The following is a 57,671-nucleotide window of genomic DNA, read 5'->3' as shown; positions in this document are numbered from 1 at the left end:
ACAAAAAATCTTACAGCAACATTGGCATGATTTACTTCCCGAAACAGCCATTAAAACGGTAGTTTTTCATTATTTAGACGGTAAAATCACTATTGACTTGAAATTACCTCTCGTTTTGAGTAGCCAAGTTGATTTAGAAGCTCGGTTAAAAAAAATAGTAGAGAGAGAAAAATTTATCACAGAGATTAAAATTTTTTATTATAAATGAACAAATTATTTAAAATTGCAACTTGGAATGTTAATTCATTACGCGTACGCTTAGAGCATGTTTTAACTTGGCTGAACTCACATCAACCTCACTTACTTGCCGTACAAGAAACAAAAGTTGAAAACCACCATTTCCCTGAAGAACCATTCAAAAAAGCAGGTTACCATGTCTTATATAATGGTCAAAAAACTTATAATGGTGTTGCTTTCATTAGTCGTATTCCCATGCAAAATGAAGTCACTTTCTTACCGGATTTTGATGACACTCAACGACGTATATTAGTAGTCAACATAGGAGCTTTGCGTATTGTCAATATTTATGTGCCTAATGGTTCAAATTTAGATTCTGAAAAATTTATTTATAAATTACAATGGCTAAAACAATTAAAAATCTACTTACAACAAGAATTAATCCACCATCCCTATTTAATCGTACTAGGTGATTTTAATATCGCCCCGGAAGATAAAGATATCCATGACCCACAAATGTGGCAAGGTAACGTATTAGTTAGCCCCGAGGAACGTCAAGCTTTAAAAGCAATATTGGCTTTAGGATTTAAAGACAGTTTTCGATTATTTAATAATGAGCCAGGTCATTACACATGGTGGGATTACCGAGCCGGAGCTTTTCGGCGAAATCATGGTTTACGTATTGATCACATATTAAGTAGCAATGCCTTAACTTCCCAATGTATTGCTTGTGAAATTGATAAAGAAATAAGACGGTGGGAAAAACCGTCGGATCATGTCCCTGTCATAGCAACTTATCAAAATATCAGCTAGGATTTAAGTTATGATGGAGCCTATAAAAGCACGTTTCGGAATCGGAGAAATTGTCCAGCATAGTTTATTTGGCTATCGTGGTGTCATTGTTGACGCTGATGCTGGCTTTCAAGGAGATGACGCTTGGTATAGCAAAAATGCTCCTGGAAATCCTCCTAAAAACCAACCTTGGTACCACATTTTAGTTCATGGTTCTGTTCACCATGCTTATGCAGCCGAAATGAATCTAACTAAGGATGATACACTGGATCCCGTTGAGCATCCTGAATTAGATTATTTTTTTGATAACTTTAAAGATGGTGTCTACCATCGCCGTCGTTATAGCAATTGAATGGATAACGCTACCATTGGGGATGTGTCATTATTCAGCGAGAGTCAGAAAGCGTGGTTTTTCGAGTATCGTAAGGGAACATACTGATCACGCAGAAAATACCACGATTTATGGCCATCATCGTGCGAAATAACGACATCTCCTAGTAAAAACTAAATCTATGAAAAACTTAATACTCATTCGACATGCCGCAACCCATCCACAACACGTTTTTAAAAGTGATAAAGATCGTTTGCTTACTCAAATAGGTTTTCATCAAGTTGAAAGTATCGTAAAACAATTAAAAGAAAAAAAAAGTTTGCAAGATTATTTATACTCACCGCAATTGGATTTTTCGCAAGGCGGCACAAAAACGAAGCAACCAGAGTGTATTAACCTACATGAAGATTGCGAGTTGAGCAGCAACACAGACAAAAACTTACGTACGAAGCGTATACTGTGTAGTCCAGCTAAACGTGCGGTACAAACAGCTCAGCTTCTTTGCAAAAAGCTAGAAATAAATCCAAAACTCATTAATCTTAGTCCCATACTTTACTCTGGCGATACGGAAGCTATTTTAAAATCAATTTCATCACAGAATTTATCTAACCACGTTTTCATAATAGGCCATAATCCTACATTGAGTTGCTTAGCCCATAAGCTATGTCCGAGTACACACTCTATTATTCTACCTACCGCAGGTGTCATTTCATTAAGTTTTGATATCATCAATTGGGATGATTTATTAACTCAACAAGGAAAGCTACTCTTTTTTATTGAGCCCAAACATGAATGAAAACAACGCGCGCGGCGATCAAAATTCTCTATTAAACTCAAACCAGATCTTGATATCTGGCAATGAAATGAAACAACCCCCTCAGCCTGAAGAAGAACTCTCCGCTGAGGTATTGTTTCAACAAGCTTTAGAGGCTCATGCATTGGGCGATATAAAATATGCTAAAGATAGCTATGAATATATATTAAGTAAACAACCCGACCATGTAGAAACTATTCATGCTTTAGGGTTGCTTGCTAGTGAGCTCCAACAATGGGAGGTCGCGATCGCTTGGATACAAAAAGCTTTATCTCTCCAACCTAATTCTGCACGTTTTCATCTTCATCTAGCAAATGCTTTTAAAAAAACTAATCAATTTGAATTTGCTTTAACACATTATCAAGCTGCTTTGCATTTAAACCCAGAATATGCTGAAGCTCATAATAATTTAGCTGGCTTATTTTATAAACAAAATCAATTAAATACCGCATGTCAACATTATAAACAAGCTGTTGTTCTAAAACCGGATTACCTGGAAGCACATTTTAATCTAGGCTTAGTATTTTTAGCTCAACAAGAAAAAAAGACGGCATTAACACAATTCAAAAATGTATTGAGCTTACATCCAAATTCTATTCCGGCACATTGGCAACTCGCGAATATTTACTGGCAGGATCAAGATTTAGAAAAGGTCCACTATCATTATGAAAAAATCCTCGTTCTGGATCCAAACTCAGTAGACCTATTAAATAATTTTGCTGCCTTAATGTTAAAAAAAGAGCGGCCAGACGTAGCGATTGATTATTTCAAACGTGCATTGGTTATCGATCCTAAACACAAAACAGCCAGAAATAATCTTGCAGCCACTTTACTCCAAGCTAATCAATTCAAAGAAGCTATATGGCATTATTCTTTATATCTAAATTTAGAGCCATTAGATGTTGAAGCACTTTTTAACCGCGCCCATAGCTTAATGTTAACTGGTCATTTAAATGAAGCCATAATCGATTTAAAAAAAATTTTGACTATAGATGATCAACAAATAGATGCCTATTGTAATCTTGCGGCCATTTATCTAAAGCTAAATGATCGTATTGCTGCTTTAACTCATTATCAAACTATTTTAAATTTGACCCATAAACACGCCATTGCCAATTATATGGTCAGTGCCCTCACCCAACAATCTATACCGGACAGTGCCCCCTTAGAATATATTAAAAATTTATTTGATAACTATGCCTTTCAATTTGATGCACATTTACAAAATATTTTACTCTATAAAACACCTAAATTATTGCGAGAGCAGTTAAATCCTTTCTTGAAGAATAAACAATATAACTTACTCGATCTAGGTTGTGGCACGGGCCTTAGTGGACAGTCCTTTATTGATATTGCAAAAAAAATAACCGGTATAGATATTTCACGTAATATGCTCAATAAAGCTAAAGAAAAAGCCTGTTATGATATTTTGATAGAAAACGATATCTTAAATGGCGTAGCTGAATTAAAAGACTATTTTGATCTTATCTTGTGTATAGATACCTTAGTATATTTTGGCAATCTTAATGAGTTTTTCGCTAAAATAATGCCTCGTTTAGCGACTAATGGCCTCTTCGCCTTTTCTATTGAGCTTGCCGATGGAATTATTTCTTCATACACTTTGCAAACAAACGGCCGTTATCAACACGCTGAAATTTATGTCAGAGAATTAGCTAAAAAAAATGAGTTAACACTATTAAAATATACTAATGTAGTAGGGCGCCAACAAGACAACCAAGCAATTAACACAGGCTTATTCATTTTTCATAAAAAATAATAATATCGATCGCAAAAAGTCCTATTACTCGAGATTTTCGGTGCTCCTGTGCAACTCATTATGGAATGTGTCTGTTGATAACTACGGAGCATGAAAATATTACCCCATAACTGTTAAGAATATAAACCTGAAATATAATTTGATACGGCGATAATTTCTGTGTCATTCATTTTTTTGGTAATTATTGACATCATCTGATGCTTATCATTATTGCGCTTACCGTCACGAAATGCTTTTAATTGCGTAACAATATATCGAGCATGTTGTCCACTTAAACGAGGAAATCCGGCCGGAGGATTTCCTAAGCCCGCAGGTCCATGACAAGCTAAGCAAGCAGGTATTTCTTTATTTGAATCTCCGCCACGATAAATTCTCTGCCCTAAAGAAAGTAAATGGACCTGTGCAGTATCAATAGTTCCTAACAAACGTGCATAATAGTTCGCTATTTTGATTTTTTCTTTTTCCGACAATGCAACAATTAATGAATTCATTATTGGATTATCACGCCCAAGTTTCACATTGGGTTGAAAATCTCGCATTTGCTTCATTAAATAATTAACATTCTGACCCGCCAATTTTGGCCAATTTTCATTGACCGTGGAATTTCCTTGGATACCGTGACATAGCTCACATCCAGCAATAATGTCATTAAACGGTTTTTCAACGATTTTGGCACTACTCGGCGAAACCCCTAATAAAAAAAAGAATATAAAGATAAAATTTTTGTAATCAAGCATAACTTTTTATGGAGTTTTGGGAAAAAATAATTGATATTGCTAAAGACAATTAGATAGTTTATAGTTTTGGCAGGCTTTAACAAACTATAAAAATAACATAAAGGCCAGGGAATTTTTCTTTTTTAATTAAGCGGAAGATAACCTTGAGATCCCATGTCTTTCCACTTACTGTCTTTTTAAAAAGCGTAGCCCAATTAGACCAACTACCTACAGACCAAGGCGTAGAAGTTGCATTTATTGGCCGTTCCAATTCTGGAAAATCTACAGCAATTAACTCAATTACTGGGAAAAAAGGCTTAGCCAAAACCAGCAAAATCCCAGGACGCACTCAATTATTAAATTTTTTTCAAATCAATGAACAACTACGTTTAGTCGATCTTCCTGGCTATGGATTTGCCAACGTCCCTAATGATAAAAAAACAGATTGGGAGAAAACTATTGCCACCTATCTAAAAACCAGAAAATCTTTAAAAGGACTTGTTATCACTATGGATATCCGTCACCCACTCAAGGACCGGGATCAAGCCATGCTAACCTGGGCCTCTCATTATCAAATACCGGTATATATCCTTTTGACTAAAGCAGATAAACTGACACGGAATCAAGCGGAAAATGTCTTGAAGTTAACAACCCAGCAACTAGCTACTCTTAATCAGCCGTATGAAATACAAATCTTTTCAGCTACTAAATCGATAGGTTTAACAAGCGTCCGCCATAGGATATTAAATTGGTTACATTCCTAATAGACCCACATTTCTTCCAATTCTTATTCCCAAGCTTCCCTTTTTCTTACAAAAATTTTTTGACCTCTACCACACAATGTGATAAATAAAATGATTACTAAAAAAAACCTCGGATTTCATGTCGTCACAACCCTCTGAAATAAGCTTTCGTGCCATCCTATTGGCCATTCTACTTGCTGTCATTTTAGCTGCAGCAAACGCTTATTTAGGCCTAAAGGTCGGCTTAACTATTTCCGCATCTATACCCGCCGCTATCCTTTCTATGGGTATCCTACGTTTTTTTAAAAACTCTTCGATACTTGAAAGTAATATTGTTCAAACTGGTGCATCTGCGGGTGAAGCACTGGTCGCAGGAACCGCATTTATTCTCCCTGCCTTAATAATTCTTCACTATTGGCAACATTTCGATTATTGGCAAACCGTAATAATTTCCCTAACTGGTGGAATTTTAGGAGTCTTATTTTCTATCCCTTTACGGAGGGTTTTATTAGCGGATCCTACTTTGCGCTTTCCAGAAGGTACCGCCATAGGCCAAGTTTTGAAAGTCAGTCAAAAAGGTAAAGGAAATCTTAAAGAGCTCATCCAAGGCGGATTTTTAGGTGCTTTTGTGGCACTCTTTCAATCAGGTTTTCAAATTATAGCAAGTAATTTTCCATTATGGTTTAAGGCAGATAATAAATTTATTTATGGATTTTCTTTTGGTTTTGAACCTGCATTACTAGCGGCAGGTTATATTGTTGGCATTGGCGTTGGGCTGAGCACATTACTCGGAGTCACCATCGGATGGGTCATTGGAATTCCTATTTTTAGCTATTTACATCCTCTCGCAATAGCTACTAGTCAATCTGCAGGCAGCTTAGCCACTAGCATTTGGCAATCCAGTATACGTCCAATTGGTGTAGGTACTATGTTAGTAGGTGGTTTATGGACGATGGTTCTGCTCATTAAACCTATTATTAAGGGAGTACATTCCTCTTTTGTCTCATTAAGAACCATTAAAGAAAGTGGTTATACCTCCTTACCTAAACACGAACGTGATATACCCATACACTATACTTTAACTTTATTAGGTATTTTAATATTACCATTAGGGTATATTTTATTTGGCTTTATAAATCATCCTGCTCTTGGATTAACTAGCACTATACAAATAATAACCTTAATTATCGGCGTTGTTTTTATCTTAATCACTGGCTTCTTTTTTTCCTCGCTGTGTGGTTACTTTGCAGGGCTTATCGGAAGTAGTCAAAGTCCCATTTCCGGTGTTTCTCTTTCGGTACTATTGTTCGCTTCCCTTACGTTACTGGCTATTTTTAGATGGGCTCCTGGCTTCACTCACGACAGTAAGCATTTTCTTGAAGGGGAAGGCTTGGCAATCATCATAGGAACACTGGTCAGTAGTAGCTGTGCTATTACCAATGACACGATTCAAGACCTAAAAGCCGGTCAAATTGTTGGTGCAACTCCATGGAAGCAACAAGTGATATTAATTTTAGGTGTCGTCGTTTCCGCTTTAATTTTAGCACCCACATTAGAACTATTATTTAATGCTTACGGAATTGGTGGTATTTCTCCTCCTGGACGACATATGGATCCCTCTCAAATGTTATCTGCGCCCCAAGCTACACTGATGGCAAGTTTAGTTTCCGGCGCATTTAAGCATAACTTACCCTGGAACTTAATAAGCATTGGTTTTGTTGTAGCTATTTTTTGCATCATCATTGACCACATACTACAAAGACGCGGTATGCGCTTGCCTGTATTAGCCGTTGGTATCGGTATCTATCTTCCCTTAAGCACCTCATCTGGATTAATTTTGGGTGGGCTCGCTTCCTATTTCGTAGAAAGGACATTAATTAAACATCACCCTATTCAAACAGAAAAATCGGCCGACAATGTTGCGAGGCAACGAGGGCTTACTTTGGCTTGTGGGTTAGTCGCTGGAGCTTGTTTAATGGGTGTGATATTAGCGATTCCTTTTACTTTAGCAAAATCTACCGATATATTGCGTCTTATGCCTGAGCATCTTACCTTACTCGCTAGTCTATTTGGCGTGCTATCAACACTGGGTATTTTGGGATGGATCTATCGTTCAGTCTGCAAAAATTAAATCTAATAAATTACATATTGACAAAATAAAAAAATCGAACTAGGCTCCCGCTAAATTTCAGGGGGTAAATATATGCCTCCCCTAGCTTGGCTTATTCACAGTGTGAATTTTTGATCAGACGAAGATTCAAGTGCGAAGAGTATAATAAACTAGTGGGGGCAAATATCTACCTCCCCAAACTAAATGGGGTAGGTGCATGTCAACATTCTACAATCGATTTTCCTTTAGAAATTCCTTTAAGATCCTTCCGAATGGCTGGGATTTGGTTGCCTTTATTATTGTGCTAGGGATGCTTGCTGCCTTTGTTTGGGCAGGCAAACAAATGACTGCTCCCTATCAAATCGGGCAACCCTTAGCTTTATCTTTAGATCCTCATCAGTTACCTAAATATGCTTTGTTTACCGTATTACGCCTATTTACAGCCATGGCGTTTTCCTTATTATTTACGTTTACTGTAGGAACTTTAGCCGCTAAAAATAAACGTGCCGCTAGTATTATTATCCCTTGTATTGATATCCTGCAGTCTGTACCAGTTATTGGTCTGTTATCCATTACCATAGTTGGATTTATTGCTTTATTTCATGGCAGTCGACTAGGTCCTGAAGTTGCCGCTATTTTTGCAGTTTTCACTGCTCAAGTATGGAATATCACACTCAGCTTCTATCAAAGTCTACGCTCGGTACCTACTGAATTGAAAGAAGCCGCCGATATGTTCCATTTATCTTCCTGGCAACGTTTTTGGCGCATTGATGTTCCTTTTAGTATGCCTGGCCTTCTATGGAATATGATGATATCTATGTCAGGCAGTTGGATTTTCTTAATTGCATCGGAAAGTATTTCTGTCAATAATCAAACGATAGTATTGCCTGGCGTCGGTTCTTATCTCGGGCTTGCGATTAGTCAAGCTAGTATTTCAGGCGTGATTTACACCATCCTTACTATGTTCATTGTAATTTTACTTTATGATCAACTCCTTTTCAGACCTTTATTAAATTGGTCAAAAAAATTTACCTTTGAACAAGTTAGTCCAGAGTATATTTCTCGTTCCTGGATTACTGTGCTATTACAACAAACCACTATTTTAAAGTATTTAGGCCGTTTTTTTGTAAAATTAGGTGATGCTTTCGTCAACATTTCTTTTTCAAAAGATATAAAAAAGGAAGTTATAAATAAAAAATCTAACCCTAATACACTGATCGAAATTATTTGGTATAGCAGCATTACACTAATGGTGGCTACATCACTTTGGCTACTATTACATTTCATTTTAAAACATATTTCATCACACGAATTAATTCACGTATTATTTTTAGGATTCGTAACCGCATTACGAATCATCACTATTATTCTGATAGCCAGTATCATTTGGATTCCTATTGGAGTTTTTATAGGATTAAATCGTCGTATTGCGGAGTGGGTACAACCCATTGCACAATTTTTAGCAGCATTTCCAGCCAATGTATTATTTCCTGTCGCAGTTATTTTAATTTTAAGATACCACTTAAATATCGACATATGGTCAACGCCATTATTATTACTCGGCACACAATGGTATATTTTATTTAATGTTATTGCAGGTACTGCTGCCTTACCAGAAGATCTTAAAGAAGCAACCAGCAATTTTGGTGTTAAAGGTTGGCAATGGTGGCGTCGTTTAATTTTACCTGGAATTTTTCCGCATTGGATCACAGGTACCATTACTGCAATTGGTGGGGGTTGGAATATGACTATCTTAACGGAAGTAATCAGTTGGGGCTCTACTACACTCACTGCCACTGGACTAGGTGCTTATATTGCAAAATCGACTGATGCCGGAGATTTTCCTCGCGTAGCGCTTGGAATGGCGATGATGAGTGTGTTTGTATTAGTCATGAACCATTTAGTTTGGCGTCCACTATACAATTTAGCTCAATCACGTTACCGATTAGATTAGGGGATATCATGAACAAAAAACCTATATTTACAGTAAAAGATATCAGCAAATCCTTTAAAAAAGCTGAACAACAAGAATTATTAGTCCTGGATAAAGTTAATTTCCAACTCTATGAAGATGAAATTGTTGCTCTATTAGGAAAATCCGGCTCAGGAAAATCGACACTATTACGTATCATTTCTGGTCTTTCTAACCCGAGCAGTGGCACAGTAACTTACCGAGAAAAAGTGGTGAGTGGGCCCGTACAAGGCATGGCGATGGTTTTTCAAAACTTTGCTTTGTTACCTTGGTTAACCGTTTTAGAAAATGTTGAATTAGGTCTCGAAGCACTACGAGTTCCTCGCGATGAACGTAGAACCCGATCTTTAAAAGCTATCGATATTATCGGCCTCGATGGATTCGAATCTGCTTATCCAAAAGAATTATCCGGTGGTATGCGTCAACGTGTAGGTTTTGCCCGCGCTCTTGTCATTAATCCCGATGTTCTATTAATGGATGAACCTTTTTCAGCCTTAGATGTACTCACTGCAGATAATCTTAAAAGTGATCTGCTTGATTTATGGGAGGCAAAACAAACAGGGACTCGTGGCATTTTATTCGTAACACACAATATTGAAGAAGCCGTTTTACTCGCTAACCGTGTCATCGTATTTGATAGCGACCCGGGTTGCATCCGATCCGAATTAAGCATTGATCTCCCTTATCCACGAATTGAACAAAATTCTGAATTTAGAAAATATGTTGATCAAATATACTCTTTAATTACCCGTCAAATGGATGAGCGTAAGAAACTGTTGATCAAAGAACAGCTACCACGTATTACCGATATCGGTTACCGTCTTCCTGATGCAGATATTTCTGAACTAACAGGTTTACTTGAAACGCTCGATCAGTCTGAATATCAAGGCCATGTTAGTTTACCTGAACTGACTGAATCACTCCACTTAGATGTCGATGACTTATTTCCATTGACTGAAGTATTAGATATTTTAGGTTTTGCTCATGTCAACAATGGAGAATTAATCTTAACAGAAGCTGGAAGATTATTTGCAAATGCTGATATCTTAGAGCGAAAAAAAATCTTTGCTGCTCATTTACTACGTTATGTCCCTTTAGCGAAACATATACGACAGGTTCTAGAAGAAAGACGCACTACCGGTCAACGTGCTTCCAGAGAACGTTTTTTGAATGAATTAGAAGATTATTTGAGTGAAAAGGAAGCTGAGCGGGTTCTTCGTACTGTAATTGATTGGGGTCGTTACGCAGAACTATTCGCTTATGCTAACAATACGGGGATGCTTAGCTTAGAAAATCCAAATTAAGCAAACAGACTCTTCGCCCTTGAATTTTTAAACTGTGTTGCCACTAGTGTCTTTCTAACTCTAAGTTATATGGCTAAAATTTATGACTATTAAAAAATTTTCCGAATCAGCTCGACAAGTAATTGAGACAGAAGGAAAAACTATTTTAAGTTTATTAAAAAAAATTGATTCGAGTTTTGATCAAGCCTGCGAATTACTTTTAAGTTGCCAAGGTCATATTGTTGTGATTGGAATTGGCAAATCGGGACATATTGGTAATAAAATCGCTGCTACTTTAGCAAGCACAGGAAGTCCTGCCTTTTTTATTCATGCGGCAGAAGCGAATCATGGTGATCTAGGCATGATTAGCTCCAAAGATGTGCTCATTGCCATCTCACATTCTGGAGAAACGAATGAACTCATCAGTATTCTTCCCACACTTAAGTTACTCAATATTCCTTTTATACTGATGACTGGAAATCCCCAATCTACTTTAGCGCAACAAGCAACTGTTATCATCCACATCCCTATAGAACAAGAAGCATGCCCTTTGGGATTAGCCCCTACTTCCAGTAGTACAGCCGCATTAGTCATGGGGGATGCCATCGCTATCTCTTTGCTCAATAGGCGTGGTTTTAGCAGTGATGATTTCGCAAAAGTTCATCCGAAAGGTCAATTAGGTCGACGTTTATTGTTAAAAGTAGCTGATATTATGCACTCTGGAAGCGCTATTCCAAACGTAAGAACTGGCACAGCTTTAATTGAAGCCCTCTATGAAGTTTCACAAAAGAGGCTTGGAATGACCATAATTACTGATAAAAACCAACACCTACTCGGTATTTTTACGGATGGTGATCTCAGACGAGCAATAGACCAGGGCTTAAATCTTCAAACTACTTTAGTTGATCACGTCATGACGTCTAATTGTAAAACCATAAATAAAGATAAACTTGCTGCAGAAGCTTTACGAATAATGGAAGACAACAAGATCACTACTTTAATTATTGTGGACAAAGAAAAAAAGCCTCTCGGAGTGGTACATATTCATGATATCCTGAGTCAGAGAATCACTTAATATACTCTTCGCACTTGAATTTCATTGCTGTGAGTATACAAGCGACTTATTTAAGCTTACATTCAATAGTATGTTTTCTAAAACACTATTCATTAATCTTATTCTTATTTCACTTATTTTATTGGGTACTTGGTATACATGGTTACAGTTGACTAGACCTGCAAACTCAACTATTACAGGAAGCCAACCTGATGCCTACGCAACTAAGGTTATAATCTATCATATTGATAAATCAGGTGATCTTTATGATCAATTAAACACGCCTTTATCAGTCCATTACCCCTCAGATGATAGTATTTCACTTACGACACCTATTTTTACTTTATTTTTAAAAAATAAAGAATCATGGCAACTTTCAGCTCGTTATGGCAAACTTAAAGAGGACAACGAGCTTCTACAACTTTGGAATAATGTCAAACTTGAGCAAAAACAAGGTTCAGATAACAAAACTGTCTCGACTTTAACGACATCAACTTTAGATATTCACCTTAAAGAAAAAACAGCTGAAACATCCGCACCGGTCATAATAACTCAGCTAAATCAAGAGATACATGCTGTAGGATTATATGCTAATTTTAATACAAAAACGATTCGACTTTTATCTCAAGTAAAGGGCCAACTCAAACCTGCAAAAAAGTAAATGAGGTTTAAGATGTGGATTCAACTTCAGTTGAAAAAAAAATCACTTAAAACAATTAAAAATTATTTATTATCTATAGCCTTATTAATAATGAATACTCTATCTATCTCTGCCTATGCGCATCCAAAAAATCTCACAGAACCTATCTATTTTGAATCTGATACCTTGCTCTATAATAATGAAACAAAACAAGGAATCTATCAGGGACATGTTAAATTGACTCAAGGGTCTGGAGTTCTCACCGCAGACTATGCTACCAGTTATTCCGACCAAAAAGGTCAGATCATTAAGGTAGTCGCTACCGGTAATCCAGCGCGTTATCGCGCACTTGTATTTCCTAATCGTCCTGAGTTAATTGCTACTGGAAATACGATCTATTATTATCCACAGAAAGATTGGCTAGAAGCCATAGGTAATGCTGAAATTGTGCAAGGACAGAATCATGTCAAAGGCCCTCAAATTAACTATGATTTTAAAAATAAAACCGTTGGTTCCCCTATCTCAAAAGAAGGTCATACTCAAATTATAATCCCTCCATTGCAACCTGTACTGTCATGAGTAAATTACACGCTATCAATTTGACCAAACGCTATCATTCTCGCGTTGTTGTCAAAAATGTTTCTATCGAACTAGAAACTGGAGAAGTAGTGGGCTTATTAGGCCCTAATGGAGCAGGAAAAACCACGAGCTTTTATTTAATCGTAGGTTTAGTTGCCAGTGCACAAGGAAAGATTTTATTAGATAACCATAATATTACCCATTTACCGATGCACGCCCGTGCTAAAGCAGGTATTGGTTATTTACCCCAAGAACCTTCAATATTTCGTAAATTATCTGTTGCTGATAATATCCTCGCTATTCTCCAATTACGCAAAGATCTTTCAAAAGAACAGCGCAAACAACATCTTGAAAATCTACTTCATGAGTTCCATATTACTCATATCCGCGATACATTAGGAATTAGCTTATCAGGGGGCGAACGTCGTCGTGTAGAAATTGCGCGGGCTTTGGCTATGGAACCAAAGTTCATGCTATTAGATGAGCCTTTTGCTGGAATCGATCCTATTTCTGTCGTTGATATTAAGCGCATGATTATTCACCTTAGTCAACGCGGCATCGGAGTTTTGATTACCGATCATAATGTTAGAGAAACCCTGACGATTTGCACGCGTGCTTATATAGTAAGCGAGGGAGAAACCATCTACGTGGGCACTCCAAAAGAAGTATTAAATAACCAACGTGTCAGGGAGGTCTATTTGGGTCATGAATTTGACCTATAGTCAGAGATTGTCTTAAATTATGCACAAACTGTCCATAAAACAAATTTAAATTACACTTTCGTTTAAAAAATAACCTAATAAAATCGTTTGCACTCTACTTTACTGTTCAACCTAAGGTATAATCACTGTTTTTTTCGAATAATATTAAAGACAATAGAATATAAAGTAGAGGGTCTAATGCAAATTACTATTACAGATGATGGCATTAAAGTTACGGATGCTTTAAAACAATATATACTCGATAAATTTAAACGCCTGGAACGTATAACCCATAAAACCACAACAATACACATCACCTTAAGTCTTGAAAACTTAGATCAAGTCGCTAAAGCTCTCGTGCATACCCATGGTACTGAATTTTACGCGAGTGCTGAAAATGAAAGTCTATATCCTGCTATTGATACTTTAATTGATAGAATAGAGCAACAAATCAATAAACATAAACAAAAAATCAAAGAAAAACGACATGATCGATCAGAAAAATATGGTCCAGAGGAATCCAAAGAACTGTAAAAAACTAATCGAGGCCCTTGTGCTACTTAATCCTTTAACCGCAATTTCTCCCATTGATGGTCGTTATTCAGATAAAACCGACATTTTACGTCCCTTATGCAGTGAATATGGTTTATTTTATTTTAGAGTACTCATTGAGATACGTTGGCTACAAGCCCTTGCTGCTCATTCTGGCATCCAGGAAATTTCTAAATTTTCTCCAACTACCCAACAACAATTAAATGATATTATTAAAAACTTTAGCTTGGAAGATGCTGAAAGAATTAAATTCTTAGAGAAGACTACCCGACACGATATTAAAGCAGTTGAGTATTTTTTAAAGGAGAAACTAGCTAATAATCCACAGTTAAAATCTATTCGTGAATTTATACACTTCGGTTGCACTTCCGATGACATTAATAATTTAGCTTATGCTTTAATGCTTAAAGAAGTACGCGCTCAACACTTATTACCCGCCATTCAACAATTTATCGTTTATTTAAAAAATTATTCACATCAATATTCTACGCATCCGATGCTGGGTCGTACTCATGGACAAGCGGCTGTACCCACCACGATGGGTAAAGAATTTGCTAATTTTACTCATCGTTTAATAGAGCAGGAAAAACTATTTGCTGCAGTAAAAATAGTCGGCAAATTTAATGGCGCTATTGGTAATTACAACGCCCATCGTATTGCTTATCCTGATATTAATTGGCCTGAACTTAATGAAAAATTTGTAAGCAGTCTAGATTTAGATTGGAATGCTTATACTACACAGATTGAACCTCATGACTATATCGCAGCCTATTGTGATTGTTTAAATCGAATTAATAATATATTAATTAATTTAGCGGCTGATTGTTGGGGTTATATTTCTTTAGGTTATTTCAAACAAAAAACTAAGATAGGTGAAGTAGGCTCATCTACCATGCCACATAAAATTAATCCCATCGATTTTGAAAACGCAGAAGGAAATTTTAGCTTAGCTAATAGCTTATACCAACATTTTTCTAAAACATTGCCTATCTCTCGTTGGCAACGAGATTTAAGAGATTCAACCTTGCTACGTAATCTTGGAGTAGCTTTTGCATACAACTTAGTCGCCTTAAAAAGCTTATATTCTGGTTTAGAAAAAATTTCTATCGATGATAGAAAATTACTGGAAGATCTTAATCAACATTGGGAAATATTAGCTGAAGCCATACAAACTATTTTAAGGAGATATGCGACTGAAATGCCCTACGAACAATTAAAAACCTTAACTCAAGGTAAAAAACTTAATCAAGAAACCCTTCATCAATTTATTAACAGTCTAAAAATATCTGATGATATTAAACAAAAACTATTCGAATTATCCCCTACCAATTACTTAGGCTATGCCACTGAACTGGCACAATCAATTTGAAATTTTAATCACGGAAAAAAGTTTTAAAATGCCTAATTAAATAAATAATTATTTCAGAAAAAATCGAATCTAGGGACCACTACACAGATGGATTTAACAAATAAACTATTCAACCCTTTTTTTAAATGGCTTAATAAAGAAGTAGAACCTCTTCAACCAATCCCTTTAAGTGATTTCAATAAACTTCGTTATGAATTACGACCTTGCGACGTTTTGCTAATAGAAGGTCGTAATCGTATCAGTCAAATGATTAAAGTAATTACCCGCAGCTCATGGTCACACGCTGCACTTTACATTGGTAGATTATACGACATTGAAGATAAAGTTATGCAAAAAAGAATTACTGAGTTTTATTCTGGGGATCCCAGCGAGCAATTAGTATTTGAAAGCTTATTAGGGAAAGGGGCTTTAATTTCTCCACTAAAAAAGTATGAAAAAGAACATATTCGCATTTGTCGCCCAAGAAATATTTCTTATCAAGAAGGACAAAAAATCATTAATTACACTATCAAAAACTTAGGTATAGAATATGATTTTAGATTAACCTTTGACTTGGGGCGCTTTTTAATGCCTTGGCCACTTTTACCTCGGAAATGGCACTCTACATTATTTAATTACAAACCAGGAACGAGAACGAAAGAAAGTTGTTCTTCATTATTAGCTGAGGCCTTTCAATCAGTCAATTTTCCGATATTACCTTTATTAAAAACTGATGGAAAAAGTCTTAAGCTTTATAAAACCAATCCCAGGCTATATTCGCCACGTGACTTTGACTACTCTCCTTATTTTGATATTATTAAATATCCTATGTACTTGGCTGCTATGCAGGACAGTCAAAGACTAAGCAAGAACAACTAACTAAAAAAACAATTATTTTTTAGTTTTATTTTTGCTTTTTTTTGCCGTTAATTTTATTTTTCCATCGATATAATCTACAAAAATTTTGTCTCCAGGTAAGAATTTTTCTTCAATCATATCTCTGGCAATCGGGTTTTCCAATTCTTGTTGAATGGTACGTTTTAAGGGTCGAGCCCCATAAACAGGATCATAGCCCATTTTAGCAATGTGATTAATCACCGCTTCACTGACTTCCAATTGTAAATCTCGTTCACTGAGGCGTTGACGTAATTGTTGCAGCTGGATTTCTGTAATAGCATGGATCTGTTTTTCATTTAGCGCGTGAAATACAACCACTTCATCGATACGATTAATAAATTCAGGTCGAAAATGTTGCGCAATAATATCCATCAGCGTACTTTTTAAAGCCGCATAATCTTTTTTTGACGTTAACTCTTGAATAATTTGCGAACCTAAATTTGATGTCATTACTATAACGGTGTTACGAAAATCTACTGTACGTCCATGCCCGTCTGTTAATCGCCCATCCTCTAATACTTGTAATAATAGATTAAATACATCAGCATGCGCTTTTTCAATTTCATCCAGAAGAACAACTGAATAAGGTTTTCGACGAACTGCTTCGGTAAGATAACCGCCTTCTTCATAACCGACGTAGCCTGGAGGTGCACCAATGAGACGCGCAACAGAGTGTTTTTCCATAAATTCAGACATATCTAAACGCACCATTGCATCATCAGAATCAAATAAAAATCCTGCTAAAGCTTTACACACTTCCGTTTTGCCGACGCCGGTAGGTCCTGAAAAAATAAATGATCCTATGGGACGTTTAGGATCTGATAAACCGGCACGAGAACGGCGAATAGCATTTGCGACAACAGAAATCGCTTCATCTTGACCCACCACACGTTGATGTAGCGCATCTTCCATATGTAATAATTTTTCTCGTTCACCTTCTAGCATCTTAGCCACTGGAATACCTGTCCATTGTGAAACAATTTCTGCAATTTCTTTTTCACTCACCTTATTCCGTACTAAATAAGGCTCTTTTTTTTCCATTTTCTGCGCAGCCAGTAATTTTTTCTTTAAAGCAGGAATATGACCGTATTGTAATTCGGACATTCGATTCAAATCTCCCGAACGACGCGCTTTTTCTAACTCAAATTGCACCTTTTCAAGTTCGCTTTTAATTTTTTGTTCGCCTTGTAAAGTCGCTTTTTCAGCTTTCCAAATTTCATTGAGATCCGCATATTTTTTTGAAAGATCAGTAATTTCATTTTCTAAATTTTTCAGTCTAATCTTGGAAGACTCGTCCGTTTCTTTTTTTAAAGCTTCTCGTTCAATTTTTAACTGAATTAATCGCCTATCTAAACGATCCAATTTTTCTGGTTTAGAATCGATTTCAATTCTGATTCGACTAGCGGCCTCATCGATAAGATCGATTGCTTTGTCCGGTAAATTCCTATCAGAAATATAACGATGTGATAAGGTGGCTGCAGCAACAATAGCGGAATCCATTATTTCCACGCCGTGGTGAATCTCATACCGTTGTTTTAAACCACGTAAAATGGCAATAGTATCTTCAACACTAGGCTCCTCTACTAGAATCTTTTGAAAACGACGTTCTAAAGCAGCATCTTTTTCAATATAGTTTCGATATTCATTTAAAGTTGTTGCTCCAATACAGTGTAATTGGCCTCTTGCTAAAGCAGGTTTTAACATATTTCCTGCATCCATAGCCCCTTCGGCTTTCCCTGCACCTACCATGGTATGCAATTCATCAATAAATAAGATAATTTGTCCTTCTTGCTTTGCAAGCTCATTTAAAACAGCTTTTAATCGCTCTTCAAATTCTCCGCGATATTTAGCTCCTGCAATTAATGAACCGATATCTAAAGCAAGTAAACGTTTGTTTCTTAATCCTTCTGGAACTTCGTGATTAATAATGCGCTGTGCAAGTCCTTCCACTACAGCCGTTTTACCCACACCGGGCTCGCCAATAAGCACAGGATTATTTTTTGTTCGTCTTTGTAAGACTTGAATCGTTCGACGTATTACATCATCCCGACCAATAACTGGATCAAGCTTTCCTTGCGATGCCTGCAATGTTAGATCAATTGTGTATTTTTCCAAAGCACCGCGACGACCTTCTGCTTCAGGATCATTAACAGCCTCTCCCCCTCGTATATCTTTTATTGCTTGTTCAATCAACGCTTTGCTAGCACCTGCTTTTCTTAATAAGTCACCCAAAATACCTTTATCTTGTATGGCAGCAAGTACAAATAACTCGCTTGATATATATTCATCATTTCTTTGTTGGGCAAGCTTATCGGTTACATTCAGTAAGCGAGTGAAATCTTTAGAAGGATAAATCTCGCCAGGAGTTGAAGACTGTACTTTGGGTAATCGGGCCATTGTCTGTTCCAAGTCTTTAGTTAATTGATTTAAATTAACATTAGCTTTACTTAACAAAGGTCGGACTGTCCCATTCTCTTGCTGCAACAAAGCAAACATTAAATGAGCAGGTTCAATAAAAGCATTATCTCGCCCTACAGCCAATGATTGAGATTCGGTTAAGGCATTTTGAAACTGGCTGGTTAATTTATTAAGGCTCATATTCCCCTCTAATTATCATTTATCTAGATTTCTATCTTATAAATAGTTTAGTCTAATTAGAAAAAATCAAGTTAATTTTGTTAAGAAAATGCATTTTCATCAAATTTTAAACAATCAAATATAAAGTAAACTCTGTAAAAAAATTGCGCTAGTTCGGATAAGGACATAAAGACTTGCTTTACCGCTAAAATTTTTTATTTTTCGCAAATATGTCCCCGATAATAAAAAAGAGGTAAACTAAACGCACTTATATTCTTATTTCAAAAATTTAACTAGGGGTTTATATGACAGAAGAATTATTAAGTGATCCAGCTTGGCAACGCAAAACCCTAGAGAAATTACTTTTTGATACCTTGAAAGAGCAACGTCGTAAAAGACGCTGGAATATTTTCTTTAAATTCTTCTTTTTTATAATTCTTCTAGGTCTTTTGTTTGCTTTATGGCCAACGACTACGAATCTCCCCACCGCCTCAAAAGCAAAAGCTCATATCGGACTCGTTGATATTCGAGGCGTCATTGATGACAATTCAACAGCAAGTGCTGATAATGTCATTGAAGGATTGCAAAACGCTTTTGAAGATAAGAATACCCTTACAGTGATTTTACGTATTAATAGTCCAGGCGGCAGCCCAGTTCAAGCCGCACAAATCTACAATGAAATAAGATATCTACGTCATCAATACCCTAAGACTAAATTGTATTCCGTTTGTGATGATCTTTGTGCATCTGCAGCTTACTATATAGCCTCTGCTAGTGACGATATCTATGCTAATCCCGCCAGCTTAGTCGGTTCGATTGGCGTTTTAATGGACGGATTTGGTTTTGTTGGTACCATGAAAAAAGTCGGTGTTGAGCGCCGCTTATTAACTGCTGGAGACCACAAAGGCTTTTTAGATCCTTTCTCGCCTGAAAAAATTGAAGAAAAACTCATTGCTGAACGCATGCTTGCAAATGTTCATCAACAATTTATTAATGCGGTTAAACAAGGCCGCGGAAACCGCATTAAAGATAACCCTCAGTTATTTTCTGGTTTAGCCTGGACTGGCGAAGAGGCATTATCGTTAGGCCTTATAGATGGCTTTGGAGATTTAAATAGTTTATCTCAAGACTTAATTAAGAATAAAAATATCGTCGACTACACAGTCAAACCTGGTTTATTGCAGCAACTGTCTGATCGTATAGGCGCTTCATTCGCGCAACAACTCAGTACTAATCTCGGTATTTTACCTCATGGTTTTCGCTAGCAAAAAATAAGAATAAGAATTTTTATAAATTACTTTATAAATTCCTGATTATGTTTTATTTTTATTATAAAAAAGTAAAATAATGGAAGTTTATATATGGAAAACACTGAACAGGGATTTAGTTTATTTGAATTGCTTATCGTCTTGGTTATAATCAGTATTTTAGCCGCGATCTCCTATCCAATTTACACTCATGCTTTGAAAAAAACTCGTCGTACTGAAGCGAAAATTGCTTTAATCAATCTTGCCCAGCATATGGAAATTTATTACCTTGCAAATAATAATAGTTACGAGGGTGCGAATTTTAGCAGGCTACATTTAAAAGACATCACTGAAAGAAATTTTTATCAATTAGCTCTAAAAAGTACTACTAGCACTTATCAACTGTCAGCGAAAGCTAAATTTTCTGACTCAGAATGTGATCTTTTCATGCTTAATCAATTAGGAGAAAAAACTAATGCTGGCAACGGTTCAAATCTATGCTGGTAATTGAGATTAAATTTTAAAGTTTATTAATTTATAAATCCGTTACATTGTTAAAAAATGTTTTCTACTACTATACTTCTTCTGATTTTCAAGGAGATTCAATATGCTAAGGAAGTTATTAGCGGAATTCTTAGGCACTTTTTTGCTAGTATTAGGTGGATGTGGCAGTGCTGTATTAGCTGCTAAATTTCCTGTAATAGGTGTAGGATTTTTGGGCGTAGCTTTTGCTTTTGGTTTAAGTTTGCTAACCATGTGTTGTGTATTTGCTCCTATCTCTGGCTGTCATTTAAATCCTGCTGTTTCTATAGGTCTTTGGGCTGCGGGTAGATTTAGCATTAAAGAGGTTCCTAGTTACATTATTGCTCAAGTAATAGGAGGCATACTGGCGACAACTGTTTTATTCCTGATTGCAAGTGGACAACATGGATTTGATTTACAAAATGGCTTTGCTAGCAATGGGTATGGGCTACACTCGCCAGGTCATTATTCCTTAGCGGCTTGTTTTATATGTGAAGTAACCATGACCTTTTTATTTTTGCTTGTTATTGCAGGCGTCACCAATCCACAATTACCTAGTCCTTTTGCTCCTTTAGCCATTGGTTTAGCCTTAACATTAGTCCATTTAATTAGCATTCCAGTTACAAATACTTCAGTTAATCCCGCCAGAAGCACAGGCCCAGCGTTATTTGTAGGAGGATGGGCTATCCATCAGCTTTGGTTATTTTGGCTTGCTCCTCTAATCGGTGGAATAATTGGCGGAAGCTTATTTAGATACATTTGGGAAAATAAAAAATAGTCCGCTTTATATCAATAAAAAAACAAACTCTTAAATAAATTTATTTAAAATTAGTTTAGTGTTTCAGTTTCGATTGCTAAAGGAATTCTTAATTCCCGTGGTAAGGCGAAAGCAACATTTTCCTTTATACCCATTAATTCTGAAACCAAACAATCTCGCCAATTAGGAAATGTTTTTATATAGGTTACAACATCTTGTACTAAAAATTCCGGTGCAGATGCGCCTGCAGTAATACCAATAGATTCTTTCTCAATTAACCAGCTCGTTGGAATATCTTCAGCAGAATCAATTAAATAGGCAGGTTTCCCTAAACGTTCTGCCAATTCTTTCAATCGATTAGAATTCGAGCTATTAACGGATCCTAAAACTAATACCATATCACATTGCTTTGCTAATTCTTTAACAGCGAATTGGCGGTTTTGTGTTGCGTAACAAATATCTTCCTTCTTAGGGGTAGTAATCTTTGGGAAGCGTTGCTTCAGAGCTTGTATAATTGATTTAGTATCATCAAGAGATAGCGTAGTTTGTGTAACATAACTCAATAAAAGAGGATTTTTAACTTTTAACAAAGCGACATCCCGAATATTTTCTACTAAATAGATTCCTCCGTCAGGATTATCATAGTGCCCTAAGCTTCCTTCTACTTCGGGATGATCAGCATGGCCGATCAAAACACATTCCTGGCCCAAGCGATTATAACGTGCTACCTCTATATGCACCTTAGTCACTAAAGGACAAGTCGCATCAAAAATTCTTAAATTACGTTGCTTTGCGGCTTCGCGCACCACTTGAGAAACTCCGTGAGCGCTAAAAATAGCCGTGGAACCTCGGGGGATTTCATTGATGTGCTCAACAAAGATTACTCCTTTTTGCTGTAATTCTGCAACTACAATTCGATTGTGTACTACCTCATGACGCACATAGATAGGCTCACCAAATAGATTTAATGCTCGCTTGACAATTTCTATAGCGCGGTCAACGCCGGCACAAAAACCTCGAGGATTAGCTAAAACGATTCTCATAGCACAGCTCTTAGAAGGAGTATACATTTTAGAGATGCGCAAAAAAATTGCAAGCTTTATGCAAGAAATGAGCCCAAAACAATAACAGTATTCAATTTTTTGTAAAATTAGCGATGGGAAACGTCCCTAATACTTCTATTGTTCACATTATTATTAGAAAGCCTTTCAACAACAAAAGTAGTTATCGTTTTATAAAAAAGAGATTTGTTTAAATCCTTAGGTTTATTCCTAATTTCTTCAGACCATCGCTTATCAAGTATAGCCTTAGATATAGAGTTCGCTGGAACACCCTTAAATAAGTTAAGCTGATTATTTAATAAGTCTTTAAACTCCTTAATCGTGCTACAGCGTCGAGCTGCAATGATTAGTAGGTTGGCTCTTCGAGTATGCTTAGCTGAAAAACGAATAAAGATGTTCCTATCAAGGTAATTTTTTCGTAAATACTGTATAAAGCCATTAGCAAGTCGATCCAGTTCTTGTTTCTCTTGAGAACCTACTTTAATAGATTTCTGGAATTGAAGTATATTTTTTACCGAATTTTTTTGGACTACAAATTTAGTAATTTCTTTTGCTACTTTAGCTTGATTACAAGCATAAGCATCTTGTAAAGCTGTTCGTTTTTTTTTATTCGAACTAATTATCGCACCCTTGTTTAATAAGTTAATCACCAAATCTTTATGTCCTCTTTTTGCGGCATAATGTAAAGGAGTATCACCATCTTCATCTTGAGCATCAATATTTAGTTTTTTTTTATTTAACCAATACTCAAATAATTGAACATCACCGATATTTGCCAAGGTAAATAACGAATTATTTTCCCAATTGAAATTAGAGCTAATCATTTTTCTCTCTCCTTTTAATTACTTATAAACAACTATAGTAATTGTTTTTTTATTTTTTTCAACAATGCGAAAAGTAATTCTTTGGAAATAGGTTTATAAAAAAAATCATAGACACCTTGCGCTATGGCTTCACACCTTTCTTCCTTACTTGCTTCACCAGAAAATAACACTAAAGGAATTTCTAATGCATTTCTTTTCATTTGTGTTAATAACTGTAAACCATGAAGTTTTGGCATAACTCTATCGCTTAAAACAACAAAAAATTTATCGGGATCTTGTAGTAGATAATTCTGAGCGAGTTGGCTATCTTTACAAGCTATATAGGAATATTGAGCTTCATCTAAATATTGAGTTAATATTTTTAGAAACAATTCGTCGTCATCCACCAGTAGTATCTGTTTCGGATTCGGTTTTATTATCACTTGATTTTACGTTATATAACTTTAAGAAAAAAAAATTAATACACTTATTCCATAAAAAATATAGATCCTTGAAAATAATTCCTAAATATTTAGGGCCAAATAATAGTAAAGCAATTATAAAAATAATAAGGCCCGATATTAGATTTAATCCATAAAATCCCATAAACACTCCGTGTTTAAAATAAAATTAATTTAATTTTCGTAAATTAATCATCGCACCTAAAAATAAACCCAAACCTCCTAAACCTAAAATCCATACATAGATAGATGCTACCTGCGCAACATCCTTAGCACTGAGATCTAACAAAGCCCAAACGATACAAGCAGTGGCTATACCCAAACCTATAAACCAAAAAGATCGTTTACTTATTTGTTTCTTTTCTTTTTCTTTGGTGCAATGCAAACATTTGGACTGCTTTTTATGGCGCAATTCAAGCATTACTTGATATATTAAATCTGGAAATTCAGGAAATTTTTCTGCCCAATAGGGTGCATATTCCCGAATTTTTCGAAAAAAAACCCGTGGCCCTACTTGTTTACGCAACCAGTGCTCTAAAAAAGGCTTGGCCGTATTCCATAAATCCAAATCTGGATACAATTGCCTACCTAAGCCTTCAACGTTAAACAGCGTTTTTTGTAATAGTATTAATTGCGGTTGTACTTCCATATTAAATCGTCTAGCCGTTTGAAATAATCGTAAAAGCAACTGTCCAAAAGAAATTTCTTTTAAAGGTCTTTCAAAAATAGGTTCGCATACAGTACGAATTGCGGCTTCAAATTCATTAATTCTTGTATTTTCTGCAACCCAACCTGATTCAACATGCAATTGTGCGACGCGACGATAATCTCTATTAAAAAAAGCCATCAAATTTTCTGCAAGATAACGTTGATCATCTGGGCTTAAACTACCCATAATTCCGAAATCAACGCCTAAATACTGAGGATTTTCCTTATTTTTAGATGAAACAAAAATATTCCCTGGATGCATATCAGCATGAAAAAAGCAATCACGAAAAACTTGCGTAAAGAAAATTTCAACGCCTCTTTCAGCTAATTTTTTTAAATTGATTCCTTGTTTTTTTAAAGTCGCAATATCAGAGATTGAAATACCATAAATGCGCTCCATGACTAAGACTTTATGAAACGTATACGGCCAATGCACTTGTGGAATATAAAGCAAATCAGAATTAGAAAAATTACGACGCAGCTGAGAGGCGTTAGCTCCTTCACGTAATAAATCTAATTCATTTTTTAAACACGCTTCAAATTCTGCTACAATTTCACGGGGTCTAAGTTGCTTAGCAGGTCGCCAATAACGTAAAGTTAAGTCCGCTAAAGCATATAATAAATCAATATCTCGACTAATTCTTTTATAAATTCCTGGTCGTAAAACTTTAACGACTACTTCTTGACCTGTTGTCAATAACTTAGCGGCGTGAACCTGAGCAATCGAAGCAGATGCCAAAGGATTAACGTTAAATTCAGAAAATGCCTCAATAATAGGCTTTTTAATATGGGCTTCTATAATAGATTTTGCTTCCTCTCCAGGAAAAGGAGGCACTTGATCTTGGAGTTTAGCTAATTCATCCGCTATATCAATAGGAATAAAATCCCGACGTGTCGATAAAGCTTGACCAAATTTAACGAAAATTGGTCCTAAATCTTCTAACGCAAGACGAATTCTTTCTCCTCTAGGCATTTTTTTATTAACCCTTCGATAAGGATTTAAATAAACAAAAAAACGTAAGGGGCGAAATAAATGTAGAGAGAAGACTAATTCATCAAGACTATAACGAAAAAGAATAAAACTGATCTGCATTAAACGAACTAAACGAGATATTGATTTCATCAACTCTACCTTTTTTCCAACATTTTTATCCGAGCTTCTAATCGGGCACAATCGTTACGTAGTTCATCAATATCGGAAAAAAAAAGCTGTAATTCTTCATCTGATACTAACCAATTCATTTCTGTCTGGACATAGTTGGTCAAATTTTCTCCTAAATTTTCTATGTTTTGTCTAGTCCAACAACGTATTATTTTAAGCATTTGTATCATTGGGTAAGCTGTAACATCACCCAATAACTTTGATAATTGTTCTTCATAATCAATTTCTAGATTTGAAAAAAACTCTTTAAACTGTTTTCCAAACTCCATATCGCCTAAAACTTGCAGAGGGATATCTGTAAGCGCTTTATCTTTTTTTATAAAAGCCACACGTAAAAAATCAAACGTTGAACCGCGTAATATTAAATCCGTAGGTCCGTTATAATCTTTACTTAAATAAATTGAATCAGATTTAAAAAGCCAATAATAGGTTAAAGGGGCCCATTCTACCTTTATTACTTTACCTGATAATTTACGCAAATGCGCTTTAGACTCAGGATCAAGATTAAGATAGCGATTAAGTATCACTTCTTGAGCGGATAATATTATATTGGAGGTAATCAAAATTTCCACGCTCTATGTAATGCAACTATTCCCCCACTGAGATTATAGTATTCACACTCATCAAATCCTGCCGCTAGAATAAGATTCTGAAGTGTCTTTTGGTCTGGATGACGGCGTATGGATTCAACCAAATAACGATAGCTTGCTTCATCATTAGCAATCCACTCCCCTAACTTAGGTAAAAAGTCGAAAGAATAACGATGATATAAAGTTTGTAAAAAACCCAGTATGGGTTTAGAAAATTCTAGAACGAGTAATCGTCCACCGGGTTTTAAAACCTGATACATTGATTGTAGTGCCGTTTCCTTATTCGTTACATTACGTAATCCAAAAGCGATACTTAAACAATCAAAGCTAGCCTCAGTAAAGGGTAAATATTCTGCATTAGCTTGGATGACATTTATTTCTGTAAGACCTAAATTCAGAAGCCGATCTCGGCCTATATTTAACATCGAAGCATTTATATCTAACAAAATAGCCTTACCTTGGGGTCCTATTTGTTTAATAAATGCCTTTACCAAATCACCCGTGCCTCCTGCCACATCAAGTACACTATCCCCGCGACGAAGTTGAGCTAATTGCACGGCAAATTTTTTCCATAAACGATGCAGGCCAAATGACATCAGATCATTCATAAGGTCATATTTGTCAGCTACTGACTGAAAAACCTCGGCCACCCGGCTATTTTTTTCATTAACCGGGATAGTTTGGTAGCCAAAATCTGTAGTTAAGGTTTCATTCATTTTAATACTGGGAAAAAAGCTGGCATTAGATTCATTATTTTAGTTAATCTATCTTAACTAGCTAGTTTGTTTTCGGCAAGAAAATGACTTTTTTAATAATTCAGAAATCCAGACTAAGATCCGCTAATCTACAAAAATGATTGTTCTTAATTCAATTAGAAAAACTATCAACGCTTTATGAATTCAATAATCAACACTATTGAGACTAATGTTTTAGAAGTGATTCAGTAAAAGCTCCAGGGTAGGATATATGTCTACGTAAAACCGCTAAAGCATGCTGACTTTTAACATCAGTCCATAATTCAACAGCTTGTAAAGGGGTTAATTCATTAATTGGATCGCTGAGGCCACGAATTGCATGCAAGATTTCCATCAAACTAATAAAATCATAACTTAACGCACTATAAAGAGAAGCAGAACCTGCTTTCGACAAACTAGCCACTTGGATATAGGCTGTTTGACCTAATTCAATAAAATATTTAATTTTGACCCGTTTTTTTTCGGCCTGCTCTGGAAAAAAACCAGCAAATAGTAAGCATTTATCTCCTACCTCACGCAAACACTCTCGTTGTCTTGCATATTTTTCAGTCATTCCGGTTAGAAATTCTTTCGCTAAAATGGAATTCGCGATATCAGGACGTTGATTATAATAGCCTAATAAAAAAACCAAATAACTCTCTAGTTCATTATTTAACCTCAGATTACTACTCGATTCTGCGTCCTTCACTAAAGACTGCCATTGAGCTGTCGTAGTTGGTTGCAATAAAAGCACTCCCATGATAAAACCTCTCAATATTAATTGCCTTTCTATCAGTGTAGGACACGCTAGCAGAAATGCCTTGCTTTGCGTTATCATGCACTCTTTTTGAACACTCTAATTTCTAACTTCTTAAACTATCATGATCCAAAATATACGTAATATCGCCATAATTGCCCATGTTGATCACGGGAAAACCACACTCGTAGATAAATTGTTACAACAATCTGGGACTCTCTCAAGTCGAGCGGCTCCAGTGGAGCGTATTATGGATAGTAACGATCTGGAACGTGAACGAGGCATTACTATACTTGCCAAAAACACTTCCATAGAATGGCATGGTTATCGGATTAATATTGTCGATACGCCCGGGCATGCTGACTTTGGTGGCGAAGTCGAACGTATCTTGTCTATGGTAGATTCGGTTTTACTACTCGTCGACGCAGTGGATGGCCCAATGCCACAAACACGATTCGTTACCCAAAAAGCCTTTGCTAAAGGTTTAAAACCCATCGTTGTCGTTAATAAAATTGACCGGCCCAGCGCTAGGCCTGATTGGGTGATTAATCAGGTGTTTGATCTATTTGATCGATTGGGTGCTACCGAAGAACAACTTGATTTCCCTATTATCTATGCTTCGGCTTTACAAGGTTATGCAACATTGGACCTTAAAAACCCAAGTTCCGATCTGGCTCCTTTATTTGAAACGATTATTAATAAAGTCGCACCACCCGCAGTTAACCCCCAAGGTCCCTTTCAAATGCAAATTACCACCTTGGACTATTCTAGTTATGTAGGCACTATTGGTATTGGTCGTATTCAGAGAGGATGCGCTAAAGCGAATATGCCTGTTGTTTTAATAGACAGAGAAGGAAAAACTCGATCGGCTCGTATATTACAAATTTTAGGCTATCGAGGCTTGGAACGTATCGAAATCGATCAAGCTGAAGCCGGTGATATCATCGCCGTCACAGGTATTGATACGTTGAACATCTCTGACACTTTATGTGACCCTAACTTGGTAGAGGCCTTACCGGCTTTAACAGTTGATGAGCCGACAATGAGTATGACCTTCCAAGTCAATAACTCACCTTTTTCAGGGAAAGATGGAAAATTTGTTACTAGTAGACAAATCAGAGAACGCCTCGACAAAGAACTACTTCATAATGTTGCACTTAAAGTTGAAGACACTGAAGACCCTAACCGATTTCGCGTTTCAGGTAGAGGAGAATTACATTTATCGATATTAATTGAAACGATGCGTCGCGAAGGATATGAGCTAGGTGTCTCTCGTCCTGAAGTTATTTTAAAAGAAATCGATGGTGAAATAAAAGAGCCCTATGAAAACTTGACTGTGGATCTGGAAGAACAACATCAAGGTAACATTATGGAAAAATTAGGTAGCCGACGTGGAGATCTAGTCGATATGGTATCCGATGGAAAAGGGCGTATCCGGTTGGATTACAAGATACCCACTCGTGCGTTAATTGGTTTTCGTACCGAGTTTTTAACCGCTACTTCTGGTTTAGGACTAATGCACCATGTTTTTGATCATTATGGTCCAGTAAAAAAAGGAACCCTTGCTAACAGAGCCAATGGTGTCATGATCTCCAATCAAGTGGGTAAAGCGACTGGATTTTCCTTATTCAATTTACAAGAACGAGGTAAACTATTAATTGGTCCTCAAACGGATGTCTATGAAGGGATGATCGTAGGTATTCATTCGCGTGATAACGACTTAGTTGTTAATGTCGTGAAAGGAAAGCAGCTCACGAACGTCCGAGCCTCAGGCTCTGATGAGAACATCATTTTGACGCCTCCAATAACCTTCTCATTAGAACAAGCATTAGAATTTATCGCTGATGATGAATTATTAGAAGTCACTCCGCATTATTTACGTTTACGTAAAAAGTTTTTGAAAGAGCATGAACGTAAACGTTCGGGGCGGGATGTTTAAAAAATCAGTTTTATGCTGATTTAGTTCGTTGCTTATCCTAAATTTTGTCGCTGTCTTTATGAAAACCTGTTGTATAATTCTTGGTATGAAAATTTATTAGACCTCTTTTCAAAACCCAAGCTTTGGAAATTATACTATGGTGGCGCAAAATCTAGAAGAAATCGTATCTTTATGCAAACGCAGAGGATTCATTTTCCCTAATGCTGAAATTTATGGGGGGCTACAAGGAATCTATGATTATGGCCCCTTAGGTGTCGAATTAAAAAATAACTTGAAAACTGCCTGGTGGAAATCCAATGTTTATGAACGTGATGATATCTATGGATTAGACTCTGCCATTTTAACCCATAGAAAAATTTTTTATTATTCAGGTCATGAAAGTACGTTTGCAGATTTACTTGTCGATTGCAAACAATGCAAAAAACGTTGGCGCTTGGATCATCTTATAGACGGTAAATGCGAAGCCTGTGGTTCAACCAATCTTACTGAGCCAAGAGCTTTTAATATGATGTTTAAAACCACCATGGGGCCTGTAGAAGACCTCGATGCTTTTGCCTATTTACGCCCTGAAACTGCTCAAGGAATATTTACTAATTTTAAAAATATTATGGACACTATGTCCCCTAAGCTTCCTTTTGGTATAGCGCAAGTTGGTAAAGCATTTAGAAACGAAATAACACCACGTAATTTTATTTTTAGAGTCAGAGAATTTGAACAGCTTGAAATTGAATTTTTTGTTAAGCCTGGTGAAGATGAAAAATGGCATCAATATTGGGTGGAATCTCGTTTAGTATGGTGGAAAAATCAAGGATTAAATACCGAAAGATTAAAATTGTTAACGCAAAGCACATCCGAATTGGCTCATTATGCAAAAGCAACAGTTGATATACTCTATAAATTTCCTCATGGCTTTGAAGAATTAGAAGGAATCTCTAATCGTACCGATTATGATTTAGGTTCGCACACACAAGGTCAAAATGAATTAACTATCCATGCCAAAGTATCTGTTAACAAGGAAAGCATTGCTAAACTATCCGTTCAGGATCCTCCTGGCTCGCATTTTATACCTTACGTAATTGAGCCCTCTGCAGGTTTAGATCGAGGTGTGCTCGCGATACTTACAGAAGCTTACGAAGAAGAAACTCTAAAAGATGATAAAAAACGTTTAGTATTGAAAATAAGACCCCATCTAGCGCCCGTCAAAGTCGCTATTATCCCTTTGAAACGCAATGATAGTTTGTTGGTAGAAAAAGCAAAAACTCTGAAGAGTTCCATACAAGCTTTAGGATTAGGTCGAATTGCCTATGAAGATACTGGAAATATTGGAAAAAGCTATCGACGTCATGATGAAATAGGAACTCCGTTGTGTATTACAGTTGATTTTGACACGATAAATAAAAGTGAAAATTCTCAAAATCATGATACGATCACTGTGCGTGATCGCGATACGATGCAACAAACACGTATCCACTTATCTCACCTAGAAGAATATATAAAAAATTACTTTTTATAACATTTTATAATTTTCTTTTTCCAAAAATTGCTGTGCCTAGTCGAATATGCGTTGCACCTTCTGCAATAGCTGCTTCAAAATCCTCTGACATACCCATCGATAAAGTATCTAGTTGCAAACCTAATGCTTGTAATTTTATTAAGATTAAACGTAAAGCCTTAAAACTTTTACGCTGGCAAGAGAATTCTTTTTCAGGTTTTGGAATTGCCATTAAGCCACGTAAATTGAGATAGGGAAGCTTATCAACTGATTTTGCTAAATAGACCAGATGTTCTAAATATACCCCTGCTTTGCTTACCTCTTTCTGTAAATTAACTTGGATACAAACATTAAGTGGCGTCGAACTTGCCTCTTTTCGATACTCATTCAATTTTACCGCCATTCTTAAGTCCGCCAGACTGTGTATCCAAGAAAAATTATTAGCGATAAATTTTGCTTTATTTGCTTGCATTCTACCTATAAAATGCCATTCTAGCTTTAAATTCTGAAGACATAGAATTTTTTCCGTAGCTTCCTGAACGTAGCTTTCACCAAAAGTAAACTGCCCAGCAGTAATTGCTGCCCTTATAGCCTCGACATTTTGGGTCTTGCTAACAGCAATTAATTGCACTGAACCGGGGCTTCGTCCAAAACGACATTCTGCATTTCTTATCTTTTGTCTAAGCTGAAAAAGTCGGTTAAAAATGTCATTTTTCATATTTTCTGGAGAGCGCTTAATAAGTGCTTTACTTACTTATGATAATTTAAAAGAGTATAATAATCCTATTATCAAACAATAAGTGAGGTCATTGTGTCTGCATCACCATCCCGTTTTTTAGCAACTTATCGAGAACATAGTCAGCAACGTGCTGATCTCGGTATTCCGCCTCTTCCGCTTGATGCAACACAGGTTACAGCGTGTATTGAATTAATTCAAAATCCCGCTTTTTCACAGGAAGCAGCTTTTCTAGTCAAGTTATTAGCTGAGCATGTTGCACCTGGAGTCGATCCTGCCGCCTATGTTAAAGCCGCTTTTCTTGCTGCCTTAGCAAAAGGTGAAGTTAATTCTCCTTTTATAACTCCAATGCTCGCCATAGAGCTATTAGGTAGTATGTTAGGTGGCTATAATGTTCCTATTCTAATTGAATTACTCGATCGACAACATGACATCGCTCAAATAGCAGCAAAACAACTTTCACATACCTTATTAATGTTTGATGCCTATCATGATGTCATAGCTAAAGCTAAAAAAGGTAACCACTATGCCCATCAAGTTGTGGAAGCTTGGGCAAATGCGGAATGGTTTCTTACTAAGCCAAAAGTGCCGAATAAGCTTACTTTATCTGTTTTTAAAGTTTCTGGAGAGATCAATACCGATGATCTTTCTCCCGCAACTGAAGCCTGGAGTCGCCCTGATATCCCTTTACACAGCTTAGTTATGTTTCGTAATCGTATGCCGGATGCTTTACAAGTCATTAAGCAGCTAAAAACTAAAGGTCATCCTATCGCATTTGTTGGAGATGTTGTGGGTACCGGTTCATCGCGAAAATCCGCTATCAACTCCTTATTATGGCATATCGGCCATGGGATCCCTTTTGTCCCTAATAAAAACCGGGGTGGCGTTATTTTAGGTGGAAAAATTGCCCCTATTTTCCGTACAACAGCTGAAGACTCTGGTGCGTTCCCTATCGAAGTGGATGTAAGTCAGCTTCACATGGGAAATATTATCCACATCTATCCTTACGAGGGACGAATTGAGAATGAGCAAGGTCAAGAAATGGTTCATTTCACACCAAACTTCACACTCATGGATGCCGTACGTGCAGGTGGCAGAATTCCTTTAATTATTGGTCGATCATTGACCGATAAGGTACGAGCTACATTGTCTTATCCCTTTTCCCAGGAATTTAACCGTCCCGAAATTATTCCTCAAAATGGAAAGGGATTTACCTTAGCCCAAAAAATAGTAGGTAAAGCCTGTGGATTGCCTGGTGTTAGTCCTGGAACATACTGCGAGCCAAAAATGGCAACCGTAGGTTCACAAGATACTACAGGACCCATGACCAGAGATGAACTAAAAGAGCTTGCATGTCTTGGATTTTCTGCAGACCTAGTCATGCAAAGTTTTTGCCACACCGCAGCTTATCCAAAACCTGTTGATATAGAAACACAACATAACTTGCCAGATTTTTTCTCTTCACGCGGCGGGGTTGTATTAAGGCCCGGCGATGGAATTATCCATTCTTGGCTTAATCGAATGCTACTACCCGATACGGTAGGTACCGGGGGCGATTCCCATACGCGTTTTCCTATCGGTATTAGTTTCCCTGGTGGCTCAGGTATCGTTGCTTTTGCAGCCGCTATGGGTGTGATGCCGTTAACCATGCCAGAGTCAATATTAGTTAGGTTTACTGGCGAAATACAACCTACCATCACATTACGTGATTTAGTCAACGCAATCCCCTATATCGCCTTACAACGCGGCTTACTCACTCTAGATAGCAAAAATAAAAAAAATATCTTTTCAGGTCGTGTGTTAGAAATTGAAGGTTTACCCAATCTTAAAATTGAACAAGCTTTTGAACTTGCTGATGCATCTGCGGAACGCTCTGCAAACGGTTGTACTGTTCGCTTAAATAAAGAACCGATCATTGAATATTTAAACTCTAATATTTCTCTTCTAAAGTGGATGATCAGTAATGGTTATCACGATATTCGTAGTTTACAGCGTCGAATTGAAGCAATGGAAACTTGGTTAGCAGAACCTACATTATTAGAGCCAGATGTTGATGCAAACTATGCAGAAATCATCGAAATTGATCTGAATCAGATCAAAGAACCTTTATTAGCTTGTCCTAATGATCCAGACAATATCAAGCCTTTATCTGCTGTAGCACAAACTAAGGTCGATGAAGTATTCATAGGTTCCTGCATGACTAATATTGGTCATTATCGTGCCGCTGGAAGTTTATTAAAGAATTTTAACAACCGATTACCCACCGTATTATGGATAGCACCTCCAACCAAAATGGATGCCCATCAATTAATGCAAGAAGGTTATTACTCAACCTATAGCATCGTAGGCGCACGAACGGAAATGCCCGGATGTTCATTGTGTATGGGTAATCAAGCTCGTGTACGTGATGGTGCTACTGTCGTTTCTACCTCAACTCGAAACTTTCCTAATCGTATGGGAAAAGATGCTAATGTTTTTTTAGCTTCTGCTGAGTTATCTGCGATAACAGCAATTCTTGGTTATATCCCTAACTTAGATGAATATAGAGAAAAAATGAAATTTATTGACACTATGAGTGAAAACTTATATCGCTATTTGAATTTTGATCAAATGCTAGACTATCAAAATGTTTCCAAACAAATTGACCAGTTAATTGCCACTTAAGTCATTGAAATAATCTTAATCTGGTCTTGGATTTTAAATTGAATACTATTTTTTTTATATTATATACTTAGGCACTTAAAAATTTTTTCTGGTATGAAGCGAATAATTAACATTATAATCCGCCAAACTCCAGGAATGTACACGCTCTCCCGACCCTTATCTAACGCCCGTATAATTTTTATCGCTGTTTTTTTTGGATTAGCTGCTAAATAAAGTGGATACTTTCCCCCGAAAACCATTTTGGTATCAATTAACCCTAACTTGATTGTTAATACTTGTATTTTAGAAGGGTAAAAATAATTACGTAACCCTTGTAAATAAGTAGTCAACCCTGCTTTGCTAGCACCATAAACATAATTAGGTTTCCGTCCTCGATCTCCTGCTACAGAACTTAATCCAATAATAAAGCCTTTTTTTTGAATAGTTAGATATTTAACATAAAGCTCAAAAAAGGAAATAGGACCGGTAAAATTAGCAGCCATCACTTTTTGATAGTCTAATTTATCAATCAAACCTACCGCCATTAGGACACCATCAATTGAACCCATTTTATCGATAAGCGTTTCAAAAAAATTCGCATGCGAATGAAGTTGTGTAATGTCAAAAAAAGCATAATTAACATCAATACTATATCGGATTCTAAGATCGACAGCTATACGTTCTAGCTCCGGAATATCCCGACTTGCAAGGAAAAGTTTACATTGTCTTGAAGCAAAAATTTCGCTACATGCCCTTGCTATGGAAGAAGTAGCACCTAAAATTAAAATTGATTGCATAAAAATGCTTACACCTAATCAACCACCTGTAACTCTACTTTATACTAAACACAAAAATTAACTAGCGCTATTTACAACTAAGGATAAATTAACCGTTCGACATCAGGTATTCGCTTTTTTTAAAAACTCAGAAATTATAGTAGATTGATATTTTTCCTTATGAATCAAAATATAGAACTCTCTACTTAGGGTTAAAAATGGAGTTTTTAGTTCTATTAAGGTATTATTTTTTAAAGAATCTTCAACAACAAATCGAGAAAGACAGCTTATCCCTAAACCTGCTTGAGTTGCCTGTTTAAGCGCATCTGTATCATCTAATTCTAAAAAAGGTCGGATTTTTCCACCAATTTTTTCTTCTAATTTTTCGCGGATACTAGAATTTTGTTTTCGGAGTAACCAACGTGCGTTCGCGATATCTGATAGTGTCAATTTCTTTTTTTTACTCAAAGGATATTTTGGAGCAGCAATGATGACTAATTCATCTTTTTTCCAAGGATAAGTATGAACTTTATCTGAAAAACAATTAGCCTCTATTAAAGCAACATCAACATTAAATGTGAGTAATCTAGATAATATGGCTTTAGTAGTTGCTATTTTTAGATTGATTTGAATATTTTTATGCGTATAAGTAAGTTCAGAAATAAGCTTTGGTAATAGATAATTACCGATGGTCTTACTCGCTCCTATGATTAACTGGCCAGATAAATTATCCTTTTTATTTTCCATCATCATATCTTTAAGCTCTGAAATTTGTGATATGACGCTGCTGGCTTTAGGTAACAAAACTCTCCCTCGTTCATTCAAAAATAATTGTTTGCCATGTCTATCAAATATAGATCCTTCTAATTGTTCTTCTAATGTAGCAAGAGCCATACTACATGCTGACTGAGAGAGATACATTTTCTTTGCAGCGTGACTTACGTTTCCTGTCTTAGCAATTGCGACAAAAACTTCGAGTTGTTTTAGAGTAATACGCATAGCAATTTTAAATTATCATTACTTAAATACCATATTTTTTAATTTAATTTTACATAATAAAAAATTAGTTAAAATATAAAACTATAATACCGGATAAGTAACTCTATGACTATTATCATTATGAAAAATATCTACCTCATGCAATGTAATTGCATGTCTAGTATATAAATCATTTTTTGTAATTATTAATACAAACAATTTTTCTCATTGCATCATAAGCTACCTAAGTAAAAAACCTATGCTTTATTATCTAAATTTTCAATAGAATTTGATTTTGATATAAAAAATAAATTTATACTTAGGTTCAAAAAAAATAAGAAAAATATAATGAGTTATTAAATGTTATTTTTTTGTAATGTAAAATAATTTTTTTATAACTCGCTTGGGTTATGTGAAGAAGATGTCAAAATAAAATTGAATACACTGCATAACATCTTAAAATAACCAAATAATATTTTAATTAAGCTATGCTATACTTAGCACGATAGAGTTGAGGGATATCTGTAATGTTTAAATTACTTAAATTTTCGGTTGCCAGCATCTGCTTACTAATCTGCAATAGTGTCCTTGCTGATATCTCCATACCTATGTATCTTATCTCTCAACAAGGCTTGGGGCAATCTATAGGCACTGTAATTGCCTCAGAAAAACCTTATGGTGTTTTATTGACACCCAATCTACATAATCTTCCACCCGGTTTACATGGTTTTCATATCCATCAAAACCCCTCTTGTCTAGATAACGGCATGGCGGCAGGCGATCACTTTGATCCTTTTCATTCTAGCAAGCATTTAGGTCCTTATGGAAAAGGTCATTTAGGCGATCTCCCTGTTTTAGACGTTGATAATAATGGCAACGCGACATTACCAATTCTAGCTCCTCGATTACGTTTAAATGAACTTAAAAACCATTCTTTAATAATTCATGCCGATAGTGACAATTATTCGGATATTCCTACTAAATTAGGAGGAGGTGGTGCACGTATAGCCTGTGGCATTATAAAATAGGACTCTAATAAATAACCACTTTTTATTCTAAACAGAATTTTCTTCTAACTTGATACACAATAATTTATATTAATCATTCCATGACCTCAGATCTTTACTTTTTATCCGCAAGAAAATTAGCCACGCTAATTAAAGAAAAAAAAATTTCCTGTGTTGAGCTTATCCAAACGCATTTAGATCGCATCCAACAGGTTAATCCTAAGCTTAACGCACTTGTTCAACTAGCAGAGCCAGAAATTGTATTAGAAAAAGCTTGCATAGCGGATGAAAAATTAGCTAAAAATCAAATTCTCGGTCCTTTACATGGTTTACCTATTACTATCAAAGATTGTTGTAAAGTCAGCGATTTTATTATTAGCAAAGGAAGTAATGGTTACAATTTTCTCCCTAAAGAAGATGCCACTGCTGTCGCTAGATTAAAAGCTGCTGGCGGAATTATTTTAGGTATAAGTAATGTTCCCGAATTCAATATTGCCTATGAAACAGATAATGATCGCTACGGCAAAACTTTAAATCCTTATGATTTAAATCGCACTCCTGGGGGAAGTAGTGGCGGAGAAGCCGCTATTATCGCCGCGGGTGGCTCAGTACTAGGTTTGGGTTCGGATGGAGCAGGAAGTATACGTCAACCTGCTCATAATACAGGCATTGTAGGTTTAAAACCCACTCGCGGGTTAATCCCTAATTCAGGTAATGTTCCCTCAGATGGTAGGGGTTTATTACGGCCATTAACCACTTATGGTCCTATGGCGCGGTTTGTGGATGATATCGTATTATCTCTACCCTTATTAACGGGTCCAGATAATGCTGATCCAGATGTCGTACCTATTTCAATCCGCACCCCTTTCATCAACTGTAAAAATTTACGAATTGTTTTTTATTCAGATAATGGCATTGCTTCACCTGATAAAGCAACCCTACAAACGATTAATCAAGTAGTGCATGTTTTACAAGGTGAGGTACGACAAATTGAGTATCAATGCCCACCACACTTAAAAGAACTTTATACTCTTATTACAGAGACATTTATTTTGGGTGGAGATAAGGGTTTAGGATTTAAAAATTTACTTAACCATTTGGGTATTAATAAACCTTCTTATCTGGTGAAAGAATTTTTAGCGATTGCGCGTCAATGTGAGTTTTCTATTACTGAATTACATCAACGTTTACGTCGCATTGATCAATTACGTATTTCCTTAGAAAAATTCTTTTTTCCATATGATGTCATTATATGTCCCGTAGCAGCGACTCCTGCAAAATTACATGGTCATTCATTTATCGAAGGTCATGATTTTAGTTATCTTAATATTTACAATTTAACAGGCTGGCCAGTCTTAACCGTACGGTGTGGTTTTTCCGCGGAAGGTTTACCCATCGGGATACAGATCGTTGCTAAGCCATGGCATGACGACATAACGCTCATGATTGGGCAAAAATTAGAAACCTTACTAGGCGGATGGCAGAAACCCATTTTATTCCCCTAAAATCTACAAAGAGCATAGTCTTGAACCCTGCTATACTTTAAAAACATACTTAAGGGGGTTAAATGATTTGGATTATTAGCTTAAATAGTAGTTTAGGTCATATTTATTCTTATGAGCCCAAAGATCACAGATTGATTTTATTAAAGAGTCTAGAAAACCCTAATGCTAAACTAAAAGAAAGCGATTTAGTTTCTGATAGACCTGGTCATTATCAAACGATGCATTCTGCAAAAGGAGCCTATGAAGCACCCAGCAGCCCACATGAAGTAGAACTCGATCATTTTACTAAAATCTTGGCTAATTTTTTAAAAAAAGGACTAGATAATCATCAATACAAACAACTTATTTTATGTTCTGCACCTCATGTCGGTGGCGTTTTACTTAGCAATCTTGATAAACAAGTAACACAAGCATTATTAATTAATATCAAGAAAAACTTTGTTGAAGAAAATGAGTCTGTTCTTATCAATTATCTAAAAGAAAATTGGTGGGATATCGTTCGCTCCAATAAAATTTAATCGCTAAGCTGAAAAAAACTCCTATAGGAAAGTTGAGCTTCTATCTAGGAAGAGTAAACTTTGAAAATTATGATTAAGTTTCTTTTTTTCGCGGACGTTTCCAATTTGAAAGGGTTTTTACCTCAGCCCTGTTTAAAGTTAACTTTCCGGCGGGAACATCCTTATTTAAGGTAGAGCCAGCCCCTATTGTTGCTCCTTTCTGTATTCGTATGGGTGCTATTAAGGCCGTATTAGAACCAACAAACACATCATCTTCTATTTGGGTTTGATTTTTGACTGCTCCATCATAATTACACGTAATGGTACCCGCACCGATATTGACATTTTTGCCAATATTTGCATCCCCGATGTAACTTAAATGATTAATTTTAGTTTCTTGTTCTATCTGACTTTTTTTAACTTCAACAAAATTTCCTATATGAACATTATTTTTGAGAACCGACCCAGGACGAATACGTGCAAAAGGACCAATAATACAATTATCTCCAATGATTGCATCTTCAATTAATGAATAAGGTTTAATTTCAACATTTTTCCCGATTTTGACATCTTTTAAGATGGAGTGTGAGCCTACAGAGCTACTAGCACCTATCGAATTTTCTCCTTCCAAAATAACATTTACGTCGATAATCACGTCTTTTTCAACGGTTAATTGTCCGCGCAAGTCAAATCTCTGCGGATCGCGTAATGTAACTCCTGCTAACATAAGTTTTTCAGCTGCCTGTTGCTGAAAATAACGTTCAAGCTTTGCTAGTTGTACACGATCATTAACTCCTTGCATTTCTCCATCAATATCTGAAGATACTGTTACTATTTCTATCTTTTCCTCTACAGCCATTGTAATAATATCCGTCAAGTAATATTCACCTTGTGCATTCATTTTTTTTATTTTAGGAAGCCAACGTTTTAGCAGTTTTACAGGTATATAAAAAATACCACTATTTACTTCTTGTATTTTTTTTTGCTCTGAACTAGCATCTTTTTCTTCAACAATTTGAACAACCTTTCCTTCTTGATCCCGTAAAATACGCCCTAAACCAAAAGGTTGTTGTGTCGTTAATGTAATTAAACCAATTTGATGGGTTTCAGTGGTATAAATTAATTTTTGTAAAGTAGCTAAACTCACTAATGGGGTATCGCCTAGTAAAATAAGCGTACGACTCTCATCTTGTTTAATCTCTGGAATAGCTTGAGCGACTGCATGTCCAGTACCTAACAATTCCGTTTGTTTTACCCAATTAACTGATAAATGCCCTAAACACTGGGGTACTTGACCGCCACCATTTCCATAAACCACATAAACAGCATGAGGTTGCAAACCTTTAATTGTTTCAACAATATATTGTAATAAAGGTTTACCCGCTAATTTATGCAATACTTTAGGTAAAGTAGAATGCATACGCTTTCCATGGCCAGCAGCTAAAATGATGACATCAAGTAATTTCATATTTTTAAACTAGCCTATTTCAAAACATAATTTTGCATTAGATTATTAACTCAATCTTTTGTATTTTATCTCACTTTTATTTAAAGAAGTTTTCTCGTATTTATGTAGTTCTTGCTAAACTTAAGAGAACTATATTTTACCGGGGTTTCTTCTTTAATTTCGATATGGCTTGTAATTGGGCAACTGCTTGAGCTAATTCTGCTGTTGCTTTTGCGTAATCGATATCAGCTTGTTTGTCATTTAATATCCGCTCTGCCCGTTCTTTAGCTTCTAATGCAGCCAATTCATCTAAATCGGCAGCTCGTATAGCCGTATCGGCTAAAATACTCACGAGTTGTGGCTGCACTTCTAAAATACCGCCAGAAATGTAAAGTATTTCATCTTCCCCATCTGGTTTTATAATACGGACTGGTCCTGGTTTTAATGCTGTTAATAATTGTGTATGACCAGGATAAATACCGAGTTCGCCTAATAAACCTGTCGCCACTAAATGAGTAGCTTCACCTGAAAAAATCGCATCTTCTGCGCTCACAATCTCAATCGGCATGGTTTTAGTCATGATATTTCTCTAAGCTTACAAAGCTTTTGCTTTAACATCTACTTCATCTATACTTCCAACCATATAAAACGCTTGCTCAGGCAGATCATCAAACTCGCCATTCAAAATAGCTTTAAAGCCACGAATTGTTTCTTTAAGGCTGACATATTTACCAGGAGACCCCGTAAATATTTCAGCAACAAAGAAAGGCTGAGATAAAAACCGTTGTATCTTTCTGGCACGCATAACAATCAATTTATCTTGCTCTGATAATTCATCCATACCTAAAATAGCAATAATATCTTTCAATTCTTTATAACGCTGTAAAGTTTTTTGTACCGCTCGTGCAACGTCATAATGTTCTTGGCCAACAATCAACGGATCAAGCTGACGGCTATTAGAATCTAACGGATCTATCGCCGGATAAATACCAAGCTCAGCAATTTGTCGGGACAATACAACGGTTGCATCGAGATGTGCAAAAGTAGTTGCTGGTGAAGGATCAGTCAGATCATCTGCTGGAACGTAAACCGCTTGGATAGAAGTAATAGAACCCGTTTTAGTTGAAGTAATACGTTCTTGTAAGGCACCCATTTCTGCAGCCAGAGTAGGTTGATATCCCACAGCAGAAGGCATACGCCCTAGTAATGCAGATACTTCAACACCCGCTAATGTATAACGGTAGATATTATCGATAAATAATAATACGTCTCGACCTTCATCCCTAAAATATTCAGCTACTGTCAAACCTGTTAAAGCAACTCGCAAACGGTTACCGGGTGGTTCATTCATTTGTCCATAGACTAATGAGACTTTATCTAAAACATTAGATTCTTTCATCTCATGATAAAAATCATTACCCTCCCGTGTTCGCTCACCCACTCCTGCAAATACCGAGTAACCACTGTGCTCAATCGCGATATTACGTATTAGTTCCATCATATTAACGGTTTTACCTACTCCAGCACCGCCGAATAAACCTACTTTTCCACCTTTAGCAAAAGGACAAAGTAAATCAATCACTTTAATTCCTGTTTCTAATAATTGTTCATTAGCCGCTTGTTCTGAAAAAGTAGGTGGTTTGCGATGAATGGGTAAACGGATTTTCTCATTAATAGGGCCCGCTTCATCGATAGGCCTACCTAATACATCCATGATTCTACCTAAAGTCTGTTTTCCGACAGGCACACTAATAGGCGCTCCGGTATTAGTTACTTTTGTCCCTCGCTGCAAACCATCACTCGTACCCATTGCGATAGTACGTACAATACCATCACCTAACTGTTGTTGGACCTCTAGCACTAAATCATGGTCATAAACCGTTAAGGCATCATAAACTTTCGGAACTTCTCCTCTTGGGAATTCAACGTCGATAACGGCGCCGATAATTTCGACTATATGTCCGATGGGGTTAATTGGCTTTATCATAACGTTACTCTTCATTATTTATTCATGTATGGTTAAATTTAAACAGCTTCCGCACCGGCAACTATTTCTGCTAGTTCTTTGGTAATGGCTGCCTGGCGTGCTTTATTATAGGCTAATTGTAAATCGCTTATTAATTCACCCGCATTATCCGTTGCATTTTTCATAGCTACCATCCGAGCCGCTTGTTCACAAGCGGTATTTTCTACAACACTCTGATAAACTTGTGATTCTATATAACGTGTAAGGACCAATTCTAACAATGGCTTTGCATCAGGTTCATAGAGATAATCCCAGCGATAATTAAGATCTGATTTTTCAGAAGGCAAAACGGGTAATAACTCTAGAGCTTGCGCTTTTTGAGTCATCGTATTAATAAATTCATTATAAAAAATAGTTACACTATCTAGCTCGCCTCGCTTATAAGCATCTAATAAAACTTTAATAACCCCAATTAAATCTTGTAGTTGCGGTGCATCTCCCAAATGATTGGCATGTGCGACCACATGACCACCTATACGCTTAAAAAAAGCCTCGCCTTTTCCACCTATAATCGCCAAATCTACAGCTATCCCTTTAGATTGGCACACTCGAAATTTCTGCAAAACCAACTTTAGTAAATTAGTATTCAGTCCGCCACACAATCCTTTATCCGTAGTGATGACAAGAAAACCTGCTCGTTTTAACTCTCTTACTTGTAAATAAGGGTGTTGATATTCCGCATGACTACTTGCGACATGATAGATTAGATCTAGCATCTTGTGCGCATAAGGTCGCGAAAACGTCATACGTTCTTGAGCTTTTCGCATTTTACTAGCCGCCACCATTTCCATGGCTCGCGTTATTTTCTGGGTGCCTTTAATACTAGCAATTTTACCGCGTATCTCTTGCGCAAAACTCATCCGCTATCACCAAGTTTGTGTCGTTTTAAAGGCCGTAATTGCTGTCTTTAACTCATCAGCTATCACTTCGTTATAATCACCTTTTTGGTTAATCTGTTTCAAACAATTCGTTTGTTCTGAATGCATATAAGCTAATAATCCTTCTGCAAATGTAACTATTTTAGTCAGTTCTATATCATCTAAATAACCTTTATCAACAGCAAACAACAGCACAGCCATCTCAGCAACACTTAAAGGTGCATATTGTTTTTGTTTTAAAATTTCAGTAACTCGTTGCCCCCGCTCTAGCTGCTTACGTGTTGCTTCATCTAAATCGGACATAAACTGAGAGAAAGCAGCAAGTTCACGATATTGAGCCAAACTTAATCGAACACCACCACCTAATTTTTTTATAATTTTAGTTTGAGCCGCAGATCCCACTCGCGAAACAGATAAACCTGCATTAATTGCAGGACGTATACCGGCATTAAATAAATCGGTTTCTAAAAAAATTTGACCGTCCGTAATGGAGATAACGTTCGTCGGAACAAAAGCAGAGACATCTCCAGCTTGAGTTTCGATAATCGGTAATGCCGTTAATGAGCCTGTTTTTCCTTTAACGCGCCCATTCGTAGCCTTTTCAACAAACTCTTGATTAACTCTTGCGGCACGTTCAAGTAAACGCGAATGTAAATAAAATATATCACCTGGATAAGCTTCTCGACCAGGTGGGCGTCGCAATAACAAGGATATTTGCCGATAAGCCCAAGCTTGTTTCGTTAAATCATCATAAATAATCAGTGCGTCTTCACCTTGATCGCGGAAATATTCTCCCATCGCACATCCGGCATAAGGTGCAATAAACTGTAATGCAGCAGAATCAGCAGCACTTGCCGATACGATAATGGTATGCTTTAAAGCATCTTGCTCTTCTAACTTTCGCACTACAGCGGCAATAGATGACGCTTTTTGACCTATTGCAACATAAATACATTTTACGCCCGTATCCTTTTGGTTAATAATCGCATCGACGGCCAGTGCTGTTTTTCCAGTTTGTCTATCTCCAATTATTAATTCGCGCTGACCACGCCCTATTGGCACCATACTGTCAATAGCTAGTATGCCTGTTTGCAACGGCTGTGAAACACTTTGACGCCAAATAACACCTGGAGCAACTTGTTCAATAGGCGCATTTTTTTCAACCTCAATTGAGCCACGACCATCTATGGGATGCCCTAAAGCATTAACAACTCGCCCTAATAAAGCTTCGCCTACGGGAACCTCAAGAATACGTCCAGTACACTTAACCGATTGACCTTCACTTAGTCCTTCATAGTCACCCAAAACAACCGCACCGACTGAATCGCGTTCTAGATTTAAAGCAAGTCCATAACATTGGGGTGAAAACTCTATCATTTCTCCCAACATAACATCATTTAAACCATAGATACGCACAATTCCATCACGAAGACTGACAATACTTCCCTCTGTACGCGTTTCTGCAGAAACATCAAATTTCTGGATACGCTCTTTGATTAATTCGTTAATTTCAGATGTGGTTAATTGTTGCATAGCCTATACTGCCTCTTAATTCACTAATGTCGCACGTAAACGTTCTAATTTGCCACGTACAGAACCATCGATGACTAAATCCCCGACGCGAACGACCAATCCACCTAATAAATTCTTATCCGTGTGGTGGTCTAATTTTATATGACTTTGTAAACGTTCCGATAATACTTTTTCTAAAGTTTGTTCTTCCATTTTAGTTAAAGGCACAGCGGAAATAGCATAAGCTGTCACTTCCTTAGCTAGCTCAGCTTTATATCGTCCAAATAAATCTTCAACTTCTGGAAGTACTAATAATCGTTGGTTAACTGCCATTAGTTTTAGAAAATTCTTTCCAAAAGGAAAAATTACTGTTTTGCAAAATTCCAACAAACATTCATACGCTACTATTTTATCGATACATGGATTTTTTAATAGATTTTGCATCGATTTTTCGTTAATAACCCTTACTGACTGCTTAAGTAAAGCAGACCAAGCATCCACGTTATTTTTATCCATAGCACAAGCAAATGCCGCTCGTGCATAGGGTCTAGCAATGGATGTGAAATCAGCCATCAAATTTCTTCCAAAGATTGTTTAACGAGTGCATGTTGAGCCACACTATCGAGAGATTGCGCCAAAATTTTCTCAGTGGTTATAATTACTAAATTAGCTACTTCTGCACGTAGTTTCTGTTGTGCAGCCTGCCATTCTTGTTGAATATCCGCTCTGGCTATTGTCAATAACCGTTCATTCTCTATTCTTATTTGCTTCTTCGACTCTTCAGACATTTGATTAGCGCGTTTATTCGCTTGCTCAATGATCTCAGTCGCTTGTTGTTTTGCTTCCTGCAAATACTCATCTGCTTTTAATTGTGCTAATTCTAAAGCTTGTTGACCGCGCTCTGCGGCAGCTAAACCATCTGCAATACGTTGTTCTCGCTCTTGCATTACTTTCAGTATGGGTGGCCATACGAATTTCATGGTAAACCACACAAAAACAGAAAACGTAATTAACTGGCCTAATAAGGTGATATTAATTTCCACGACGATTTCTCAAGTTTATTATCAATTAACTCGTTACTGGTTTAGAAACTAGTTTTAAAACTTCGCTTAAAAAGGGATTTTTAGCAAAAATTAAATATAGTCCCATCACGATAGAAATAGCAGCAAACGCATCAACTAATCCAGCCATTAAAAACATTCGCAACATCAGCATGGGTGTTAACTCAGGCTGGCGCGCTACCCCTTCTAAAAACTTTCCACCTAAAATACCGAAACCAATTGCGGTACCTAATGCAGCTAACCCTACTAATAAAGCCGCTGCAATGGCCGTTAAACCTTGTACATTAGCAACTACTTGCGCAACTTCTACCATTTTTATATCCTCTCTTTGTGTATTAATAAATAATTAATGTGTTTGTTCTTGGCCATGGGTCTCATGCGCCATACTTAAATAAACTATAGTTAGCATCATAAAGATAAATGCCTGAATCGCAATAATTAATATATGAAACACTGCCCAAACACCACCAAAAGTCCACTGTAACCACCATGGTAATAACGCCACTAAAATAAAAATTAATTCTCCAGCAAATAAATTTCCGAATAACCGTAGCGATAAAGAAATAGGTCGTACAAATTCTTCTAATAACCGGAAAATAATATTGATGGGGAAAAGATAAGGACCAAATGGGGAAACCAGCATTTCTTTACTGAGTCCCTTCACACCTTTAATTTTTAAGTTATAGTAAATGATTAAAATAAAGACCGCAATTGACATGCCGAATGTCGTATTAGGATCAGCAGTCGGCACAGATCGAAAATGACTGACACCAAACAATGATAATACTGTCGGCAATAGATCAACTGGCAGTAAATCCATAAAATTCATTAAGAATACCCAAACAAAAATTGTCAGCGCTAAAGGCGCAATCAATTGACTAACCCCGTGAAAAGATTCTTTTACAGTTTTATCTACAAACTCTACGAGAATCTCAACAAAATTTTGGATTTTACCTGGAACACTACTGCTTACAGTGGCAGCTACCCAGCGAAATAAAATTAAAAATCCTATACCTAGTACAGCTGATAACAAAAAGGTATCGAGATTTAAATTCCAAAAACTTCCTCCATCTGAAAAACTTAAGGTTTTCAGGTTAAAGTTAAGATGTTCAAGATGATGCTGAACATAATTTGCTGAGGTTTGTTCGCCATTCATACTAAACCTTCATCACTTTTAATTATTAGCAATAGCCAAAATACTAGCTGAGAGGCCAAATAAGCTAGCAACAAGATCGGAATGTTTACTGATAATAACTGAACCACCATTATAAAAAAAATTCCACTGAAGAATAATTTTATTAATTCTGCTCGATAAAAAATATTGAGCAATTTTCTTCCAGACATTTGTCCTAAACGACGCATTATTTTAATCACAAAATAACAGTTAGGAAGTAACCATAAGGAAATACCCAGTGCAAGAGATTTAATAACCTCCCTCCCCTGAAAAACATTCCCGAAAATAACTACTAGCCCTAGTAACCCGCCAAATGCTATGGAACCCGCATGGCACATTTTTTGCATCACCTTACCTGGTAATTGGGCAAGCCTACTACAAGTCATTTTAAGCCACCCCCAGCTTATAAATTGTCGGACAGTATAATAAGCGTAACCCTTTTATGCAATGCTAATATAAGGATGAATTTTGCCTTCTTAGTTCAATTGAGTACCCCTTATAAATATAAAAAAATCTAAGTCAGTCGTTTTTCCTAAGCCGGACTGGCGCAAATTAGGAATCTAGGCCTGAAATTAAAGGTAGGCCCTATATTAATGGAACATCTGGTGATCAGTAACTTTACTAGAAATTACCCACATTGTTCTATATAGTATTAAGCTTTACAAAATACATGTAAGATTCACTTAGCTTTACACCTCAAAAAAATGTAAGGAGCAACTCATTATGGCCACTCATGAGCTTGAAGGGACTATTCAACGATTAACTGTACCAGGAAAGGGGATTTTAGCGGCAGATGAAAGTCAAGCGACTATTACTAAACGATTTTCCCCCTTACATATAGAGTCAACCATAGAAAATCGTCGTAATTATCGCGAACTCCTTTTTACTACCCCTGATATTGAAGCATTTATCAATGGCGTTATCCTTCATGAAGAAACCTTAGCGCAAAAAACTAAAGAAGGATTGCTATTCCCGGATTATTTAGATAATGAAGGTATTGTACCTGGAATAAAGGTAGATAAAGGGCTCATTTCTTTAAATGCCGAAGAAAAAATGACTCAAGGCCTCGATGGTTTAGCAGAACGTCTTCTAACTTATAAAAATCTTGGCGCTTGTTTTGCCAAATGGAGAGCTGTTTTTTCAATATCTAGCACACTCCCTTCTTCTTTAGCCGTAACAGCTAATGCACAAGCCTTAGCTCGCTATGCATCTATTTGTCAAAACAATGGCATTGTCCCCATAGTAGAACCGGAATTATTAATAGACGGTGATCACAGCCTATCTCGCTGCGCTGAAGCAACAGAAGCTGTTCTTTATACCGTATTTGAAGAACTCCACAAGCACCATATTTTACTAGAATGTATGATACTAAAACCCAGTATGGTAATTGCTGGAAATCAATATATCCCACAACCTAATATCGCTGAAGTTGCAGCAGCAACTTTAAAGATATTACGTCAAACAGTTCCTGCAGCAGTACCTAGCATTAATTTTCTTTCTGGAGGTCAAACTCCAGAAGCCGCTACTGCTCATTTAAATACGATGAATAAACTACAACCTTCGCGTCATCCTTGGCGCTTAAGCTTTTCCTATGGTCGCGCTTTACAAGAACCTGCATTAAAAACTTGGAATGGCAAAGCGCATAATGTGAAAGCAGCACAGCGTGCCTTTTATAAACGCGCAAAACTCAATGCCGCTGCTTGCAAAGGTCAATATCAATCAAGTATGGAAACCGAAGAAAAAGAGGCGGAAACAAACTTTGCTTAAACTTTTAATGAAAAAAATAGGAGAATAAATAAAATCCTTAGATGCTTTTTTCGATCTTAAAAATTCATAGTTGAGCATGTGCTAAATTTTAGAAAAATTTTAAATATAATTGTTTTTATTTTTACTTCTGATTTTATGATGCCTATTTATGCAGATTTTTTTGATAACTCTTCAATAGCACTTGAAAAGCGTATCGCTCCGATTGGAAAAGTCAAAGTAGCTTCTTCAGAAATAAGCCCCTCATTATCATTACAAGTTGTTGAACAAGATGCTCACTTGGGAAAAACTATATTCGAAAGTAAATGTATCTTGTGTCATAAAAATGGCATAGGCGGCGCACCGCGTTTAGGGAATCATTCGGATTGGGCGCCGCGCATCAAGAAAAAATTTTCACTCTTATTAAAACATGCAACAATGGGTTATCGAGCTATGCCACCTAAAGGGGCATGTTTAGAATGTTCAATATCCGATTTAGAAGTGACTATCAAATACATGTTAGCACAGCTACCTATCTATGCTCTTCATACTTGAATAGGTGGACACTCAACTCGCAATCTATGGTTATAGTATAAACATAGATTGCTGCATGATTATGGCGCTTACAAAAACTCACAATTGCTAATTACGCCTATTGTTTTTGATTCATTGTGCTTGAATAAAGAATTTCGCCTTCTCAAGCACAACGAATACCACTTCACACAACTCAGATATAATTTTGTTATCCTCCCTTTTAATCAACTTTTATATCTGAAACCTCATTAAACAGTTATTTTTTCGCGATTTTGATCCACTATTCTTTTACTTATTCCTTTGATTTTTATCAAATCATCAATAGATTGAAAGGGTCCATGCTCATTACGATAAGCAAGAATTGCCTTAGCACGTTTTAAACCAATGCCTTTTAATTCTGCTGCTAAGGTCTCTTCATCCGCTGTATTAATATTAACCAGTGCTGAAACTGAATTAGATAGTGTTTTTGCAGGGGAAGAAGTTAACACGGTATTATTATGCGAAATAAAAGGGCTGGTAGTTGCTAAAACTGGTGTAGTTATAATTGACGCTAGCAAAGTAGTCAATAAAGAAGAATAAATATCCATAAAAAAAACTCCTTTTTAAAATTTTTCTATCGGAATTTATATTTTATGGATAAAAAAAGAATGTGGCAATGAATTAAACGGTAATATTTTTATGTATCATAGAAAGATAATCTTTGACCCCATTAGCAACATTACGAAAAGCTCCTTGATAACCTGCATTACGCAATTTTGAAAGATCAGCTTGAGTAAAATTTTGATAACAATCTCTCAAATGTTCTGGGAATGGAATATAGTGGATCTCTCCGTGACCATAAAAATCAATAACTGCTTGTGCGAGTGTATTAAAACTTTCACAATTTCCTGTCCCTGCATTATAAATTCCACTTTTTTTAGATTTTAAAAACCAAAGATTAATAGCAACAACATCGTCAACATAGATAAAATCTCTAAGTTGTTCGCCATTAGCGTAACCATCCGTTCCTTCGAATAAATTTATAATACCTGTACTTTTAAGTTGTTTATCCGCATGTAATACCACACTGGCCATACTACCTTTATGGCTTTCTTTAGGACCATAAACATTAAAGTAACGTAAACCTACAACTTGACTCTTTATATCATAAAAAATACTTCTTACATATTGATCAAATAAATATTTAGAATAAGCATAAACATTTACGGGTTTTTCATACACTAATTCTTCTTTAAAAACAGTTCCCAAACCATATACGGCAGCACTCGAAGCATAAATGAAAGGAATCTTCCAAGCCAAGCAGTACTGCAATAAATTTTTAGAATATTCATAATTATTATTCATCATATAGTGTCCATTCCATTCGGTAGTCACGGAACAAGCACCTTGATGAAAAACTGCTTTTAGTTTAGAAAAAATCTTATTTTGCTTAATTTTATCTAAGAATTCATTTTGGTCTAAATAGTCAGTAATCGAGCAATCCACAATATTTCTGAACTTAGCTCCATCTGTTAGATCGTCAACGACTACAATCGGTATATCAGGGTAAACCAGGTTAAGTTGTTTAACTAAATTGCTACCAATAAAACCTGCCCCACCTGTAACGACAATCATGAAGATTCTCTTTCTTGTTCTTGAATTTTTGAAATGATCGCACTAGTAGAGCATCCTCTGACCAAATCAACTAATTTTATCTGGCCACCATATTCTTGTATTGCTTTCGCTTCAGAAAGATCATTGACTTGATAATCATTTCCCTTTACCCAAATATCTGGCAATAACAGTTTAATAAGACGTTCTGGAGTTGCTTCACTAAATGATACTACCCAATCTACTACACTCAATCCTGCTAATACCGCCATTCGATTGGCTAATTTGTTTATCGGTCTTCCTGAACCTTTTAAGCTTGATACGGAATTATCATCATTAATCGCTACGATTAATCGATCGCCTAAACGTTTTGCTTGTTCTAAGTAAGCGACATGACCCGCATGTAAAATATCGAAACAACCTCCTGTCATCACTATTTGTTCATTATGCGCTTTTGCATCTGCAACAACTATTTTAAGTTCATCTTCAGTCAAAATACCACCATGAAAGGAGAGCTGCTGAATTTGTATCGCTCGCCTTAGTTCGGCTGGACTGACTGTAGCTGCTCCAATTTTTCCCACGACTATGCTTGCAGCAATATTGGCAAGTTGTGCTGAATGGACTAAATCAGCTTGTATCGCATAAGTTAGCGCTAAACAAGCTATTGCCGTATCGCCTGCACCTGTAACATCATAAACTTGCTTAGCAAAAGCCGATAAGGAAATCTCGGGTTGATCGTCTCGAATTAACGTCATTCCCTGTTCCCCTCGTGTCACCAGTAGCGCTTCAAAATTATGCTCTTTTAAAAGCTGTTTACCCTTTTGCAATAAAGCTTGCTCACTATTACATTTTCCTACTACTACTTCAAATTCCCGCCGGTTGGGTGTTAACACTGTAGCACCATGATAGGCAATAAAATTATTACTCTTAGGATCAACGAATACGGGCTTATTTGCTTTTCGCGCTAATTGAATGAGCTCCTGAGCCTGAGCCAAACATCCTTTGGCATAATCGGAAAATATGACTACATCACACTGTACAATTTTTTGCTCAAATAATTGTTTTAGATAGGTATAGTTCAATTGATAAGGTGTCTCTTCAAAATCGAGCCGTATCAATTGCTGGTGCAGACTGAGTATACGAAGCTTAGTCACTGTAGGTGATTGTGGTAGCTTGTATAAATAACAATTGACCCCAGCATGACTTAGTTTTTCCTCAAGTATATTACCCGCCTCATCATCTCCACAAAAACTAAGTAAATCGACCTGCGCACCTAGCGCGGCTATATTTAACGCGACGTTTCCTGCGCCGCCTGGACGCTCATCAAGACTTCTTACATGAACTATCGGTACGGGCGCTTCTGGAGAAATTCGGGATGTATCACCAGACCAATAACGATCCAACATGACATCCCCTACAACTAAAGCACGGATTGATTTAAATGAAGGAACTTGTATTTTCATTAGGCCTCTTATCAGATCTTTTTCTTACATTTTTAATCTTTATAACCTTCACTATAAAAAATCATGCGCTTAAAATGCATGGGTTTCGCAAGTATTTGTTTAAAATTTAAACAAATACTTGCTTTTTAAGTGGATCTCTCTAAAAAGCATATAGAGACAGTCGCTTATTTTATGCGATAATGTTTGTTAGAGTCCATTTTTACATTTTTTCCTTTATAAAGGTACCTGCGCTATGAGTGATGCAAGTAATTCACGAGAAAAAGCCCTTAAAATGGCATTAAGTCAGATTAAAAAACAACACGGGGAAGGTGCTGTTATGCGCCTAGGTGATTCTAGCCAGGTTTCTGTCGATGTAATCTCTACAGGTTCTTTAGGCTTAGATATCGCTTTAGGGATAGGTGGATTACCACGCGGACGCATCATCGAAATCTATGGGCCTGAATCTTCTGGTAAAACGACACTTACCCTGCAAACGATTGCCGAATGTCAAAAAATAGGAGGGGTCGCGGCATTTGTTGACGCCGAACACGCGCTTGACGCTAATTACGCCGAGAGATTAGGTGTAAAAAAAGATGAGCTTCTAGTTTCTCAACCTGACACAGGAGAACAAGCACTAGAAATTGTTGATATGTTAGTCCGCTCTAATGCAATCGATATCATCGTGGTAGACTCTGTTGCGGCACTAACTCCTCGAGCCGAAATTGAGGGAGAAATGGGTGATTCGCATATGGGTTTACAAGCCCGTTTAATGTCACAAGCTTTACGTAAACTGGCAGGAAATATTAAGCGCTCCAACACTCTTGTTATCTTTATTAATCAAATCCGTATGAAAATTGGGGTTATGTTTGGTAATCCTGAAACAACAACAGGCGGCAATGCACTAAAGTTTTACGCGTCAGTACGTCTTGATATACGTCGCACGGGTTCCATCAAAAAAGGTGATGAAGTCATAGGTAATGAAACTCGAGTCAAAGTAGTAAAAAACAAAGTTGCTCCTCCATTTAGGCAAGCTGAGTTTGAAATTCTTTATAATCAAGGAATTTGTCACCTAGGAGAAATTGTTGATCTCGGTGTAACGAATGGATTAATCGATAAAGCAGGGGCTTGGTATAGTTATCAAGGTGAACGAATTGGTCAAGGAAAAGATAATGCGAAGCAATTTTTGAAAGATCGTACTGAAATTTTTCAAAAACTAGAAACGGAGATTCGAAAAAAATTAATCAACAAACCTTCTGAAAATAATCTGTCTGAAGTGTCAGAACTGGAAACTGAAATTGTTGAGTAACAATAATGCTAGTGTATGTTATATGATGCTGTCTTAGAAATTGACAAAAATATCTATCAAATTGCTTTGGACCATTTAGCAAGAAGAGAGCATACTCGCTTTACGCTTCGAGAGAAATTGGTGAAAAAAGGATTTCTGCATCAATCGATAGGAGCTGTTTTAGACATTTTAACTCAACAAGGATTTTTAAACGAAGTACGTTTTTGTGAAACATTTATTCAAAAACGCATAAGGCAAGGATATGGGCCTATACGGATCACTACCGAATGTCATCAATATGGTATAAGTAATGATATTATTTTTTCTCAACTTCCCCAAGATGAAGAATTTTGGTTAACCATTATTCAAAAGACTCTGCAAAAAAAGTTTAGGCCTAGTTGTCTCCTAAAAGAACAGTCACGTCAAATACGTTATCTTCAATATCGTGGCTTTAAACTTAGTCAGATAAAAGCATCGCTAAAAATTTATCTTCATCAGACAAAATAAACTCAGTTTGATTTTTTATCAAAAAAATAATAGCTAAATACAACACTCTTAGGAACACATGATGAATGCATTACCTAAATTTAATGAAATTAATCCAAAAAATATAGTCAGAGAATTAGATAATCTACTTGACAATAATCGATCTGAATTAGCCCAACTATTAGCTGAAGTTACTCCTCTTGATTGGAGTTTTATTCAGAAATTAGATGATTTGGATGACCGACTTCAGCAATTTTGGTCTCCAATCAACCATTTATATGCCGTCAAACAAACCTCTGGTTTACGCTATGCCTATAACGAATGTCTTCCCAAATTAAGTGCCTATAGTTCCGAATTAAATCAAAATTATGCTCTTTATCAATCCATTAAAAATTTAGCTAATAGTGATTATCAATTCAATTATGCACAAGAAAAATGTCTACATAACGAATTACGAGATTTTCATTTAGGTGGTGTCGATTTACCCAAAACTCAGCAAAAAAGATTTCAAGACATTCAAACTCAATTATCCCAATTATCGAATCAATTTGAAGAAAATTTACTGGATACTACAGCGGAATGGTCAAAACACATTAGCGATAGATCCACGTTAAAAGGAGTCCCCGCTTATGTCATCGCAAACGCTGAAAAAATCGCACAAGAAAAAAAACTAACCGGCTTTTTAATTACTCTAGATTATCCGTCTTATTTTCCTATATTAACCTATGCTGATAACCGAGCTTTACGTGAATCAATATATAAAGCTCATATTACCCGAGCTTCTGAGCTCAGTAATCTAGCCTTTGATAATAGCCAAGTAATGTTCAATATACTTAATTTACGCCATGAATTAAGTCAAATACTTGGCTTTAAAAATTATGCTCAAAAAAGTTTAGCTTTGAATAAAATGGCAAAAAACCCTGAAGATGTACTTGAGTTTTTACAGGGGCTACTCGCCTATGCACAACTCAAAGCAAAAGAAGAATGGAAAGAGCTTTCTACTTTTGCACAATCTCGAGATCAAATTGAAACTCTACAGGCTTGGGATATTTTATATTATCGTGAAAAATTACAAGAAAAAAAATTTGGTATTTGTGATGATACCCTACGCTGTTATTTTCCTGTCGATAAAGTCCTTTCGGGACTTTTTAACTTAATTGAACGTTTATTTGGGATGCAAATTAAAGAAATTAAAGGTGTGGAGATTTGGGATCCACAGGTTCGTTTTTTCGCCATTACAGATAATCAACAACAATTACGAGGGCAGTTTTATTTAGATCTGTATGCAAGACCAGAGAAACGTGAAGGAGCTTGGATGGACGATTATCAATCGCGACGCCGTTTAAATAATAACGATATTCAAACACCTATTGCTTTTTTAACCTGTAATTTCTCTCCTCCTATCGATCTTACACAAACTCCGCTATTAACACATGAAGAAGTTTTAACCTTATTCCATGAGTTTGGTCATGGTTTACAACATATGTTGACTATAATTGATTATTCTGCTGTTTCAGGCATTAATGGGGTTGCTTGGGATGCAGTCGAATTACCAAGTCAATTTTTAGAGTATTTTGTTTGGGAAAAATTAGTTCTAGATCAAATCAGTAGCCATTACAAAACAGGTAAAACTTTACCTGAAACGCTGATTATTAAAATGCGTGAAGCCAAAAATTTTCAGGCTGGCCTTCAATTATTAAGACAACTAGAATTATCATTATTTGATTTTCGTGTGCATCTAGAATTTGATCCTGCCAAAGGTTATGAGCAAATCCAAGATTTACTCGATTCAATACGTAAGCAAATCGACATAATATCTATAGCAACATTCAATCGATTTCAGCATGGATTTTCACATATTTTTGCAGGTGGTTATGCTGCTGGATACTATAGTTATCTTTGGGCAGAAGTTTTGGCATGTGATGCGTTTGCTAAATTTCAAGAGGATGGAATCTTTAATGAAGAAACTGGGAAAGCTTTTTTACATACTATTTTAGAGCAAGGGGGAGCAATTGATGCTATCGAATTGTTTAAAAAATTCCGCGGTCGTGAACCAAAAATACAAGCTTTTTTAAAAAACTTAGACTTAAATTATTAGAGAAATTTAGAAACCAAGTTTCAAGCGCCTGGATAAACTTGAACTAAACCTGTTGTGTGAGTCCCAATATTGTTTGACTCTCAACCAGTTTAGGTATCGTTTATACATTTTACGAAACGCTTCTGGTTTTAAACGAGCATCTTTTGCCAAATAAATTCTTCCTCCCGCATGAATCACTATTTCGTCCAAAATATCTAAGCATGTAAATATTTTTTCATTACGAAGAGGGATATCAAGCGCTAAAGTAAATCCTGAAAGTGGAAATGATAATGGAGCTAAATTTTCTTGCCCAAAATGTTTTAATACAGCTAAATAAATAGGATGTTTATGCTTCTGTAAAGTTTCTAATATTTCGTTAATAGCAGAGTGGGCAAATTTTGTTGGTATTACGCATTGATATTGAATAAAACCTTTCTTACCATACAAACGAGGCCAATTTCTTATGCGATCCAATGGGAAAAAATAATCATGATAAGTCTGTAAAAAAGATTGATCCTTTTTAGTCAAATGGTAATAATAGACTTTATTAAATAGTTTTATCAATTTGGGATATAAAAGAGAACACGGAAGTGAGTAAGGACAATTAAAAGAAATATATTTTGAAAGTGAAAAAGCTGATTTTTGTTGGCGAATAGATAGTTCCGATAAGTCTGCATGTTTTGCCTTCATAATAACGCCATGAAAAAATGACCTATTTAAAGTATCTAACCAGGCTACTCTATATTCAAACTCATCATCCTCTTGACCCAACTCCCCTAATACCTGTTCCAGGTTATGTGCAACTCGATGTTGCACTTTCATATAAGCTGTTTCAATTCGCTTTAATTGTAAAGTCACTACACCAATAATTCCTGTTAAGCCCATACCACCTATAGTAGCCCAAAATAATTCTGGCATAACTTTAGGTGAGCAATTTACCTTTTCTCCATTAGCAATAACAAGCTGTAAACTAAGAAC

56 protein-coding genes (2 of these 56 running past the window's edge) are annotated in these 57,671 nt (G+C 36.3%); 30 read left to right on the top strand and 26 right to left on the bottom strand.

From position 1 onward, the window contains the following. The 5 genes from A1D18_RS06640 to A1D18_RS06620 all read left to right on the top strand — a co-directional run. Positions 1-208, top strand: the 3' end of a protein-coding gene (locus tag A1D18_RS06640) for a cation diffusion facilitator family transporter (RefSeq protein WP_071662992.1). The gene continues 917 nt to the left of window position 1, outside the view; the window shows 208 of its 1,125 coding nt (coding positions 918-1,125); the start codon falls outside the window, past its left edge; it ends in the stop codon at positions 206-208. Beyond that, positions 205-990: an exodeoxyribonuclease III gene (gene xth, locus A1D18_RS06635; RefSeq protein ID WP_071662991.1), complete on the top strand. Its 786-nt coding sequence runs from the start codon at positions 205-207 to the stop codon at positions 988-990. Before A1D18_RS06640 ends, xth begins: the two co-directional genes overlap by 4 nt. Before the next feature lie 10 nt (positions 991-1,000). Then, positions 1,001-1,321, top strand: coding sequence for a heat shock protein HspQ (gene hspQ, locus A1D18_RS06630; protein WP_245756796.1), 321 nt, complete (start codon positions 1,001-1,003; stop codon positions 1,319-1,321). Between the two features lie 160 nt (positions 1,322-1,481). Next, the gene (locus A1D18_RS06625; RefSeq protein ID WP_071662990.1) at positions 1,482-2,096 is read left to right on the top strand and encodes a SixA phosphatase family protein; all 615 of its coding nucleotides are present in this window, start codon (positions 1,482-1,484) and stop codon (positions 2,094-2,096) included. Next, positions 2,089-3,891 (top strand): tetratricopeptide repeat protein, encoded by a 1,803-nt coding sequence (locus A1D18_RS06620; protein ID WP_071662989.1) that lies wholly within the window; start codon positions 2,089-2,091, stop codon positions 3,889-3,891. The genes A1D18_RS06625 and A1D18_RS06620 overlap by 8 nt, the downstream gene beginning before the upstream one ends. A gap of 113 nt (positions 3,892-4,004) precedes the next feature. Here A1D18_RS06620 and A1D18_RS06615 read toward each other — a convergent pair whose 3' ends face one another. Next, positions 4,005-4,628, bottom strand: a complete 624-nt coding sequence (locus tag A1D18_RS06615; protein ID WP_071662988.1) for a c-type cytochrome — start codon at positions 4,626-4,628, stop codon at positions 4,005-4,007. A gap of 143 nt (positions 4,629-4,771) precedes the next feature. Between A1D18_RS06615 and yihA the strand changes: the two genes are divergently transcribed. The 11 genes from yihA to A1D18_RS06560 all read left to right on the top strand — a co-directional run bounded on the left by yihA (position 4,772) and on the right by A1D18_RS06560 (position 16,468). Further along, positions 4,772-5,371, top strand: a complete 600-nt coding sequence (yihA, locus tag A1D18_RS06610; protein ID WP_084028777.1) for a ribosome biogenesis GTP-binding protein YihA/YsxC — start codon at positions 4,772-4,774, stop codon at positions 5,369-5,371. 118 nt (positions 5,372-5,489) lie between these two features. Next, positions 5,490-7,481 (top strand): OPT family oligopeptide transporter, encoded by a 1,992-nt coding sequence (locus A1D18_RS06605; RefSeq protein ID WP_071662986.1) that lies wholly within the window; start codon positions 5,490-5,492, stop codon positions 7,479-7,481. 196 nt (positions 7,482-7,677) lie between these two features. Further along, positions 7,678-9,414: an ABC transporter permease gene (locus A1D18_RS06600; protein ID WP_071662985.1), complete on the top strand. Its 1,737-nt coding sequence runs from the start codon at positions 7,678-7,680 to the stop codon at positions 9,412-9,414. 8 nt (positions 9,415-9,422) lie between these two features. Then, on the top strand, positions 9,423-10,736 hold the full coding sequence (locus A1D18_RS06595; protein ID WP_071662984.1) for an ABC transporter ATP-binding protein: 1,314 nt from the start codon (positions 9,423-9,425) through the stop codon (positions 10,734-10,736). 82 nt (positions 10,737-10,818) lie between these two features. Next, a complete protein-coding gene (locus A1D18_RS06590; protein ID WP_071662983.1) occupies positions 10,819-11,790 on the top strand; it encodes a KpsF/GutQ family sugar-phosphate isomerase in 972 nt (323 codons plus the stop codon). Positions 11,791-11,860: 70 nt separating this feature from the next. After that, entirely contained in the window at positions 11,861-12,430 is a 570-nt protein-coding gene (lptC, locus tag A1D18_RS06585; RefSeq protein WP_071662982.1) for an LPS export ABC transporter periplasmic protein LptC, read from the top strand. A 12-nt stretch (positions 12,431-12,442) separates the two neighbouring features. Further along, positions 12,443-12,988, top strand: coding sequence for a lipopolysaccharide transport periplasmic protein LptA (gene lptA, locus A1D18_RS06580; protein ID WP_071662981.1), 546 nt, complete (start codon positions 12,443-12,445; stop codon positions 12,986-12,988). Next, entirely contained in the window at positions 12,985-13,710 is a 726-nt protein-coding gene (lptB, locus tag A1D18_RS06575; protein WP_071662980.1) for an LPS export ABC transporter ATP-binding protein, read from the top strand. Before lptA ends, lptB begins: the two co-directional genes overlap by 4 nt. Positions 13,711-13,887: 177 nt before the next feature. After that, the gene (gene hpf / locus A1D18_RS06570; protein ID WP_071662979.1) at positions 13,888-14,223 is read left to right on the top strand and encodes a ribosome hibernation-promoting factor, HPF/YfiA family; all 336 of its coding nucleotides are present in this window, start codon (positions 13,888-13,890) and stop codon (positions 14,221-14,223) included. Between the two features lie 19 nt (positions 14,224-14,242). Beyond that, positions 14,243-15,610 carry an adenylosuccinate lyase gene (gene purB, locus A1D18_RS06565; protein WP_071662978.1) on the top strand — a complete coding sequence of 456 codons (1,368 nt, stop codon included), beginning with the start codon at positions 14,243-14,245 and terminating at the stop codon, positions 15,608-15,610. An 87-nt stretch (positions 15,611-15,697) separates the two neighbouring features. Then, positions 15,698-16,468, top strand: a complete 771-nt coding sequence (locus tag A1D18_RS06560) for a YiiX/YebB-like N1pC/P60 family cysteine hydrolase (protein WP_071662977.1) — start codon at positions 15,698-15,700, stop codon at positions 16,466-16,468. 12 nt (positions 16,469-16,480) lie between these two features. On the opposite strand, the gene clpB is transcribed toward A1D18_RS06560, so the two are convergent. Then, positions 16,481-19,084, bottom strand: coding sequence for an ATP-dependent chaperone ClpB (clpB, locus tag A1D18_RS06555; protein WP_071662976.1), 2,604 nt, complete (start codon positions 19,082-19,084; stop codon positions 16,481-16,483). A 284-nt stretch (positions 19,085-19,368) separates the two neighbouring features. Here clpB and A1D18_RS06550 point away from each other — a divergent pair, with 284 nt between their 5' ends. The 3 genes from A1D18_RS06550 to aqpZ all read left to right on the top strand — a co-directional run bounded on the left by A1D18_RS06550 (position 19,369) and on the right by aqpZ (position 21,610). Further along, entirely contained in the window at positions 19,369-20,328 is a 960-nt protein-coding gene (locus tag A1D18_RS06550) for a S49 family peptidase (RefSeq protein ID WP_071662975.1), read from the top strand. Between the two features lie 96 nt (positions 20,329-20,424). Then, entirely contained in the window at positions 20,425-20,817 is a 393-nt protein-coding gene (locus A1D18_RS06545) for a type IV pilin protein (protein ID WP_071662974.1), read from the top strand. 100 nt (positions 20,818-20,917) lie between these two features. Continuing rightward, positions 20,918-21,610, top strand: coding sequence for an aquaporin Z (aqpZ, locus tag A1D18_RS06540; RefSeq protein WP_071662973.1), 693 nt, complete (start codon positions 20,918-20,920; stop codon positions 21,608-21,610). 50 nt (positions 21,611-21,660) lie between these two features. On the opposite strand, the gene ispH is transcribed toward aqpZ, so the two are convergent. The 7 genes from ispH to A1D18_RS06505 all read right to left on the bottom strand — a co-directional run bounded on the left by ispH (position 21,661) and on the right by A1D18_RS06505 (position 27,946). After that, positions 21,661-22,632 (bottom strand): 4-hydroxy-3-methylbut-2-enyl diphosphate reductase, encoded by a 972-nt coding sequence (ispH, locus tag A1D18_RS06535; protein WP_071662972.1) that lies wholly within the window; start codon positions 22,630-22,632, stop codon positions 21,661-21,663. Positions 22,633-22,739: 107 nt separating this feature from the next. Then, on the bottom strand, positions 22,740-23,474 hold the full coding sequence (locus A1D18_RS06530; protein WP_071662971.1) for an ankyrin repeat domain-containing protein: 735 nt from the start codon (positions 23,472-23,474) through the stop codon (positions 22,740-22,742). Between the two features lie 32 nt (positions 23,475-23,506). Then, positions 23,507-23,896 (bottom strand): response regulator, encoded by a 390-nt coding sequence (locus A1D18_RS06525; protein ID WP_071662970.1) that lies wholly within the window; start codon positions 23,894-23,896, stop codon positions 23,507-23,509. A gap of 187 nt (positions 23,897-24,083) precedes the next feature. Continuing rightward, positions 24,084-25,745 carry a ubiquinone biosynthesis regulatory protein kinase UbiB gene (gene ubiB / locus A1D18_RS06520; RefSeq protein ID WP_071662969.1) on the bottom strand — a complete coding sequence of 554 codons (1,662 nt, stop codon included), beginning with the start codon at positions 25,743-25,745 and terminating at the stop codon, positions 24,084-24,086. 5 nt (positions 25,746-25,750) lie between these two features. After that, the gene (locus A1D18_RS06515; RefSeq protein ID WP_171910829.1) at positions 25,751-26,347 is read right to left on the bottom strand and encodes a ubiquinone biosynthesis accessory factor UbiJ; all 597 of its coding nucleotides are present in this window, start codon (positions 26,345-26,347) and stop codon (positions 25,751-25,753) included. Continuing rightward, positions 26,344-27,090 carry a bifunctional demethylmenaquinone methyltransferase/2-methoxy-6-polyprenyl-1,4-benzoquinol methylase UbiE gene (gene ubiE, locus A1D18_RS06510; RefSeq protein ID WP_071662967.1) on the bottom strand — a complete coding sequence of 249 codons (747 nt, stop codon included), beginning with the start codon at positions 27,088-27,090 and terminating at the stop codon, positions 26,344-26,346. Before ubiE ends, A1D18_RS06515 begins: the two co-directional genes overlap by 4 nt. Positions 27,091-27,295: 205 nt before the next feature. After that, positions 27,296-27,946, bottom strand: coding sequence for a hypothetical protein (locus A1D18_RS06505; protein WP_245756795.1), 651 nt, complete (start codon positions 27,944-27,946; stop codon positions 27,296-27,298). Between the two features lie 43 nt (positions 27,947-27,989). Here A1D18_RS06505 and typA point away from each other — a divergent pair, with 43 nt between their 5' ends. Both typA and A1D18_RS06495 read left to right on the top strand, forming a co-directional pair. Further along, positions 27,990-29,804, top strand: coding sequence for a translational GTPase TypA (gene typA, locus A1D18_RS06500; protein WP_071662965.1), 1,815 nt, complete (start codon positions 27,990-27,992; stop codon positions 29,802-29,804). Positions 29,805-29,940: 136 nt separating this feature from the next. Then, the gene (locus tag A1D18_RS06495) at positions 29,941-31,317 is read left to right on the top strand and encodes a glycine--tRNA ligase (RefSeq protein WP_071662964.1); all 1,377 of its coding nucleotides are present in this window, start codon (positions 29,941-29,943) and stop codon (positions 31,315-31,317) included. Positions 31,318-31,321: 4 nt separating this feature from the next. Here A1D18_RS06495 and A1D18_RS06490 read toward each other — a convergent pair whose 3' ends face one another. Beyond that, positions 31,322-32,014, bottom strand: a complete 693-nt coding sequence (locus A1D18_RS06490) for a YggS family pyridoxal phosphate-dependent enzyme (RefSeq protein WP_071662963.1) — start codon at positions 32,012-32,014, stop codon at positions 31,322-31,324. 93 nt (positions 32,015-32,107) lie between these two features. On the opposite strand from A1D18_RS06490, the gene acnB reads away from it, so the two are divergent. After that, entirely contained in the window at positions 32,108-34,696 is a 2,589-nt protein-coding gene (gene acnB, locus A1D18_RS06485) for a bifunctional aconitate hydratase 2/2-methylisocitrate dehydratase (protein WP_071662962.1), read from the top strand. A 59-nt stretch (positions 34,697-34,755) separates the two neighbouring features. Here acnB and A1D18_RS06480 read toward each other — a convergent pair whose 3' ends face one another. After that, the gene (locus A1D18_RS06480; RefSeq protein ID WP_071662961.1) at positions 34,756-35,472 is read right to left on the bottom strand and encodes an SDR family NAD(P)-dependent oxidoreductase; all 717 of its coding nucleotides are present in this window, start codon (positions 35,470-35,472) and stop codon (positions 34,756-34,758) included. Positions 35,473-35,574: 102 nt separating this feature from the next. Continuing rightward, positions 35,575-36,450 carry a LysR substrate-binding domain-containing protein gene (locus A1D18_RS06475; RefSeq protein ID WP_071662960.1) on the bottom strand — a complete coding sequence of 292 codons (876 nt, stop codon included), beginning with the start codon at positions 36,448-36,450 and terminating at the stop codon, positions 35,575-35,577. Between the two features lie 506 nt (positions 36,451-36,956). Between A1D18_RS06475 and sodC the strand changes: the two genes are divergently transcribed. The 3 genes from sodC (at position 36,957) to A1D18_RS06460 (ending at position 39,459) form a co-directional block, all read left to right on the top strand. Beyond that, positions 36,957-37,457, top strand: a complete 501-nt coding sequence (sodC, locus tag A1D18_RS06470; protein WP_071662959.1) for a superoxide dismutase family protein — start codon at positions 36,957-36,959, stop codon at positions 37,455-37,457. An 80-nt stretch (positions 37,458-37,537) separates the two neighbouring features. Beyond that, positions 37,538-38,941, top strand: coding sequence for an amidase (locus A1D18_RS06465; protein WP_071662958.1), 1,404 nt, complete (start codon positions 37,538-37,540; stop codon positions 38,939-38,941). A gap of 62 nt (positions 38,942-39,003) precedes the next feature. Continuing rightward, positions 39,004-39,459 (top strand): host attachment protein, encoded by a 456-nt coding sequence (locus A1D18_RS06460; RefSeq protein ID WP_071662957.1) that lies wholly within the window; start codon positions 39,004-39,006, stop codon positions 39,457-39,459. A gap of 73 nt (positions 39,460-39,532) precedes the next feature. On the opposite strand, the gene glmU is transcribed toward A1D18_RS06460, so the two are convergent. From glmU to A1D18_RS06410, 10 genes are all read right to left on the bottom strand, one after another. Further along, positions 39,533-40,906 carry a bifunctional UDP-N-acetylglucosamine diphosphorylase/glucosamine-1-phosphate N-acetyltransferase GlmU gene (gene glmU / locus A1D18_RS06455; RefSeq protein ID WP_071662956.1) on the bottom strand — a complete coding sequence of 458 codons (1,374 nt, stop codon included), beginning with the start codon at positions 40,904-40,906 and terminating at the stop codon, positions 39,533-39,535. Positions 40,907-41,042: 136 nt separating this feature from the next. Next, a complete protein-coding gene (locus A1D18_RS06450; protein ID WP_071662955.1) occupies positions 41,043-41,465 on the bottom strand; it encodes a F0F1 ATP synthase subunit epsilon in 423 nt (140 codons plus the stop codon). A 15-nt stretch (positions 41,466-41,480) separates the two neighbouring features. Beyond that, a complete protein-coding gene (atpD, locus tag A1D18_RS06445) occupies positions 41,481-42,887 on the bottom strand; it encodes a F0F1 ATP synthase subunit beta (protein WP_245756794.1) in 1,407 nt (468 codons plus the stop codon). 23 nt (positions 42,888-42,910) lie between these two features. Further along, positions 42,911-43,771 carry a F0F1 ATP synthase subunit gamma gene (atpG, locus tag A1D18_RS06440; RefSeq protein WP_071662953.1) on the bottom strand — a complete coding sequence of 287 codons (861 nt, stop codon included), beginning with the start codon at positions 43,769-43,771 and terminating at the stop codon, positions 42,911-42,913. 6 nt (positions 43,772-43,777) lie between these two features. Beyond that, a complete protein-coding gene (gene atpA, locus A1D18_RS06435; RefSeq protein WP_071662952.1) occupies positions 43,778-45,322 on the bottom strand; it encodes a F0F1 ATP synthase subunit alpha in 1,545 nt (514 codons plus the stop codon). A gap of 15 nt (positions 45,323-45,337) precedes the next feature. Beyond that, on the bottom strand, positions 45,338-45,874 hold the full coding sequence (locus A1D18_RS06430; RefSeq protein WP_071662951.1) for a F0F1 ATP synthase subunit delta: 537 nt from the start codon (positions 45,872-45,874) through the stop codon (positions 45,338-45,340). After that, a complete protein-coding gene (locus A1D18_RS06425) occupies positions 45,874-46,344 on the bottom strand; it encodes a F0F1 ATP synthase subunit B (protein WP_071662950.1) in 471 nt (156 codons plus the stop codon). The genes A1D18_RS06430 and A1D18_RS06425 overlap by 1 nt, the downstream gene beginning before the upstream one ends. 25 nt (positions 46,345-46,369) lie before the next feature. Further along, the gene (atpE, locus tag A1D18_RS06420) at positions 46,370-46,675 is read right to left on the bottom strand and encodes a F0F1 ATP synthase subunit C (RefSeq protein ID WP_071662949.1); all 306 of its coding nucleotides are present in this window, start codon (positions 46,673-46,675) and stop codon (positions 46,370-46,372) included. Positions 46,676-46,708: 33 nt separating this feature from the next. Beyond that, a complete protein-coding gene (gene atpB / locus A1D18_RS06415) occupies positions 46,709-47,518 on the bottom strand; it encodes a F0F1 ATP synthase subunit A (RefSeq protein ID WP_071662948.1) in 810 nt (269 codons plus the stop codon). After that, complete coding sequence (locus A1D18_RS06410; RefSeq protein WP_084028773.1) at positions 47,515-47,922, bottom strand: ATP synthase subunit I; 408 nt, start codon at positions 47,920-47,922, stop codon at positions 47,515-47,517. Before A1D18_RS06410 ends, atpB begins: the two co-directional genes overlap by 4 nt. A gap of 337 nt (positions 47,923-48,259) precedes the next feature. Here A1D18_RS06410 and A1D18_RS06405 point away from each other — a divergent pair, with 337 nt between their 5' ends. Together A1D18_RS06405 and A1D18_RS06400 are read left to right on the top strand one after the other, a co-directional pair. Continuing rightward, complete coding sequence (locus A1D18_RS06405) at positions 48,260-49,303, top strand: class I fructose-bisphosphate aldolase (protein ID WP_071662946.1); 1,044 nt, start codon at positions 48,260-48,262, stop codon at positions 49,301-49,303. A gap of 78 nt (positions 49,304-49,381) precedes the next feature. After that, positions 49,382-49,834 (top strand): c-type cytochrome, encoded by a 453-nt coding sequence (locus A1D18_RS06400; protein WP_084028772.1) that lies wholly within the window; start codon positions 49,382-49,384, stop codon positions 49,832-49,834. 227 nt (positions 49,835-50,061) lie between these two features. Here the strand turns inward: A1D18_RS06400 and A1D18_RS06945 are convergent, their stop codons facing one another. From A1D18_RS06945 to hldE, 3 genes are all read right to left on the bottom strand, one after another. Continuing rightward, positions 50,062-50,400: a ComEA family DNA-binding protein gene (locus A1D18_RS06945; protein ID WP_071662945.1), complete on the bottom strand. Its 339-nt coding sequence runs from the start codon at positions 50,398-50,400 to the stop codon at positions 50,062-50,064. 73 nt (positions 50,401-50,473) lie between these two features. Continuing rightward, complete coding sequence (gene rfaD / locus A1D18_RS06390; RefSeq protein ID WP_071662944.1) at positions 50,474-51,427, bottom strand: ADP-glyceromanno-heptose 6-epimerase; 954 nt, start codon at positions 51,425-51,427, stop codon at positions 50,474-50,476. Next, positions 51,424-52,866: a bifunctional D-glycero-beta-D-manno-heptose-7-phosphate kinase/D-glycero-beta-D-manno-heptose 1-phosphate adenylyltransferase HldE gene (gene hldE, locus A1D18_RS06385; protein WP_071662943.1), complete on the bottom strand. Its 1,443-nt coding sequence runs from the start codon at positions 52,864-52,866 to the stop codon at positions 51,424-51,426. The genes rfaD and hldE overlap by 4 nt, the downstream gene beginning before the upstream one ends. 232 nt (positions 52,867-53,098) lie before the next feature. Here hldE and recA point away from each other — a divergent pair, with 232 nt between their 5' ends. Genes recA through A1D18_RS06370 form a run of 3 tightly spaced genes read left to right on the top strand, consistent with a single transcriptional unit; the run spans position 53,099 to position 56,714 of the window. Then, complete coding sequence (gene recA, locus A1D18_RS06380) at positions 53,099-54,151, top strand: recombinase RecA (protein ID WP_071662942.1); 1,053 nt, start codon at positions 53,099-53,101, stop codon at positions 54,149-54,151. A 15-nt stretch (positions 54,152-54,166) separates the two neighbouring features. Further along, positions 54,167-54,637, top strand: a complete 471-nt coding sequence (locus A1D18_RS06375) for a regulatory protein RecX (RefSeq protein ID WP_071662941.1) — start codon at positions 54,167-54,169, stop codon at positions 54,635-54,637. 58 nt (positions 54,638-54,695) lie between these two features. Beyond that, positions 54,696-56,714: a M3 family metallopeptidase gene (locus A1D18_RS06370; RefSeq protein WP_071662940.1), complete on the top strand. Its 2,019-nt coding sequence runs from the start codon at positions 54,696-54,698 to the stop codon at positions 56,712-56,714. Positions 56,715-56,720: 6 nt separating this feature from the next. Here A1D18_RS06370 and A1D18_RS06365 read toward each other — a convergent pair whose 3' ends face one another. Beyond that, positions 56,721-57,671: the 3' portion of an FAD-binding oxidoreductase gene (locus A1D18_RS06365; RefSeq protein WP_071662939.1), read on the bottom strand. 396 nt of this gene lie beyond the right edge of the window; only the last 951 of its 1,347 coding nucleotides appear in the window; the start codon falls outside the window, past its right edge; the stop codon is at positions 56,721-56,723.

This window comes from Candidatus Rickettsiella isopodorum, assembly GCF_001881495.1.
In the GTDB taxonomy this organism is placed as follows: domain Bacteria; phylum Pseudomonadota; class Gammaproteobacteria; order Diplorickettsiales; family Diplorickettsiaceae; genus Aquirickettsiella; species Aquirickettsiella isopodorum.
Note: the sequence above shows the minus strand (reverse complement) of the source record. Positions and strands in the feature narration are given on the sequence as shown.

Excerpts from the sequence above, each read along its gene's own strand:
- xth (WP_071662991.1), top strand. The coding sequence starts at position 205 with ATGAACAAATTATTTAAAATTGCAACTTGGAATGTTAATTCATTACGC.
- hspQ (WP_245756796.1), top strand. The coding sequence starts at position 1,001 with ATGATGGAGCCTATAAAAGCACGTTTCGGAATCGGAGAAATTGTCCAG.
- A1D18_RS06625 (WP_071662990.1), top strand. The coding sequence starts at position 1,482 with ATGAAAAACTTAATACTCATTCGACATGCCGCAACCCATCCACAACAC.
- A1D18_RS06620 (WP_071662989.1), top strand. The coding sequence starts at position 2,089 with ATGAATGAAAACAACGCGCGCGGCGATCAAAATTCTCTATTAAACTCA.
- A1D18_RS06615 (WP_071662988.1), bottom strand. The coding sequence starts at position 4,628 with ATGCTTGATTACAAAAATTTTATCTTTATATTCTTTTTTTTATTAGGG.
- A1D18_RS06605 (WP_071662986.1), top strand. The coding sequence starts at position 5,490 with ATGTCGTCACAACCCTCTGAAATAAGCTTTCGTGCCATCCTATTGGCC.
- A1D18_RS06600 (WP_071662985.1), top strand. The coding sequence starts at position 7,678 with ATGTCAACATTCTACAATCGATTTTCCTTTAGAAATTCCTTTAAGATC.
- A1D18_RS06595 (WP_071662984.1), top strand. The coding sequence starts at position 9,423 with ATGAACAAAAAACCTATATTTACAGTAAAAGATATCAGCAAATCCTTT.
- A1D18_RS06590 (WP_071662983.1), top strand. The coding sequence starts at position 10,819 with ATGACTATTAAAAAATTTTCCGAATCAGCTCGACAAGTAATTGAGACA.
- lptC (WP_071662982.1), top strand. The coding sequence starts at position 11,861 with ATGTTTTCTAAAACACTATTCATTAATCTTATTCTTATTTCACTTATT.
- lptA (WP_071662981.1), top strand. The coding sequence starts at position 12,443 with ATGTGGATTCAACTTCAGTTGAAAAAAAAATCACTTAAAACAATTAAA.
- lptB (WP_071662980.1), top strand. The coding sequence starts at position 12,985 with ATGAGTAAATTACACGCTATCAATTTGACCAAACGCTATCATTCTCGC.
- hpf (WP_071662979.1), top strand. The coding sequence starts at position 13,888 with ATGCAAATTACTATTACAGATGATGGCATTAAAGTTACGGATGCTTTA.
- A1D18_RS06560 (WP_071662977.1), top strand. The coding sequence starts at position 15,698 with ATGGATTTAACAAATAAACTATTCAACCCTTTTTTTAAATGGCTTAAT.
- clpB (WP_071662976.1), bottom strand. The coding sequence starts at position 19,084 with ATGAGCCTTAATAAATTAACCAGCCAGTTTCAAAATGCCTTAACCGAA.
- A1D18_RS06550 (WP_071662975.1), top strand. The coding sequence starts at position 19,369 with ATGACAGAAGAATTATTAAGTGATCCAGCTTGGCAACGCAAAACCCTA.
- A1D18_RS06545 (WP_071662974.1), top strand. The coding sequence starts at position 20,425 with ATGGAAAACACTGAACAGGGATTTAGTTTATTTGAATTGCTTATCGTC.
- aqpZ (WP_071662973.1), top strand. The coding sequence starts at position 20,918 with ATGCTAAGGAAGTTATTAGCGGAATTCTTAGGCACTTTTTTGCTAGTA.
- ispH (WP_071662972.1), bottom strand. The coding sequence starts at position 22,632 with ATGAGAATCGTTTTAGCTAATCCTCGAGGTTTTTGTGCCGGCGTTGAC.
- A1D18_RS06530 (WP_071662971.1), bottom strand. The coding sequence starts at position 23,474 with ATGATTAGCTCTAATTTCAATTGGGAAAATAATTCGTTATTTACCTTG.
- ubiB (WP_071662969.1), bottom strand. The coding sequence starts at position 25,745 with ATGAAATCAATATCTCGTTTAGTTCGTTTAATGCAGATCAGTTTTATT.
- ubiE (WP_071662967.1), bottom strand. The coding sequence starts at position 27,090 with ATGAATGAAACCTTAACTACAGATTTTGGCTACCAAACTATCCCGGTT.
- A1D18_RS06505 (WP_245756795.1), bottom strand. The coding sequence starts at position 27,946 with ATGATAACGCAAAGCAAGGCATTTCTGCTAGCGTGTCCTACACTGATA.
- typA (WP_071662965.1), top strand. The coding sequence starts at position 27,990 with ATGATCCAAAATATACGTAATATCGCCATAATTGCCCATGTTGATCAC.
- A1D18_RS06495 (WP_071662964.1), top strand. The coding sequence starts at position 29,941 with ATGGTGGCGCAAAATCTAGAAGAAATCGTATCTTTATGCAAACGCAGA.
- A1D18_RS06490 (WP_071662963.1), bottom strand. The coding sequence starts at position 32,014 with ATGAAAAATGACATTTTTAACCGACTTTTTCAGCTTAGACAAAAGATA.
- A1D18_RS06480 (WP_071662961.1), bottom strand. The coding sequence starts at position 35,472 with ATGCAATCAATTTTAATTTTAGGTGCTACTTCTTCCATAGCAAGGGCA.
- A1D18_RS06475 (WP_071662960.1), bottom strand. The coding sequence starts at position 36,450 with ATGCGTATTACTCTAAAACAACTCGAAGTTTTTGTCGCAATTGCTAAG.
- sodC (WP_071662959.1), top strand. The coding sequence starts at position 36,957 with ATGTTTAAATTACTTAAATTTTCGGTTGCCAGCATCTGCTTACTAATC.
- A1D18_RS06465 (WP_071662958.1), top strand. The coding sequence starts at position 37,538 with ATGACCTCAGATCTTTACTTTTTATCCGCAAGAAAATTAGCCACGCTA.
- A1D18_RS06460 (WP_071662957.1), top strand. The coding sequence starts at position 39,004 with ATGATTTGGATTATTAGCTTAAATAGTAGTTTAGGTCATATTTATTCT.
- glmU (WP_071662956.1), bottom strand. The coding sequence starts at position 40,906 with ATGAAATTACTTGATGTCATCATTTTAGCTGCTGGCCATGGAAAGCGT.
- A1D18_RS06450 (WP_071662955.1), bottom strand. The coding sequence starts at position 41,465 with ATGACTAAAACCATGCCGATTGAGATTGTGAGCGCAGAAGATGCGATT.
- atpD (WP_245756794.1), bottom strand. The coding sequence starts at position 42,887 with ATGAAGAGTAACGTTATGATAAAGCCAATTAACCCCATCGGACATATA.
- atpG (WP_071662953.1), bottom strand. The coding sequence starts at position 43,771 with ATGAGTTTTGCGCAAGAGATACGCGGTAAAATTGCTAGTATTAAAGGC.
- atpA (WP_071662952.1), bottom strand. The coding sequence starts at position 45,322 with ATGCAACAATTAACCACATCTGAAATTAACGAATTAATCAAAGAGCGT.
- A1D18_RS06430 (WP_071662951.1), bottom strand. The coding sequence starts at position 45,874 with ATGGCTGATTTCACATCCATTGCTAGACCCTATGCACGAGCGGCATTT.
- atpE (WP_071662949.1), bottom strand. The coding sequence starts at position 46,675 with ATGGTAGAAGTTGCGCAAGTAGTTGCTAATGTACAAGGTTTAACGGCC.
- atpB (WP_071662948.1), bottom strand. The coding sequence starts at position 47,518 with ATGAATGGCGAACAAACCTCAGCAAATTATGTTCAGCATCATCTTGAA.
- A1D18_RS06410 (WP_084028773.1), bottom strand. The coding sequence starts at position 47,922 with ATGACTTGTAGTAGGCTTGCCCAATTACCAGGTAAGGTGATGCAAAAA.
- A1D18_RS06405 (WP_071662946.1), top strand. The coding sequence starts at position 48,260 with ATGGCCACTCATGAGCTTGAAGGGACTATTCAACGATTAACTGTACCA.
- A1D18_RS06945 (WP_071662945.1), bottom strand. The coding sequence starts at position 50,400 with ATGGATATTTATTCTTCTTTATTGACTACTTTGCTAGCGTCAATTATA.
- rfaD (WP_071662944.1), bottom strand. The coding sequence starts at position 51,427 with ATGATTGTCGTTACAGGTGGGGCAGGTTTTATTGGTAGCAATTTAGTT.
- hldE (WP_071662943.1), bottom strand. The coding sequence starts at position 52,866 with ATGAAAATACAAGTTCCTTCATTTAAATCAATCCGTGCTTTAGTTGTA.
- recA (WP_071662942.1), top strand. The coding sequence starts at position 53,099 with ATGAGTGATGCAAGTAATTCACGAGAAAAAGCCCTTAAAATGGCATTA.
- A1D18_RS06375 (WP_071662941.1), top strand. The coding sequence starts at position 54,167 with ATGTTATATGATGCTGTCTTAGAAATTGACAAAAATATCTATCAAATT.
- A1D18_RS06370 (WP_071662940.1), top strand. The coding sequence starts at position 54,696 with ATGATGAATGCATTACCTAAATTTAATGAAATTAATCCAAAAAATATA.